The 57,671-nt window shown below is 71.1% G+C and carries 47 protein-coding genes (1 of these 47 running past the window's edge); 30 read left to right on the forward strand and 17 right to left on the reverse strand.

Features of this window, described 5'->3' with window-relative positions; translation table 11 throughout:
* Positions 1-94: 94 nt before the first annotated feature.
* The 6 genes from ABT130_RS10705 to ABT130_RS10730 all read right to left on the reverse strand — a co-directional run bounded on the left by ABT130_RS10705 (position 95) and on the right by ABT130_RS10730 (position 6,338).
* The gene (locus ABT130_RS10705) at positions 95-457 is read right to left on the reverse strand and encodes a hypothetical protein (protein WP_350924586.1); all 363 of its coding nucleotides are present in this window, start codon (positions 455-457) and stop codon (positions 95-97) included.
* A 100-nt stretch (positions 458-557) separates the two neighbouring features.
* Complete coding sequence (locus ABT130_RS10710; RefSeq protein ID WP_350924588.1) at positions 558-1,235, reverse strand: uracil-DNA glycosylase; 678 nt, start codon at positions 1,233-1,235, stop codon at positions 558-560.
* Between the two features lie 82 nt (positions 1,236-1,317).
* Positions 1,318-2,193 (reverse strand): carbohydrate ABC transporter permease, encoded by an 876-nt coding sequence (locus ABT130_RS10715; protein ID WP_350924590.1) that lies wholly within the window; start codon positions 2,191-2,193, stop codon positions 1,318-1,320.
* A complete protein-coding gene (locus ABT130_RS10720) occupies positions 2,190-3,641 on the reverse strand; it encodes an ABC transporter permease subunit (RefSeq protein WP_350954625.1) in 1,452 nt (483 codons plus the stop codon). The genes ABT130_RS10715 and ABT130_RS10720 overlap by 4 nt, the downstream gene beginning before the upstream one ends.
* A 12-nt stretch (positions 3,642-3,653) precedes the next feature.
* Positions 3,654-4,973, reverse strand: a complete 1,320-nt coding sequence (locus ABT130_RS10725) for an ABC transporter substrate-binding protein (protein ID WP_350954628.1) — start codon at positions 4,971-4,973, stop codon at positions 3,654-3,656.
* Between the two features lie 108 nt (positions 4,974-5,081).
* Positions 5,082-6,338 (reverse strand): ABC transporter substrate-binding protein, encoded by a 1,257-nt coding sequence (locus ABT130_RS10730; protein WP_350954631.1) that lies wholly within the window; start codon positions 6,336-6,338, stop codon positions 5,082-5,084.
* Between the two features lie 136 nt (positions 6,339-6,474).
* On the opposite strand from ABT130_RS10730, the gene ABT130_RS10735 reads away from it, so the two are divergent.
* From ABT130_RS10735 to ABT130_RS10745, 3 genes are all read left to right on the forward strand, one after another.
* Positions 6,475-6,972 carry a PadR family transcriptional regulator gene (locus ABT130_RS10735; RefSeq protein WP_350924894.1) on the forward strand — a complete coding sequence of 166 codons (498 nt, stop codon included), beginning with the start codon at positions 6,475-6,477 and terminating at the stop codon, positions 6,970-6,972.
* The gene (locus ABT130_RS10740; RefSeq protein WP_350954634.1) at positions 6,969-7,712 is read left to right on the forward strand and encodes an ABC transporter ATP-binding protein; all 744 of its coding nucleotides are present in this window, start codon (positions 6,969-6,971) and stop codon (positions 7,710-7,712) included. Before ABT130_RS10735 ends, ABT130_RS10740 begins: the two co-directional genes overlap by 4 nt.
* Before the next feature lie 89 nt (positions 7,713-7,801).
* Positions 7,802-10,081: an ABC transporter permease gene (locus tag ABT130_RS10745; protein WP_350954637.1), complete on the forward strand. Its 2,280-nt coding sequence runs from the start codon at positions 7,802-7,804 to the stop codon at positions 10,079-10,081.
* Positions 10,082-10,122: 41 nt separating this feature from the next.
* Here the strand turns inward: ABT130_RS10745 and treS are convergent, their stop codons facing one another.
* Positions 10,123-11,820: a maltose alpha-D-glucosyltransferase gene (treS, locus tag ABT130_RS10750; RefSeq protein WP_350924602.1), complete on the reverse strand. Its 1,698-nt coding sequence runs from the start codon at positions 11,818-11,820 to the stop codon at positions 10,123-10,125.
* A gap of 476 nt (positions 11,821-12,296) precedes the next feature.
* Complete coding sequence (locus ABT130_RS10755; protein ID WP_350954640.1) at positions 12,297-13,967, reverse strand: asparagine synthetase B family protein; 1,671 nt, start codon at positions 13,965-13,967, stop codon at positions 12,297-12,299.
* A gap of 71 nt (positions 13,968-14,038) precedes the next feature.
* Here ABT130_RS10755 and ABT130_RS10760 point away from each other — a divergent pair, with 71 nt between their 5' ends.
* The 6 genes from ABT130_RS10760 to ABT130_RS10785 all read left to right on the forward strand — a co-directional run bounded on the left by ABT130_RS10760 (position 14,039) and on the right by ABT130_RS10785 (position 21,378).
* On the forward strand, positions 14,039-15,946 hold the full coding sequence (locus tag ABT130_RS10760; protein ID WP_350924606.1) for a glycosyltransferase: 1,908 nt from the start codon (positions 14,039-14,041) through the stop codon (positions 15,944-15,946).
* A 30-nt stretch (positions 15,947-15,976) separates the two neighbouring features.
* Complete coding sequence (locus tag ABT130_RS10765) at positions 15,977-16,633, forward strand: DALR anticodon-binding domain-containing protein (RefSeq protein ID WP_350924608.1); 657 nt, start codon at positions 15,977-15,979, stop codon at positions 16,631-16,633.
* Between the two features lie 43 nt (positions 16,634-16,676).
* Positions 16,677-17,489: a neutral zinc metallopeptidase gene (locus ABT130_RS10770; RefSeq protein WP_350954643.1), complete on the forward strand. Its 813-nt coding sequence runs from the start codon at positions 16,677-16,679 to the stop codon at positions 17,487-17,489.
* A 140-nt stretch (positions 17,490-17,629) separates the two neighbouring features.
* A complete protein-coding gene (gene lysA, locus ABT130_RS10775; protein WP_350954646.1) occupies positions 17,630-19,012 on the forward strand; it encodes a diaminopimelate decarboxylase in 1,383 nt (460 codons plus the stop codon).
* A gap of 60 nt (positions 19,013-19,072) precedes the next feature.
* Positions 19,073-20,365, forward strand: a complete 1,293-nt coding sequence (locus ABT130_RS10780) for a homoserine dehydrogenase (protein WP_350954649.1) — start codon at positions 19,073-19,075, stop codon at positions 20,363-20,365.
* Positions 20,366-20,571: 206 nt separating this feature from the next.
* Positions 20,572-21,378, forward strand: coding sequence for a polysaccharide deacetylase family protein (locus ABT130_RS10785; protein WP_350924615.1), 807 nt, complete (start codon positions 20,572-20,574; stop codon positions 21,376-21,378).
* A gap of 67 nt (positions 21,379-21,445) precedes the next feature.
* Here ABT130_RS10785 and ABT130_RS10790 read toward each other — a convergent pair whose 3' ends face one another.
* From ABT130_RS10790 to ABT130_RS10805, 4 genes are read right to left on the reverse strand one after another with little or no spacing between them, the layout of a single operon-like run.
* Positions 21,446-23,260, reverse strand: coding sequence for a glycosyltransferase (locus ABT130_RS10790; protein WP_350954652.1), 1,815 nt, complete (start codon positions 23,258-23,260; stop codon positions 21,446-21,448).
* The gene (locus ABT130_RS10795) at positions 23,257-25,179 is read right to left on the reverse strand and encodes a glycosyltransferase (protein ID WP_350954655.1); all 1,923 of its coding nucleotides are present in this window, start codon (positions 25,177-25,179) and stop codon (positions 23,257-23,259) included. Before ABT130_RS10795 ends, ABT130_RS10790 begins: the two co-directional genes overlap by 4 nt.
* The gene (locus ABT130_RS10800; protein ID WP_350954658.1) at positions 25,179-26,876 is read right to left on the reverse strand and encodes a glycosyltransferase; all 1,698 of its coding nucleotides are present in this window, start codon (positions 26,874-26,876) and stop codon (positions 25,179-25,181) included. The genes ABT130_RS10795 and ABT130_RS10800 overlap by 1 nt, the downstream gene beginning before the upstream one ends.
* Complete coding sequence (locus ABT130_RS10805; RefSeq protein WP_350954661.1) at positions 26,873-27,346, reverse strand: hypothetical protein; 474 nt, start codon at positions 27,344-27,346, stop codon at positions 26,873-26,875. Before ABT130_RS10805 ends, ABT130_RS10800 begins: the two co-directional genes overlap by 4 nt.
* 213 nt (positions 27,347-27,559) lie before the next feature.
* On the opposite strand from ABT130_RS10805, the gene ABT130_RS10810 reads away from it, so the two are divergent.
* Together ABT130_RS10810 and ABT130_RS10815 are read left to right on the forward strand one after the other, a co-directional pair.
* Entirely contained in the window at positions 27,560-28,696 is a 1,137-nt protein-coding gene (locus ABT130_RS10810; protein WP_350954664.1) for a glycosyltransferase family 2 protein, read from the forward strand.
* Positions 28,693-30,450, forward strand: coding sequence for a glycosyltransferase (locus ABT130_RS10815; protein WP_350954666.1), 1,758 nt, complete (start codon positions 28,693-28,695; stop codon positions 30,448-30,450). Before ABT130_RS10810 ends, ABT130_RS10815 begins: the two co-directional genes overlap by 4 nt.
* A 54-nt stretch (positions 30,451-30,504) precedes the next feature.
* Here ABT130_RS10815 and ABT130_RS10820 read toward each other — a convergent pair whose 3' ends face one another.
* Positions 30,505-31,302, reverse strand: coding sequence for an SAM-dependent methyltransferase (locus ABT130_RS10820; RefSeq protein ID WP_350924629.1), 798 nt, complete (start codon positions 31,300-31,302; stop codon positions 30,505-30,507).
* Between the two features lie 94 nt (positions 31,303-31,396).
* On the opposite strand from ABT130_RS10820, the gene ABT130_RS10825 reads away from it, so the two are divergent.
* The gene (locus tag ABT130_RS10825; RefSeq protein WP_350954669.1) at positions 31,397-32,722 is read left to right on the forward strand and encodes an MFS transporter; all 1,326 of its coding nucleotides are present in this window, start codon (positions 31,397-31,399) and stop codon (positions 32,720-32,722) included.
* Positions 32,723-32,748: 26 nt separating this feature from the next.
* Here ABT130_RS10825 and ABT130_RS10830 read toward each other — a convergent pair whose 3' ends face one another.
* The gene (locus tag ABT130_RS10830) at positions 32,749-34,305 is read right to left on the reverse strand and encodes a glycosyltransferase family 2 protein (protein ID WP_350954671.1); all 1,557 of its coding nucleotides are present in this window, start codon (positions 34,303-34,305) and stop codon (positions 32,749-32,751) included.
* Between the two features lie 237 nt (positions 34,306-34,542).
* Between ABT130_RS10830 and thrC the strand changes: the two genes are divergently transcribed.
* The 12 genes from thrC to ABT130_RS10890 all read left to right on the forward strand — a co-directional run bounded on the left by thrC (position 34,543) and on the right by ABT130_RS10890 (position 48,977).
* Positions 34,543-35,601: a threonine synthase gene (gene thrC, locus ABT130_RS10835; RefSeq protein ID WP_350924635.1), complete on the forward strand. Its 1,059-nt coding sequence runs from the start codon at positions 34,543-34,545 to the stop codon at positions 35,599-35,601.
* A gap of 272 nt (positions 35,602-35,873) precedes the next feature.
* Entirely contained in the window at positions 35,874-36,851 is a 978-nt protein-coding gene (gene thrB, locus ABT130_RS10840) for a homoserine kinase (protein ID WP_350954673.1), read from the forward strand.
* Positions 36,852-37,317: 466 nt separating this feature from the next.
* Positions 37,318-39,345: a transcription termination factor Rho gene (gene rho / locus ABT130_RS10845; protein ID WP_350954675.1), complete on the forward strand. Its 2,028-nt coding sequence runs from the start codon at positions 37,318-37,320 to the stop codon at positions 39,343-39,345.
* 129 nt (positions 39,346-39,474) lie between these two features.
* The gene (locus ABT130_RS10850) at positions 39,475-40,794 is read left to right on the forward strand and encodes a sensor histidine kinase (RefSeq protein ID WP_350924641.1); all 1,320 of its coding nucleotides are present in this window, start codon (positions 39,475-39,477) and stop codon (positions 40,792-40,794) included.
* 12 nt (positions 40,795-40,806) lie between these two features.
* On the forward strand, positions 40,807-41,451 hold the full coding sequence (locus tag ABT130_RS10855) for a response regulator transcription factor (protein ID WP_350924643.1): 645 nt from the start codon (positions 40,807-40,809) through the stop codon (positions 41,449-41,451).
* A 195-nt stretch (positions 41,452-41,646) separates the two neighbouring features.
* Positions 41,647-41,865 (forward strand): 50S ribosomal protein L31, encoded by a 219-nt coding sequence (gene rpmE, locus ABT130_RS10860; RefSeq protein ID WP_343975689.1) that lies wholly within the window; start codon positions 41,647-41,649, stop codon positions 41,863-41,865.
* 110 nt (positions 41,866-41,975) lie between these two features.
* Positions 41,976-43,028: a peptide chain release factor 1 gene (gene prfA / locus ABT130_RS10865; protein ID WP_343975686.1), complete on the forward strand. Its 1,053-nt coding sequence runs from the start codon at positions 41,976-41,978 to the stop codon at positions 43,026-43,028.
* A gap of 9 nt (positions 43,029-43,037) precedes the next feature.
* Positions 43,038-43,892, forward strand: coding sequence for a peptide chain release factor N(5)-glutamine methyltransferase (prmC, locus tag ABT130_RS10870; RefSeq protein WP_030906627.1), 855 nt, complete (start codon positions 43,038-43,040; stop codon positions 43,890-43,892).
* Between the two features lie 98 nt (positions 43,893-43,990).
* A complete protein-coding gene (locus tag ABT130_RS10875) occupies positions 43,991-44,674 on the forward strand; it encodes an L-threonylcarbamoyladenylate synthase (protein WP_350954677.1) in 684 nt (227 codons plus the stop codon).
* Entirely contained in the window at positions 44,671-45,891 is a 1,221-nt protein-coding gene (locus tag ABT130_RS10880) for a carboxylate--amine ligase (RefSeq protein WP_350954679.1), read from the forward strand. The genes ABT130_RS10875 and ABT130_RS10880 overlap by 4 nt, the downstream gene beginning before the upstream one ends.
* Before the next feature lie 109 nt (positions 45,892-46,000).
* Positions 46,001-47,419 carry a hypothetical protein gene (locus ABT130_RS10885; RefSeq protein WP_350954681.1) on the forward strand — a complete coding sequence of 473 codons (1,419 nt, stop codon included), beginning with the start codon at positions 46,001-46,003 and terminating at the stop codon, positions 47,417-47,419.
* 112 nt (positions 47,420-47,531) lie between these two features.
* Positions 47,532-48,977, forward strand: a complete 1,446-nt coding sequence (locus ABT130_RS10890) for a sugar transferase (RefSeq protein ID WP_350954683.1) — start codon at positions 47,532-47,534, stop codon at positions 48,975-48,977.
* A gap of 13 nt (positions 48,978-48,990) precedes the next feature.
* Here ABT130_RS10890 and ABT130_RS10895 read toward each other — a convergent pair whose 3' ends face one another.
* Positions 48,991-50,001 carry an LCP family protein gene (locus tag ABT130_RS10895; protein ID WP_350954685.1) on the reverse strand — a complete coding sequence of 337 codons (1,011 nt, stop codon included), beginning with the start codon at positions 49,999-50,001 and terminating at the stop codon, positions 48,991-48,993.
* Between the two features lie 72 nt (positions 50,002-50,073).
* Between ABT130_RS10895 and ABT130_RS10900 the strand changes: the two genes are divergently transcribed.
* Genes ABT130_RS10900 through ABT130_RS10920 form a run of 5 tightly spaced genes read left to right on the forward strand, consistent with a single transcriptional unit; the run spans position 50,074 to position 56,276 of the window.
* Positions 50,074-51,219: a glycosyltransferase family 4 protein gene (locus ABT130_RS10900; RefSeq protein ID WP_350954687.1), complete on the forward strand. Its 1,146-nt coding sequence runs from the start codon at positions 50,074-50,076 to the stop codon at positions 51,217-51,219.
* Positions 51,220-51,254: 35 nt separating this feature from the next.
* On the forward strand, positions 51,255-52,277 hold the full coding sequence (locus ABT130_RS10905) for a glycosyltransferase family 4 protein (protein WP_350954688.1): 1,023 nt from the start codon (positions 51,255-51,257) through the stop codon (positions 52,275-52,277).
* Positions 52,274-53,560, forward strand: a complete 1,287-nt coding sequence (locus ABT130_RS10910; RefSeq protein ID WP_350954690.1) for an O-antigen polymerase — start codon at positions 52,274-52,276, stop codon at positions 53,558-53,560. Before ABT130_RS10905 ends, ABT130_RS10910 begins: the two co-directional genes overlap by 4 nt.
* On the forward strand, positions 53,557-54,813 hold the full coding sequence (locus ABT130_RS10915; RefSeq protein WP_350954692.1) for an MATE family efflux transporter: 1,257 nt from the start codon (positions 53,557-53,559) through the stop codon (positions 54,811-54,813). Before ABT130_RS10910 ends, ABT130_RS10915 begins: the two co-directional genes overlap by 4 nt.
* On the forward strand, positions 54,810-56,276 hold the full coding sequence (locus tag ABT130_RS10920) for a tyrosine-protein kinase domain-containing protein (protein ID WP_350954694.1): 1,467 nt from the start codon (positions 54,810-54,812) through the stop codon (positions 56,274-56,276). Before ABT130_RS10915 ends, ABT130_RS10920 begins: the two co-directional genes overlap by 4 nt.
* Here the strand turns inward: ABT130_RS10920 and ABT130_RS10925 are convergent.
* A complete protein-coding gene (locus ABT130_RS10925) occupies positions 56,239-56,802 on the reverse strand; it encodes an arsenate reductase/protein-tyrosine-phosphatase family protein (RefSeq protein WP_350954695.1) in 564 nt (187 codons plus the stop codon). The genes ABT130_RS10920 and ABT130_RS10925 overlap by 38 nt on opposite strands.
* Positions 56,803-56,812: 10 nt before the next feature.
* Positions 56,813-57,535, reverse strand: coding sequence for a polysaccharide deacetylase family protein (locus tag ABT130_RS10930; protein WP_350954697.1), 723 nt, complete (start codon positions 57,533-57,535; stop codon positions 56,813-56,815).
* A gap of 93 nt (positions 57,536-57,628) precedes the next feature.
* On the opposite strand from ABT130_RS10930, the gene ABT130_RS10935 reads away from it, so the two are divergent.
* Positions 57,629-57,671, forward strand: partial view of a glycosyltransferase family 2 protein gene (locus ABT130_RS10935; protein WP_350954699.1) — the 5' portion only. Its footprint extends 842 nt past the window's final position; the window shows 43 of its 885 coding nt (coding positions 1-43); the start codon lies at positions 57,629-57,631; its stop codon lies beyond the right edge, outside the window.

The raw sequence follows: 57,671 nt of genomic DNA on the forward strand, positions 1-57,671 counted from the left end.
GGCGTCTGCATACTGGCTGAGCGACGTCGTGGTGAAGTGCCTCCGACGGGGCCGGCCGGAAAGACCGCCCACCGGCGGGGTCACGGGGATGCTCTCAGTGCCGGTGGTTGTGACCGGCGTGGTCGTGGCCCGCGTGGTCGTCCTCGTCCTCGTCCTCATCCGAGGGGCCGTCGGAGGGCTCGACGCCCAGCACGGCCTCGCGGGGCTCGATCTGCTCGACGTGCTCGATCAATCCCAGGACGTGGTCCGGCTCGATCAGCCACTGCAGCGCCGTGGCGCCGGTCTCGTCGGCCGAGACCAGTTCGGCCTGCTCCTTGCGCTCGTCGTCGTCCAGGTCGGCGTCAGGGTGGTTGATCTCCTTCAACGCGGCGGCCTGCAGGGAGGCGATGTCCTGCACCTCCACGGTCAGCTCAACAGTCAGACGCAGATAGCGTTCAGTGCCCGATTCATCACTCATGGTGGAAATCCTAGTGCCTGGTGAGGGTCGGACAGGGCCTGGGACCTGCCCGTTGGATCTTTTGCCCGCTGCTCCGCGCCGTAAGATCCGCGGGACGGGGCTAGGGGAGCTTCCACTCCACGGGGGTCGCGCCCTGCTGCTGGAGAAGCTCGTTCGTCTTGCTGAACGGGCGGGAGCCGAAGAAGCCGCTGCGGGCCGACAGGGGGCTGGGGTGGGCCGACTCGATGGCCGGGATCTTGCCGAGCATCGGGCGCAGGTTGCGGGCGTCGCGCCCCCACAGGATCGCCACCATCGGCTGCTCGCGTGCGACGAGGGCCTTGATGGCCTGCTCGGTGACCTCCTCCCAGCCCTTGCCCCGGTGCGAGGCGGGCTTGCCCGGCATGACGGTGAGCACCCGGTTGAGCAGCAGCACGCCCTGCTCGGTCCAGGGGGTCAGGTCGCCGTTGCTCGGCATCGGCAGCCCGAGATCCTCGGTGAGCTCCTTGTAGATGTTGCGCAGGCTGGCCGGGATCGGGCGTACGTCCGCGGCGACGGAGAAGCTCAGGCCGATGGGATGACCCGGCGTGGGATACGGATCCTGCCCCACGATCAGCACCTTGACCTGGTCAAAGGGCTGCTGGAAGGCGCGGAGCACGTTGGCCCCGGACGGAAGGTACTGCCTGCCCTCCGCCACTTCCCTCCGGAGGAACTCGCCCATCTCGGCGATCTTCTCGGCAGCCGGTTCCAGGGCCTTGGCCCACCCGGCTTCCACGACTTCATTCAAGGGACGTGCGGCCATGTGCAGGACCCTATCGATGTTTTAGGCCCGGTACGGCGTGTGCCGGAAATCAGCGCGCGCCGCACCGGGCCTGCCCCTGTCTTTACTTCACCGAGCCGGCCATCATCCCCTGGACGAAATACCTCTGGAAGGCGAAAAAGAGGATCAATGGGATGATCAGCGACAGGAAGGCGCCTGGCGCAAGAATGTCTACATTGGTCCCGAATTGCCGCATCTGGGATTGCAGAGCCTTGGTCATCGGCTGGTTCTCGGTGTTGGCGAAGACCAGGGCGACGAGCAGGTCGTTCCAGACCCAGAGGAACTGGAAGATGCCGAGCGAGGCGACCGCGGGCTTGGCCAGCGGGAACACCACGGTCGAGAAGATCTTCCACTCGCCGGCGCCGTCCATCCGCGCTGCCTCGAGCAGCGAGCGGGGGATGCCCGCGAAGAAGTTGCGGAGCAGGAAGATGGCGAACGGAAGCCCGAAGGCGACGTGGAAGAGGACCACGCCCGCGATGGAGCCGAAGATGCCGACCGTGCCGTAGAGCTTCGCGATCGGGATCAGCGCGATCTGGATCGGCACCACCAGCAGGCCGACCACCACGAGGAAGAGCGCGTCCCTGCCGGGGAACTCCATCCAGGCGAACGCGTACGCCGCCATGGCCGCGATGCCGATCACCAGGAGCGTCGCGGGCACCGTGATGAACACGGTGTTCCAGAACGACGCGGTGAACCCGCTCGCCAGCAGGTCGGAGTAGCTCTTGAGGGTGAACTCGGCGGGTTTGACAAGGGCGGTCCACCAGCCGGTGGAGTTGTTGGCCGTCTCCTCGCGGAGCGAGACCACGAACAGCCCGAGGGTCGGGACCAGCCAGAAGATGCCGATCAGCACCAGCGCCGCCTGGACCAGGCCGCCGCCGATCCGGTCGACGACGCGGCCCGCCGCGCTGCGCGGTGGAGCGCCGAGGGTGGAGGTGGTCACTGGTTGTCCCTCCTGAACCGGCGGATGTTGAGAATCATGAAGGGCAGCACGAGGATCAGCAGGAAGATGGAGAGCGCGCTGCCCAGCCCCTGGTGGCCTCCGCCGCCGAAGGAGACGCGCCACATCTCCAGTGCGATCACGTTGGCCTGCGGCTGCACCGATCCCGGCGCGATGACGAAGACCAGGTCGAAGACCTTCAAGGTGTTGATGATCATCGTGACGAACACGACGAGCAGCACCGGGGCGAGCAGCGGGACGGTGATCTTACGGAACACCTGCCACTCGGTGGCGCCGTCGATGCGGGCCGCCTCGAGCGCGTCGCGCGGGATGGCCGACAGGCCCGCCGCGATCAGCACCATGGAGAACCCGGCCCACACCCAGACGAACGCCCCGATGATCGCCGGGGTGATCAGGGTCGGTCCCAGCCAGGAGATCCCGTTGAAGGCCGCCTGGAAGTTCGACTGCGGCAGCCGCACCTGGTAGTCGCCGGGAGCGAGGCCGGTGAAGCGGAAGGTGCCGTCGGCCTCGGTGCGGGCGGTGGCCTTGACGGCGCCGTCCCGCACCGCCTCCACGGTCACCCCGACCAGCCCCTTCTCCGTCGGATCCACCTGGTTGACCGCTCCGCCGCCGCCCTGGGTGAAGTCCACCCACACCGTCCCGGCCAGCTCGCCGGGACCGGGCCGGGCCGCCTTCGCCGGTGCGGCCGAGGCGAGGGCGTCCGGCTTCACGCCGACCAGCGGGACGAGCACCGCCTGCCCGGGGGCGGCGGGCCCCCTGCTCACCACCGCGCCCTGCTGGGCGATGACCGGTGCCTGGTCGTTCTCCCTGGGACGGGCGTCGGGATAGCCCTGGTCGGAGCCGAAGAGGCCGGTCACCGAGGTGATCACGGCGTTGGCCACGCCCCGGTCGGGGTCCTGCTCGTACACCAGGCGGAAGATGACGCCGGAGGCCATCAGGGAGACGGCCATCGGCATGAACACGATCAGTTTGAAAGCCGTGGCCCAGCGGATCCGCTCGGTGAGCACCGCGAAGATCAAGCCCATCACGGTGACCAGGAGCGGGGCCACCACCACCCAGATCAGGTTGTTCCTGATCGTGACCAGGGTGGCGGAGTCGCTGAAGATCGTGGCGTAGTTCCCCGCGCCGACGAAACCGTCGCCGTTGGCGTCGTAGAGGCTGCGGAAGATCGAGTAGATGATCGGGTAGATCACCATCACGCCGAGCAGGAGCGCCCCCGGCAGCAGGAACCAGATCGCCATGCTCGGCGGCGGTCCCAGCCGGGTGGCCCTCTTCGCCTTCACCGGCGCGGTGCCCCTGGCGGTGGCCGGGGAGGTGCGGACCTCGGTGCCGGCGTCGGGCGCCGGTCGCCGGGTGTCGTCAGGTCCGGGGGAGGACCCGCCGGCGGTGCCGCCGTGCGGGCCCTGCGGGCCGTCTAACCGGTCGGTCACGGCCTGTCTCCCTTACTTCCAGGCTTTCTTGGCCTCGGCCTCGAGCTTGGCCTGGATGCCCTTGACGTCCGAGGGGTCGCGGACGAAGTCCTGCAGGAGCTTCCACTGGCCCTTGCCGTCCGTGCCGCCGAAGGCGCTCGGCGCCAGGTCGGACATGTCGTAGCGGACCGCGTCGCCGGCGGAGATGATCGTCTGGGCGAGCTGCTTGGTCAGCTCGGCGGGGTAGTTGTCGGGCGAGACGTTGCGGTTGGGGGAGAGGTAGCCGGGGAGCTTCGCCCAGATCTCGCCGCCCTCGACGGAGGCGAGGAACTCCAGCAGGGCCATCGCGCCCTCGGAGTCCTTCATCACCACCGCGATGTCGCCGCCCAGCACGACCGGCTCGGTGTCACCGGCCTTCGGGAACGGGAAGTACTTGGCCTCCTCGCCCAGCTTGGCGCCCGACTCCTCGGCGGTGGTGCCCACGAAGTCGGCCTCGATGACCATGGCGGACTTGTCCTGGCCGTAGACCTGGGTCACGCAGGTCGGGAAGTCGGTCTGCAGGGCGCCGGAGGAGCCGCCGAGCAGGAACTCCTTCTTGCCGACGAGCTGCCCGATCTTCTCCAGCGCGCCGGTCACGCTGGGGTCGGTCCACGGGATCTCGTGGTTGGAGAGCTTGGTGTAGTTCTCCGGGCCCGCGCTGGACAGGTAGACGTTCTCGAACAGGTCGGTCAGCGTCCAGCCGGAGGCGCCGCAGAGGGAGAACGGCGGGGTGCCGGAGTCGGCGATCGTCTGGGCGGTCTTGATCAGGTCGTCCCAGGTGGCCGGAGGCTGCGCCCCCGCGTCCTGGAACGCCTGGTCGCGGTACCAGATGAGCGACTTGTGGGCCGCCTTCACCAGCACGCCGTAGGACTGGCCGTCCGCGGAGCCGAGCTCCTTCCAGTACGGGGTGTAGTTGTCGTCGATCTGCTTCAGGACCCCGGCGGTGAGCGGCTTGAGCGCCTTCTGGTCCGCGTACTGCTTGACCAGGCCCGGCTGGGGCAGGATCGCGACGTCCGGCGGGTTGCCGCCCTGGATGCGGGGACCGAGGTAGGCGCCGGTGTCCTCGCCGGTGGAGGCATAGATGACCTTGGCGCCGGTCTTCGCCTCGAACGCCTTGAGCACTTTCTCGAAGTTGGCCTGCTCGGGGCCGGTCCACTTGGCGGCGACCTCGATGGACACCCCGTCGAGGGCCTTGGCGGCGGGCGCGGACGAGCCACCGCTCCCGGCCGGTGCCGGAGTGGCCGACCCGCCGCTGCACGCGGCGAGTGCCAGGGCGAGTCCCGCCGTGGTCACCGCTGCAATGGTTCTGCGCATGCTGAACAGACCTCCTGAGATGTCAAGGTTTCGGAACAGGGGGGTGGGTGAGGACGTGCAAACGGCCGAGATGGGGATGACGGCTCCTGACAGGGGGGTACCCCGGTGTCAGCGAGCCCGAATGATCTCGTCGAGCTGGTCTCTCATGGAGGCGACAACGTCGTCGCCGGCCTCCTCGAAGGGTGGGGTGAGCGCATTGGAGACCGCGCTGGCGATCACCAGGCTCACCTGGTTGTAGTTGGCACCCGCAGGTCTGGGCCGGGCGGAGAGGATGCTCTGCTTGAGGACCGGCAGGTAGGGGAAACGCTTGATCAGGGCGGGGTCGTCGTACAGTTCGGCCCACACGGGCGGGAACGAGCCGTCGGTGAGCACCCTTCGCTGGTTCTCCAGGCCGGTGAAGTAGCGGATGAAGTCGGTGGCCGACTTCTGCCGCTTGGAGAAGGCGCTCACCGCGAGGTTGTAGCCGCCGAGCGAGCCGGTGCCGGGGCCGTCGAGGCCGGGCAGCCGGGTCACCCCGAACTTGCCGGCGACCGCCGAGGTGGTGGCCGGTCCGTAGGCGTGCGGCCAGTTGCGGGCGAAGGCCAGCCGTCCCTCCTCGAAGGCGAGCTGTGCCTCGTCCTCCTTGAAGGAGAGCGACTCCTGCGGGATCCAGCCCTCCCGGAACCCGTCCACCAGGAAGTTCAGGCCGGCCTTCGCCCTGGCCACGTCCATGGTTACCTTGGTGCCGTCCTGGCTGAGGATCTGCCCGCCCGCCGACTGCACGGCCTCGGTGAAGTTGACGGTCAGGCCCTCGTAGGCCAGGAACTGGCCGGCGTAGCCGCCGATGCCGTACCTCTCGTGCAGGGTGCGTGCCTGCGTGCGGAGTTCCTCCCAGGTCTTTGGCGGTTTGAAACCCTGCTTGGCCAGCAGGTCCTTGCGGTAGTAGAGCAGCCCGGCGTTGCTGGTGTACGGCACGGCCCAGAGCTTGTCCCGGTAGACCGCCGTGTCGACGACCGGCGGCAGGAACCGGTCGAGCGGGAACATCGAGCGCTCCAGCGGCAGGATCCAGCCGGCGTCGGCGAACTCCGCGGTCCAGATCACGTCCAGCCCGATCACGTCGTATCGGTCGCTTTTGGCCTGGAGGTTGGCGACCATCTGCGCCCGCTGCTCGTCGGCCGCCTCGGGGAGTTCGAGCAGGGTCGCCCGCTCCTCGGGGTGGGCCTGGTTCCAGCGGTCGAGCAGCGGCTGCAGGTAGGCGGTCGCGGGGCGCCCGATCACCAGGGTGAACGGGCCGGTCCCGCCGAACCGTTCGCCCTCCCGCTCTCCGGCCGCCGCGCAGCCGGCGACGAGAAGCACGGTGAGCACGACGGGGATGAGTCGACGCACCGTGGCCTCCCGGTTTCCGACTGATTACATACATGTTAGGTAGATGCATGTTATGCATGGCGATAACATCGTCGTCAACGGATAAACCCGTAACGCTCACGTAACGAGCTCTCCGAGGAGGTGGGGCGTGCGGCTGATGCTGCTGGCGCTCCTCGCGAAGGAACCTGCCCACGGCTACGAGCTCAAACAGGCGCTTGAGCAGATCTTCGGGAGCGCCTACCCCTCACCGAACATCGGGCAGATCTACGTCACGCTCGGCCGCCTGGAGAAGGACGGTCTGGTGCGCGCGGTGGACGTCGCGCAGTCCAACCGGCCGAACAAGAAGGTCTACCACCTGACGGCCGCGGGCCGCGACATCCTCGACACCTGGGTGGACGAGCCCACCGAGGGCCCCAGGGTCAGGGACGAGTTCTTCATGAAGCTCGTGCTGGCCCCGATGACCGGCATCGCCGACAGGATGGCGATGATCAACCGCCAGCGCCGGCACTACCTCGGGCTCATGCGCGACCTCAACGAACTCGCGGAGCGGACCGATCCGGGCAATCGTGTCGCGCTCCTGCTGGTCGAGGGGGCCATGCTGCACCTCCAGGCCGACCTTGAGTGGCTCGAACGCTGCCAGGAGGAGTTGAGTTGACGCCCCCCGTGGTCGACACAGTCAATCTTGTCAAGATCTACCAGGACGGCGGGGTGCCGGTGCCCGCCGTGCGGGGGGTCGACCTGCGAGTGAACGCGGGGGAGTTCGTGGCGGTCATGGGGCCGTCGGGGTCGGGCAAGTCCACGCTGGTCCACATGATCGGCGGTCTGGAGGTCAGGACCAGCGGCGAGATCTGGCTCGACGGGCAGCGGGCCGACACGCTGAACGAGAGCGCCTGGGCGCTGCTCCGCCGCCGGAAGATCGGCTTCGTCTTCCAGTTCTTCAACCTCGTCGCCAACATGACCGTGGCCGACAACGTCGAGCTGCCCGCGCTGCTGGCCGGGGTCGGCGCGCGCGAGGCCCGCCGGCGCCGCGAGTACCTGCTCGGCGAGCTCGGCCTGACCGCGCGCGCCGACGCCGCGCCCGCCCAGCTGGCCGGGGGCGAGCAGCAGCGGGTCGCGCTGGCCCGCGCGCTGGCCAACAAGCCGAGCCTGCTGCTCGCGGACGAGCCCACCGGCAATCTCGACAGCCGCAACACCCGCGACGTCCTGCGCCTGCTCGGCGAGGTCCACCGCGAGGGCCAGACCGTCATCATGGTCACCCACGACGCCCGGGTGGCGAGCCTGGCCGACCGGGTGGTCTCCCTGCTGGACGGTCAGATCGTCGACGACGGCGGCGCCGGCCTGGTCCGCCGCCGTCCCAGGGGCAGCGCGGGCGACGTCGTCGAGCTGAGAGGCTGACCGATGCCCCTGCCGCCGGGGACCTTTCGCCCCGTGCTCCCGAACGCCGCCGGGTGGGCCGTGCGGACCCGGATCCGGAGGGCGTCGCGGTGAGCACCGTCCGAGCCTCCTTCAGATGGATCCGGGCCGACCTCAGGGCACGCAGGGCGCAGGCGCTGCTGACGGTGCTGGCCGTGGCGGGGATCGTCACGGCGCTGATCACCTCCGCGACCCTGCTGGAGGACGGCACCAACCCGTGGCGCGGCCTGTTCGCCGAGTCCAGGGGCGCGCACGTGTGGATACACACCAGGGACGCCCCCGAGGTGACCGCGCTGTCGAGGCTCCCCGGCGTGGTCCAGGTGGCCGGTCCCTACCGGTCGGCCCCGGTCACGCTCACCCTGGGCGGGAAGAAGTCGCCGGTGGCGCTGCGCGAGATGTCCGCGACGCCGCCGAAGGTCGCCGTCCCGCTGATCCGCGAGGGGCGCCCGCTCCGCCCCGGCGACACCGACGGCGTGGTCGTCGAGCGCTCCTTCGCCAGGGCGCTCGGCCTGCGGGTGGGCGGCCCCTTCCCGGTGACCGGGCTCAACGGCGCCACCCACCCGCTCATCGTGGTCGGCCTGGCGGACAGTGCCGACCAGGGCTTCTATCCCGAGTGGACGCCCGGCCTGGCCTGGACGCTCGCGCCGGTCCTGGCCAGGGTCGAGCCCGCGCTGGGCCGCAGCGAGTCGGTCACCGGGCTGCGCCTGGCCGACGGCGAGGCCACGTTGCCCGCCGTCCACGGTGCCGTCACCCTCCTGGAGGGGCAGATCCAGCGGATGTCCACCTGGCGCGAGGTCCGCGCCTCGATGGAGCTGGACAACCGGCTGCTCGGCCTGCTGCTCGCGCTGTTCGGCATCACCGGGCTGGTCGCCGCCGCGCTCGCCATCGCCAACGCGGTGGGCGGCCGGGTGCTGACCCAGACCCGTGACATCGCCACCCTCAAGTCCCTCGGCTACACCCGGGGCCAGGTCTTCGGCGTGCTCATGGCCGAGCACGGCGCGCTCGGGTCGCTCGGCATCGTCATCGGGCTCCTCTGCGGTCAGGTCGCCGCCTCGTTCGTCCTGGACGGGGCGCCGATCCTGCCGCTCTCGCCGGGCCCGCTGCTCGCCATCGCCGGCGGCACCGCCGCGGTGGTCTGCGTGGCGGTGGCCCTGCCGGCCTGGCGTGGCGGGCGCACCCCTCCCGTCCCCGCGGCCCCCGCGGCGCCGCTCCGGGGGCACCTGTCGCACCTGGCACGGCTGGCGCTGCTGCTGCGGCTGCCGCCCGCCCTGGTCCTGGGCACCCGTGACGCCTTCACCCGGCGGGTCCCGGCCTTCCTGAGCATCTTCGGTGTCGCGATCCCGATGATGATGATCACCATCGGGCTCGGCTGCTGGGCCACCCTGGACGACTTCCTCCGCCATCCCGAGCAGGTGGGCCAGGCGGCGGCGCTCACGGTGCGCCCGGACGAGCTCCCCGCGGACGAGGCCCTCAGGATCGCCAGGGCCGACCCCGGGGTGCTGGCCGCCTATCCCGGCGCCGAGGTGCTCGCCCTGGAGCCCGAGCAGACCAGGAGCGTGCTGACCCGGGCCGCGGGCACCTCGACCGAGCCGTACCCGTTCTCGGTGGTCGAGGGCCGGATGTACGCCGCCAGGGGAGAGGCGGTCGCCGGGCAGGGGCTGCTCGACCTGCTGGGGGTGCGGATCGGCGACCGGGTCCGGCTGACCGTGGGCGGCACCCCGCTGATCGTGCATCTGGTGGGCCGGGTGGTGGAGCCGGACCAGGACGGGGAGGTGCTCTCCTTCGGCATCGACAGCCTCGCGGCCAAGGACGCGGTGCCGCCGCAGTTCTACAGCCTGGTGCTCAAGCCGGGCGCGGACCCGGTCGAGGTCCGGGCGCGGCTGCTGGCCGCCTCGGGAGAGGCCCTTGAGGTGCACCGGGTGGTCAACCCGGCGGAGCGGCTCGCGATCATCCGGGTGGTGATCGTGGCGCTGATCGGCGTGCTCGCCCTGCTGGGCCTGGCCAACCTCCTGACGGCCGGTGCCCTGGGCCTGCGCGACCACGCCTTCGACCTCGCGGTGCTCAAGGCCATGGGCCTCACGCCCAGACAGGTGGCCGCCACCCTGGTCACCGGGACCGGCCTGCTGATCGTGCTGGGCGTGGTCGCGGGCACCGCGGCCGGGGCCTCGCTGGTCAGCGGGCTGATCGACCTGCAGGGCCACACCAGCGGCGTCGGCGCCGGCATCGGCCGTACGCCCTCGGCCCTGACGCTCGCCGTCGCGGTGCTCGTCGCGGTCGGCTCCGCCCTGCTGGTGACGCTGATCCCGGCGGCCCGCGCGGCCCGCGCCCAGGTCCCGGTAACGGCCAGATAGCCCCGGGACACGCGTCCCGGGGCTACCCTCGAAAGCCGTCCTCAGGGCTTGAGCGAGAACCAGTAGAAACCGTGACCCGGCAGGGTCAGCAGGTACGGCAGGGCGCCCACCGCGGGGAAGCGCACCCCGCCCCTGGCCTCGACGGGGGTCATCCCCGCGAAGCGGCGCAGGTCGAGCTCGACCGGCTGCGGATACTTCGACAGGTTGTTGACGCAGAGCATCAGGTCGTCCCCGTCCTCACGGACGAAGCTGAGCACCGCCGGGTTGCTGGACCACAGCTCGTTGTAGACGCCGGTGCCGAAGACCGGGTGTTCACGGCGGATCGCCAGCATGTTCCTGGTGAAGTGGAGCAGCGAGGCGGGGTTCCGCTGCTGCGCCTCCACGTTGACCGCCTGGTAGCCGTAGATCGGGTCCATCACGGCGGGCAGGTAGAGGCGTCCGGGATCGGCCGTGGAGAAGCCCGCGTTGCGGTCCGGGCTCCACTGCATCGGGGTGCGGACCGCGTCGCGGTCCTCCAGCCAGATGTTGTCACCCATGCCGATCTCGTCGCCGTAGTACATGACCGGGGAGCCGGGCAGCGAGAGCAGCAGCGCGGTGAACAGCTCGATCTGGTCGCGGTCGTTCTCCAGCAGCGGGGCGAGGCGGCGCCGGATACCGAGGTAGGCCCGCATGCGCGGGTCCTTGGCGTACTCGGAGTGCATGTAGTCGCGCTCCTCCTCGGTGACCGTCTCAAGCGTCAGCTCGTCGTGGTTACGGAGGAAGATGCCCCACTGGGCGCTCTCGGGGAGCTTCGGGGTCCGCGACATGATCTCGGAGATCGGCTCGCGGCTGCCCCGCCGCACGCCCATGAAGATGCGCGGCATGAGCGGGAAGTGGAAGGCCATGTGGCACTCGTCGCCGCCGACCGCGGGGTCACCGAAGTACTCGACCACGTCCTCGGGCCAGCCGTTGGCCTCGGCCAGCAGCACCCGGTCGGGGTAGAGGCGGTCGACCTCGGCGCGGACCTTCTTCAGGTAGGCGTGGGTCTCCGGCAGGCCGGAGCAGTCGGTGCCCTCGCGCTCGAAGAGGTAGGGCACCGCGTCGAGGCGGAAGCCGTCGATGCCCAGGTCCAGCCAGAAGCGCAGGACCTCCAGCATGGCCTCCTGGACCGCCGGGTTCTCGTAGTTCAGGTCCGGCTGGTGGTGGAAGAAGCGGTGCCAGTAGTACTGCTTGCGGACCGGGTCGTAGGTCCAGTTGGACTCCTCGGCGCCGATGAAGATGATCGGCGCGTCGGGGTAGCCGGTCGGGCTGTCCGACCAGACGTAGAAGTCGCCGTACGGGCCCTCGGGGTCGTGCCGGGACGCCTGGAACCAGGGGTGCTTGTCGCTGGTGTGGTTCATCACCAGGTCGGTGATGATGCGCAGGCCCCGCCGGTGCGCCGACTCGATCAGCTCCACGAAGTCTCCGAGATCGCCGAAGTCCGGAAGGATCTTCATGTAGTCGGAGATGTCGTAACCGCCGTCACGCAGGGGGGACTCGTACAGCGGGAGCAGCCACAGGCAGTCGACGCCGAGCCACTGGACGTAGTCCAGCTTCTCGATGAGGCCGCGCAGATCACCCGTGCCGTCGCTGTTGGAGTCCTTGAACCCGCGGACCAGCACCTCGTAGAAGACCGCGCGCTTGTACCACTGGGGGTCGGCCGAGACGAAGTCCTCGGCGACGGACTCCGCGGAGGGGGAGGGGAGGGGGGATGGATTCATCGTGTTCTCGCTCACGGTGATAAAGGGCAGGACGAAGTCACCGGATGCTCCGGCTGATGATGTTTGGTGACCGCGCCGGCGGGAGCCGTCATCCCCACGAGCTCCATGGCCGCGGACGGGCCGAATTTGTGATTCGGGGCCATCCGTTGTGGCGCTTTCTGGGCCGAACACTACCAGCCGAGTGAACCCCTCGAAGCCCCCTTGGCGTGGTACGTCGCCCCCGCCCCACGGAATCGCGGCGCGCATCGCGCCATGCCCGCGTAATCGCCGCGTCGCTTACCGTTTTCCTGCCCGAAACACGACACGCCCCAACGTGGTGACCTCGGCTTATGCCCGCGGACCCGGTCGGGGCGCGCGCGGTGCGGCGGGGACGCGCTCCGGCGTTCTCGAAGGGGTGGCCGGACCCGATTCCGGGGGCGCGCGAAAACTCCGCGGGGCCGTGTGGTAGGGCCCCGCGGGGGGAGGGCGTCAGGAGGTCAGTTCCAGGGCGGGCTGAGGTCGGGGAGGCGGTCCTGGTAGTCGCCGAGCCAGGCGCCGAACAGCACCAGGCCGCGCACCCAGAAACGGTCGTTCCAGCCGTTGAACCGGGTCAGGCCGTCGGGGCCCTCGGCGATCACGGTGTGCAGCTGCTCGGAGAGCAGCGAGGGCACGGCGTCGGCGACGAGGGTGAGCATCCGGTGGCCGTACTCCCTGGCGGGCGCGGCGGCCGAGCGGAGCGGGACCCGCGCCAGTGGCTGCTTGACCACGTTGGTGGAGGGCAGCGCGGCCACGCGCGGGTTGGCCGCGTACAGCAGCTCGCGGTAGAAGCGCCCCTGGGCCTTGCGGTTCACCCCGACGGAGAGCGCCGCGTCGAAGAAGGCGGGGTGCATGAACGGCGCCGTGAACGAGACCTCGGGGCCGACCAGGTTGACCGGGGAGCGGGCGATGCCCCGCGCCGTCCTGGTGTGCAGGACCGACAGCGGCAGCTCCGCCCGGTGGCCGTTGAGCATGGAGGTCGACTGGGTGAAGGCGTGCCCGACGCTGTCGGTGATCCACTCTTGCGCCCGCTCCGACAGGAAGGGCGTGGAGGGGGAGCCCAGCGCCAGCGAGCCGAGCAGCGCGGCCTTGCGCTCGGCCTGGCCGGCGGCCTCCAGCGCGGCCCCGCTGACCATGAAGTTCTTCAGCAGCGGCCCCCCGGCCAGCCCGTCGACCAGGGTCCGCCCGGCCCGGTGCACCTCGCGGGCGAAAGGGGTGTACCAGGCGTGGTGCGGGGTGAGGAACTCCAGCCGCCGCGCCGCGGCCAGCGCGTCGTCGGGATAGGCGGCGGCGTCCTGCGGGATCACCCGGTGGCGCACGCCCAGCTCGTGGGTTATCGCCTTGGCGAAGACGATGTCGGTGTCGGTGCCGTCGTCGGGGCTGGTCGTCCACGACTCCACGTCGGCGCCGCGGGCCACCGCCACCGAGCAGAGCAGCCGCGAGTCGTAGCCGCCGCTGACCGGTACGAGCAGCGGGCGCCCGTCGAGTTCCTTGTAGACCTCGTGCAGGATCTCCAGGATCTCCCCGGCGGTCCTTCCCGCCTCGTACGGCTCCTCGCGCAGCCACCGGGGCAGCATCCGCTCGACGGAGATCCGGCCCGACGCCCGGTCGAAGACCAGCGCGCTCGCCCCGGCCAGCCGCTTCACCTGCGTGTACGGGGTGTCGTCGCGCAACGGGAAGGTGAGCTGGATGATCGAGGCCCAGGCGTCCCAGTTGATCTCGTACGGGGTACGCGCCAGGGAGAGCAGCGGTTCGAGCAGCGAGGAGAAGTAGAGCGCCCCGCCGCGGAACAGGTAGTAGACGTCCACGAGGCCGAGGCCGCCGGCGTGCAGGGTGATCCGCTCGCCGTCGTCGATCAGGCCGGGCGTCTCGTAGGTCTCGGCCACGGTGATCCATTGTGCGTTCGACGGTGCCGCCCCGCCTGGCTTGCGCTCCCCCCAGGCGAAGGCCCAGCCGCGCTCGTCCCGCCGGTAGGGCGGCAGCGGGGAGGAGCTGAACAGGGCCGCGTTCTGGCTCTGGACGGCGGGTCTGACCCGCGGCCCCGCCCCGCGCAGCGTCTCCAGGACCGCCTCGTCGAGGTGCCCGATGCCGCCGCAGACGTACGGCCTCACATTGAACGTCGGCCACTGCACCGTGCTGACTCCTCTATGTCGCGATTGAGCAAAGGGTATCCTTTCGCCCGGCTGAGGAAACGGAGGACGGCGTGACGGGCGACCAACTCGAAAGCACACGGCAGGCGTTACGGGAGGCGGTGGCGCACGCGGAAAGGGCTTCCGAGCTGGCCCGTCTGCTTGACGCGGCACAGGCCAAGATCGCTGACGCGGAGCGGGTGGCCGAAGAACTGCGTGGGGTGCGAGAACTTCTCAGCGAGACCGAGGAGCGGCTGGAGGCGGCGAACGCGGCCGAGGAGAAGCTCCGCAAGGACCTGGCGGAGCAGCGTTACCAGGCCGAGGTGGCCAGGTGGAAGCTCTCCTCGGTGCAGGTGGCCCGCTGGTCCAGGCTCGGTGACGCGATCAAGACGGGCAAGAGCAACCCGGTGCGGCTGGCGCGTGGCCTGCGCGGGGCGGCCAAGCCCGCCAAACGCCCGACCGCTCCCAAACGCCAGCCGGTGCCGCGCAAGAGCGGCGACAAGACGGCGGTGCCCGGCGCGTCCTTCCAGGCCACCAGCTCCGTCAGAACCGTCGGCGGCAGGTCGGTCAAGCTCAAGCCGTTCCGCGTCCCGACCGGGCCGAACACCCGCCCGCACCTGACCGCCGCTGTGATCGCCTCACCGCACGGCGAGGCACTGCTGCGCTACGAGTGGCGCCAGAGCACCGGCTTCACGCCCAAGGACTTCGCCCGGGTGCTGGCGGCGGAGGTCCCGCACCTGCTGCTGGTCGAGTCGGTGACCGAGGGGCCGTGGGCACAGGAGCTGTCCCGGCCGGGCCAGGGGCTGCGCGCCCTGCTGTCCTGGTGCGCGGAGCGGGGCATCCGCACGGTCTTCTGGCACACCGGGGGCGAGGCCGCCGGATTCGTCGCCGCGGCCAGGCTGTTCGAGCACGTGGTGACCGCGCTGCCCAAGTCCGTGGGGGCCTGGGGCGCCGCGCTGGCGGCCCAGGAGCCCGAGCCGGGCCGCCGGGCGCCCTCGCTGGGAATCCTGCCCTTCGCCATCCAGCCGCGCGTGCACAACCCGCTGCCGCTGGCCGGGGACCGGTTCGAGCGGGTGCTCTCGCTGGAGGAGCTGCTCCCCGGGCACCTGTCGTATCCGGACGTGCTCACCTCCTACCGCTGGCCCGTCGCGGTCGACTGCCCGCCGGGCACCGAGCCCTGGCGGATGGCCGAGCTGGCCGCCTGTGGAACCTCCATCGGCACCGAGCCCGACCCGCGCCGGGCCCACCTGGCGCTCCGCCAGGCGTACGCCTCGGGCACGATGACCAACAAGGTCGACGATCTGCTGGACGCGATCGGCCTGCCCAGCGGCCGGGCCACCCTGAACATCTCGGTGATCATGATCGACCGGGGTGACCTGGACCACACGCTGGCCCAGGTCGCGCCACAGAAGGGCGTCGTCCAGCTGGTGCTGCTCTCGGACGTCCCGGACGCCGCCGCGCGGGCCCGCGCCGCGCTGCCCGACCAGGTGCACGTCACGGTACGCCGCCCCGACCCCGGCCTCACCACGGGCGGCATGCTCAACCGCGCCCTCGACCTGTGCCAGGGGGACCTGGTGGCGGTCATGGACGCCCGTGACCGGTACGGAGAGCACTACCTGACCGATCTCAGCCGGGCGTTCCTGTTCGCGAGCGCCGACATCGTCGGCAAGGCGGCCTACTACGCCCACCTGCGCGACGTCGCGGCGACGGTGCTGCGCCAGCCCTCGGCGGAGTACTCCTACCTCCCCGACGTCGCGGGGGCCACCCTGCTGGCCCGCCGTACGGTGCTGCGCGGCATCGGCTTCGCCGACGTCTCGGAGAACTGGGCCGACGTGCTGATGCGCCAGTGCCGCGCGGACGGGATCAAGGTCTTCTCCGCGGACCGCTTCGGCTACGTCTGCCTCCGTGACCGCGACCGCTGGCTGCTCGGCTCGGCCCAGCTCGTCGACTACGGCCCGGCCGACCCGCACGCGCTGATCTGAGCGCGTACGTCCGGAGTCTAGGCTGACCAGATGAGGCCAGGCGCGCTCGGTGAGGTCCTCGGCCTGCCGCCGATCCCCAAGGGGACGTGGGCCGAGGAGGCGATCTACGTCTCCCCGGCCGCGCTGCGCCGGGGAGAGGACCCGGAGCGGATGGCCGACCGGCTTCGCGCGCTGCCGGGCATCGCGGCCGTCCGGGTGCCGGCCGGCGGTTTCCTGGAGATCGTGGTGTCCGTGCCCGGCGAGCTCGTCACGGAGATCGGCGGGCCCGTTCCACCCGTCACGGGCACGTCCCCGTGGGACGACCTCCCCAGGACGTGGGCCAACCCCGGGTTCGTCGTCAGGTACGCGCACGTACGGGCGGTCGCCGTGCAGCGCTGGGCGGTGGAGCTGGGCGTCGGCGGGGCCTTCAGGCCCGAACTGCTCGACGACCGCAGGGACCGGGCGGTGCTCAGGTCGCTGGCCGAGGTGCACGGCAGGCGGGTGAGCCGGGATCCCGGGTGGGCCGCCTACGCCGAGCACCTGGCCCTGGCCTACCACGACGCCTTCGAGGGGGCCGCCCCGCTTCCCGCCGGTGACGAGGAGCCGTCGGAGCTGCACACCGCCCGCGTACGCCTGGCGCGGGCGGTACGGGACGTGCTGGCCGAGGCGCTGGCGGCGCTTGGCGAGACGGCCCCCGACAGGTTGTGATAGACCCTCTCAAAGAAGATCAAAAAGATCAGGAGAGCGGTGAATGGGCGGTCCCCGTGACTGGGAGGCGTACGAGCCACGCCGCCCCGGGATGATCCGACGGGTGCTGCCGATGCTGCTCGCCTTCGCGGTGATCCTCGGCGGGCTCGCCTATCTGGGAGGCGACCTGCGCGAACTCCTCGGAACCGCGCCGGGCTCGCCCCGCTCGGCCGCGGCGACGCACCGCCTGTACGAGGAGACGGGGCCGATCGACGCCCGCTGCGGCACGCTCCCGGGAAACCTCGACGCCGACGCCCGCACGTCGCTGAAGGTCCTCGCCGGATGCCTGGACCGGATGTGGGCGGACACCCTGGCGAGGGCGGGCATCGACTACGCGCCGCCGGAGGAGGTGCGGCTGATCGCCGTCCCCGAGGCGGCCGCGTGCGGGATCGACGACTACGACTGGGCCGGGATCTACTGTCCCGACTCCCGCGTCGTCAACGTGCTGGTCGAGGACGAACCGGCCTTCCCGATGATGTTCACGCTCGCCCACGAGTACGCCCATCACGTTCAGGAGGTCAGCGGGATCGCCGACCAGAGGGGTTCCGAGGCCTTCGACGAGGCGTGGTCGCGGCGGCTCGAACTCCAGGCGGACTGCCTGGCGGCGGCGACGTTGCGCATCGCCACGCCGCGCCGGCTGGAGAGCCTGCGCGGCTTCGCCGGGCACGATTCCGGCGCCGAGGACGGCGCGGAGGCGGGCTACCGGCAGTCGCACGGCTCGGGCGCCAGCAGCGCCGAGTGGATGCGGCGCGGCCAGGAGGGCGGCACGGTGGCGTCCTGCAACACCTGGGGCGCTCCCGCCGAACGGGTCTCCTGAGGATCCTGTCGCGACGCGACATTAAAATATGTCGTCAAAGTGGTCAATAACGTAAAAAGTTCGCGTGTTCGAGGGCGATCGCGTCTCGATAGGTGGGCAATCGTCTCAGGGGGATCACCGGGTCCGATAGCCTCGATCGGGTGAGTCGATTCGCCCATCCCGCCGGTGACCGGCATGCCGAAGTGCTGCCCGAGGAGCGCCCTCCGCACGCACCCGCCGACCTGAACATGCTTGACCCGACCATCTGGCCGCGAACGTCGGACCGAGCCGACGGCTCGATCACGATCGGCGGCGTGGACGTCAGGGACCTGGTCGCCGAGCACGGCACCCCGCTCTACGTGGTGGACGAGGAGGATTTCCGTTCCCGCTGCCGCGACTACGCCGGCGCGTTCTCCGGGGGCGAGGTCCACTACGCGGGCAAGGCGTTCCTGTGCCGCGAGGTCGCCCGCTGGATCATGCAGGAGGGCCTCGGCCTCGACGTGTGCAGCGCCGGTGAGCTCGCCGTCGCGCTCAGCGTCGGCTTCCCGCCCGAGCGGATCACCATGCACGGCAACAACAAGTCGTACGCCGAGCTGGAGAGGGCCGTCGAGGCCGGTGTCGGGCACATCGTGGCCGACTCCTTCGAGGAGATCGCCCGTCTGGGCTTCCTCGCCGACAAGCACGGCAGGCGCCCCCGGGTGATGATCCGGGTCACCGTGGGCGTCGAGGCCCACACCCACGAGTTCATCGCGACCGCCCACGACGACCAGAAGTTCGGCTTCTCGCTGAGCTCCGGCGCGGCGGCGGAGGCGGCCAGGCGGATCCTCGCCCTGCCCCAGCTGGAACTCGTCGGCCTGCACTCCCACATCGGTTCCCAGATCACCGACACCGCGGGGTTCGAGGTGGCCGCGGGCCGCCTGGCCAAGCTCCTGGTGCAGATCAAGGACGAGCACGACGTCGTGCTGCCCGAGCTCGACCTGGGCGGCGGCTACGGCATCCCCTACGTCGACGGTGACATCGCGCTCGACGTCAAGGAGATCGCCGACAGTCTGCGGGAGATCGTCAGCAAGGTGGCCAGGACCGCCGGGCTGCCGGTGCCCAAGCTCACCGTCGAACCCGGCAGGGGCATCGCCGGGCTCGCCGGGGTGACGCTCTACGAGGTCGGCACGATCAAGGACGTCGAGGGGCTGCGCACCTACGTCAGCGTCGACGGCGGCATGAGCGACAACCTCCGCACCGCCCTCTACGGGGCCGAGTACACCGCGCGCCTGGCCTCCCGGGAGAGCGCCGCGGAGCCGATGCTCTCCCGGATGGTCGGCAAGCACTGCGAGAGCGGCGACATCGTCGTGCGCGACCTGTGGCTCCCCGGAGACCTGGCCCCCGGCGATCTGATCGCCGTCGCGGGCACCGGCGCCTACTGCCGCTCGCTCGCCAACAACTACAACTACCTCCCCAAGCCCGCCGTGGTCGCGGTCAAGGACGGGGTGTCCCGCGTGATCGTCCGCAGGGAGACCGAGGACGACCTGCTGAGAGGACAGCTGTGAAACGACCGGGAGCGGACGAGAAACCCGCGCGTGGCGTGGGCGAGAGGGGGGCGTGATCGTATGGCGCTGAAAGTCGCACTTCTGGGATGCGGGGTCGTCGGCTCCCAGGTGGTCAGGCTCCTGCACGAGCAGGCCGACGACCTCACCGCACGCATCGGGGCACCGCTGGAGCTCGCCGGGGTCGCCGTGCGGCGCCTGGGCCGCAGACGGGACGCCGACGTGGACCCCGCCCTGCTCACCACCGACGCCGAGGCCCTGGTCACCCGGGACGACATCGACATCGTCATCGAGGTGATCGGCGGAATCGAGCCGGCCAGGGCACTCATCCTGGCCGCGCTGAACGGCGGCAAGTCCGTCGTCACGGCCAACAAGGCGCTGCTCGCCGAGGACGGCGCGACGGTCCACGCCGCGGCCAGGGCCGGCAACGCCGACCTCTACTTCGAGGCCGCCGTCGCGGGCGCGATCCCGCTGGTCCGCCCGTTGCGCGAGTCGCTCGCCGGGGATCACGTCCACCGCGTGCTCGGCATCGTCAACGGCACCACCAACTACATCCTCGACAAGATGGACTCCACCGGAGCCTCGTTCTCCGACGCGCTGGGGGAGGCCCAGGAACTGGGCTACGCCGAGGCGGACCCCACCGCCGACGTGGAGGGCTTCGACGCCGCGGCCAAGGCCGCGATCCTCGCCGGGATCGCCTTCCACAGCCGGGTGACGGCCGCCGACGTGCACCGCGAGGGCATCACCGAGATCACGGCGGCGGACGTGGCCAGCGCCAAGGCGATGGGCTACGTCATCAAGCTGCTGGCGATCTGTGCCCGCTCGGAGGACGGCAGGTCGTTCGGCGTACGGGTGCATCCGGCGATGATCCCCAGGACGCATCCGCTGGCGGGGGTCCGCGAGGCGTACAACGCCGTGTTCGTCGAGGCGCAGTCCGCCGGCCGGCTCATGTTCTACGGTGCGGGCGCCGGCGGCGCACCGACCGCGAGCGCGGTGCTGGGCGACATCGTGGCCGTGGCCCGCAACGTGCTGGCGAGCACCCGGGGCTCGGAGGAGTCCACCTACGCGGACCTGACCGTGCATCCGATGGGCGAGACCGTCACGCGCTACCACGTCTCGCTGGACGTCGCCGACAAGCCCGGCGTGCTCGCCAGGGTCGCCGACATGTTCGCCAAGCAGGACGTCTCCATCCAGACCGTCCGTCAGGAGGGCCACGGCGCGGACGCCCAGCTCGTGCTGGTCACCCACCGGGCCAGCGACGCCGCGCTCTCGGCCACCATCGAGGGCCTGCGCGAGCTGGACATCGTCCGCGACGTGGTGAGCGTCATGCGGGTGGAGGGCGAGGACACCCCGTAGCGCGGTGACCGCCGCTCCCGGGACACCGGTGATTCGCACCGCCCGGTGCGTCCTCCGCGAAGAGCTTCGCGGAGGACGCACCGGGCGGTGTCATGCCGGGCCGGTATCAGGTTCCTGGGTATTTGATAACGGCTAAATCGGCGGTCTCTATAGGCTTATATGGTGTTTTTTTACGCTTTATTTGCTGTTCCAGGGGAGGGACCACCATGAAGATCTTTCGTCGGGTGGCCGTGTTCTCCGCGGCGCTGGCCATCGCGATGGCGCCGGGACAGATCGGTCAGGCGAAGACCGCGAAACCCGCCAAGAAGGTGGAGACCGTCGTCTCGCTCACCTTCGACGACGGTGACTCCACGCACCTGGCCGTGGCCCGCATGCTGGAGAAACGCGGCATGCGTGGAACGTTCTACATCAACACCGACACCATCGGCGGCGAGCTCAAGCTGACCCGTCGCCACCTCGCCGCGATAGCCGGGAAGGGCCACGAGATCGGCGGTCACACGCTGACCCACGTCCGCCTCACCGAGCTCACCCAGAGCGAGCAGGAGGGGCAGATCTGCGACGACCGCAGGAGGCTGGTGGCGTGGGGGTACCGGCCGGCCACCCTCGCCTACCCGTTCGGCGCGGTCGACTCCGACGCCAAGGCGGTGGCGAGGCGGTGCGGCTACGACGCGGCCCGCTCGGTCGGCGGGCTCAGGGAGTGGAAGTGCCCCGGCTGCCCGGCGAGCGAGACCACACGCCCGAAAGACCGCTACGAGATCCGCACGCCAAGCTCCGTCCGCGAGGACACCCTGCTGCGACACATGAAACAGCAGGTGCTCAACGCGGAGAAGAGCGGTGGCGGCCTGGTTCCGCTGGTGTTCCACCGGGTCTGCGACCGCTGCGGACTCTACTCGGTGGCTCCCGAGCGGCTGAACCCCTTCCTTGACTGGCTGGCGGCGCGCAAGTCCCGCGGCACCGTCGTGAAGACGCTGCAGAGTGCCGTCGGTGCCCGCTACCGCCCCGTGCCCGGCTGAGGAACGGCCCCTTCGGGGCCTCTCCGCGATCCCGGCGGGTCCGTAGGGCCGGGGCACCGGAAGGCCGTCAGGAGCCCTCGGTGAGCCTGCGGAGGCCGCGGGCGGCGCGGCCGAGCAGGGAGCGTTGCCGGGCCTGGCGCAGGGCGACGGCCTCCAGGCGGCGCTGTTCGGCCTTCTCCTTCCACCTGACGGTGTCGCGGCGGCCCTTGGCGGCCGCCGCGCGCAACTCTTTGAGCTCGGCCTTGAGGGCGGCGATCTGCCGCTGGGCCCGTTCGGCCTCCCGCGCCCGCGACTCGGCCGCCGCGCGCCAGCGCACGGCCTCCCGGTTGCGGTTCGTGGCCCAGTAGGGGTAGGCGCGCGCCGCCGGCCGCAGCCGCCAGGACTCCGCGTCCAGCCAGGTCGCGCCGTGCAGTTCGGCGATCACGTCGTCGAGCGACTCGCCCTCGCGGGCCACCCGCCTGGCCCTCGCCACGGCGGAGGTCCGCTCCAGGCGGGCGGCCAGAACGCCTGACTCGTCCTCGTCCAGCGCCACGAGCAGCAGGCCCTCGTCGTCCTGCTCCGCCCGCTCGACCAGCATGGCCAGCGATTCCGTCCCGGGTACCCACCCGGCCGGGCAGACGAGCCGGAACGGTGCGGGAGCCGAGGTCGGCGGGACCCGCTCGACGAAGGAGACGCGGCCGTCGTGGGCGTACTGGCCGCGCAGCAGCCGTAGGTCGAGCAGCGGGTCGTCCAGCGGCCCGCCCACCGGTTCATGGCGCTCGCCCGCAGGCGACGCCCACGGCCCGGCCAGGGTGACGTGCACGTCGGGCAGGCTGCTGGCCAGTGCCCCGTCGGCGCTCGCCCTGACGTCCTCGAAGGAGGCGCCTCGGGCGTCCACCACGACGTCGACATAGGGGACCAGCCACTGCCGGCCCGCGTCGGTGCGCAGGTGGCGCCGGTAGGGGACCCGGTCGGCGATGAACGGGTCGTTGTGCCGCCTGACGTCCGCGGGCCTGCGCATGGCGGTCGTCGTACCCAGGTGCCAGCTCAGCGCCTCGGCGTCGGGGACGAACACCGCGCCCGTCTGGGTGAGCCGGTAGCCCAGCTCGGTGTCCTCGCCGAGCCGCAGGGAGGTGTCCAGCCCTCCGGCCTCCTTCAGCAGGGCGGCCGGCAGTGAGACCGTCGCGCCCACGTGGACACGGTGCAGCAGCGAGCTGGGCGCGCCGCGGAAGCCGCGGTGCGCGGCGACGAGCTCGACGATCCAGTCGTGCCCGTGCTCGGGGTCCTCGGTGAAGAGGGAGTCCGCCTTGTCCTTGGCGACGGCGATCTGGACCTCGGCAGGGGTGGGCGGGGTGCCCGTCATGGCGGTGAAGCGCAGCGTCCCCAGCACCACCAGGTAGCCGGCCAGGTGGTGCCAGCGCATGTGCGCCTCGACGTGCTCCCGGTAGGAGACGATGTCGGCGTCCATCCGGTGGATCACCTCGCCGTCCGCGACGGCGGTGCCGGTCTCCAGGGCCCAGGCGATGCCCCGGCGGCCGGGGGCGCCGGGGACGATCCGGGTGCGTTCGGGGGCGATCTCGGGGAGCCGGAGCGGGGGCGCGCTGCCGTCGTCGACGACGATCACCTCAAGGAGGTGCGCGGGGTAGGTCTGCGCGGCGAGCGCGGCCAGGGTGAGATCCAGCCTGTCCTGCCCTCCCCGGGCGGGGATCACCACGCTCACCGGCAGGCGCGGCTCCCACGCGCCGAGGACGGGCGCCGGCAGCACCCCGTAGTCGTTGCCGGGAATCCGCGGCGCGGCGGCATGGACGGCGGCATGGGCGACCGGAACCGGCGGTGCGTACGGCGCGTCCGGTGCGTCAACGGGCTCCCCGACCGGGACCCACGGTGTGCGCGGCGCGTTCACGGTGCCTCCGGGGGGAGTTCCATGAGCGCGCTGGGCCGGAAGCCGCGCCACTGGCGCTTGTTCCGGCGCAGGAACGTGCCGATCGGCTCACGCCAGGTGTGGTTGGCGACGTTGCCGCGCCGCAGGATGTAGCCCAGGCCCTGGGTGCGGTAGATCTGCCCGCCCGCGGCCTGTACGGCGTGCTGGAACTGGGCGTCGATCGTGCCGGGCAGGGGACGGAAGCCGCCCACGGCCTCGAAGGCGGAGCGTTCGGCGAAGATGGTCCCCCCGGCGATGAAGTTGGTGATCTGCTCGGTGACCTGCTCGCGGTGGACGGTCACCCCGATCGAGGCGAGGTAGACGAACTCCGGGACCATGCCCACCACCTGGGCCCCCGAGTAGGAGTGGGCCAGCAGCAGGTCGGAGATGAAGTCGGGCCCGTACCAGTCGTCGTCGTCCATCTTCAGCAGGAACGATCCCGACGCCCTGGTCGCGGCCTCGTTCAGCACGGCCCCGAACACGCTCTCCTCGTTCGCCTCGAACACGGTGACCGGCCGCTCGAAGGAGGCCAGCGCCCCGCTCACGCCGGGATGCGTCGCCGGGATGCCGTGCAGGGCGAGGATCACCTCGAACTCGGCGCCGCGCTGCCTGGCCAGCTGCTCCAGCGCGAAGCCCGCCATCTCCGGGCGGCGGGTGGCGAGCAGCACCGAGACCGGCGGCGAGGGCCTCGCGGGGGCGCCGAGCTGTTCCCAGCGGGCGCGGACGCCATGGCCGCGCAGCGCCTCGCGGCGCAGCCGGATGCTGTGCTCCTCGCGCTCCAGGTCGTCCTTGAGCGCGGGCTCGTCGACCGAGGTGATCAGTCTGGCCAGCTCGGGGCCGAGGGCGCCGGCCCAGCGCGGCACGGCCTCGGAGACCAGCGGCACCCCGGCCGCCGCCAGCCCGGTGACGACGCGGAGCGCGGCCACCGGGCCGCTGTGACCGCGCCGCCAGTCCACCCGTACCCCTCTGACCTGCCTGATCCGGTTGACGTCCACGTCCGTGACGGCGCCGGAGGCCGCGAAGGCGGTGAGGGTCCGGCCACCGCAGGTGATCGCCCAGCGGCCGGACTCCACGGACAGGTCGGCGGTGCCGAGGGACGGCACGGTGACGAAGCCCATGGGGTTGACCGAGCGGTCGTCGACCGGTGGGACGGTCCGGGGTTCTGACAGGTCGCCGAGGCCGGCCTGGAGGATCCTGCCGCCGCCGGGGCGGCCGAGCCGCTCCCAGCTCATCAGCTCGGCGACCGGGCGGTCCACCGGGCTCTCGTCGCCGGACCAGGGCGGCGGCTCCTCGCCGGCCGCGCGCACGACCAGGTCGGCGCCGCGGGCACCGAACCTGTCGGGGACCGGCCCGCTCGGTGAGGACGGGGCCGCGTTCGGGTCACCGGGCCGCCAGTGGGCCGCTCCGGGGCCGGCCAGACCGGCGACGGGCGCGGCGACGGCGTCCATCCGGTGTCCCGCGAACGCCCTGGCGGTCGCGGCGAGCGTCCGCCCGGCGGGTGCCGGTTTGGAGAACCGCGCCTCGATCACCCAGGCGGGCGCCTCCGGCTGGTGGACCCGGAGTTCGACGAGCGACCGCCAGCGGTGGGCGGGAGTGGGCGAGGGCACCGGCGCGGTGTACCAGTGCGGCGTCTCTTCCACGGCGACGACCACCCGGGTGGCCATGGCCAGCAGTGACTGCAGGCTCGCGGCCCTGCGGAGGTCCGTCGGGGTGCGGGCGAGTACCAGGATCTCCGCGGCGCCCTCCTCCGCGCGCGGAATGCCGTCGAGGTCGCCGTCGAGGTCCATCGCCCCGTACGACTCCAGCTCGCCGAGTGTCTCGAAGCCCGCGCAGTAGACGAGGACGCGCCGCTTGCCGTTCCGCTCCCCGGCGGTGCGGACGAGATCGATCAGAAGGGACATCAGCCGTTCTTCCCCCGCCGCGGAGCCGTCCGCCGCCCGGCCGCCGGGATGATCCCCCTCAGGGGGCCACGCCGCCGCTCGTCCCGCGGGTGCCCGGCCTCCGCCCGCAGGCGCTCGGTCTCGGCGCGCAGGCTCTCCACCTCGCCCCGCAGCCGTTCCGCCTCGCGTTTCCACCGGGTGCTCTCGGCCCGCCACTTCGCGGGGTCCCCGGCGACGGGCTCCGCCTCCCCGGCGGTCGTCACGCCGAACTCGGCGGCGCTCACCCACAGGGAGCCGAAAAGCTCGTGGACGGCACCGTCGATGTCACCGTCGATGTCAGCGTCGATGTCACCGTCCGGGGTGCCTCCGGTCACCAGCGCCGCCCTGGCGAAGGCGGCGGTGCGCTCCAACCTGGCCGCCCTGACCCCGGTGGCCCCCTCGTCGAGCACCGCGCTCAGCAGCCCGTACCCCTCGCTCTCGGCGAGTCTCACCAGCTCGGCCAGGCTGTCGGCGCCGAGTGCCCACCCGGCGGGGAAGGAGAGGCGGAACGGCGCGGGTGCCGAGCCGGAGGGCGCCTCCTCGGCGAAGAGGACCCGTGGCTCATGGGCGTACAGGTTGCGCACCAGGCGCAGATCGAGCAGCGGCTCGTCGAGGGAGGGATGGCGCCCGGCGGGGAGCCGAGCCCAGGGCCCGACCACGGTGACGGCGACGTCGATGAGGGTGCCCGCGAGCGCGCTGTCCACGCTCGCCCGCACGTCCTCGTAGCGGGCGCCGCCGACGTCGACGACGACGTGCACGTACGGCACCAGCCAGGTCCTGCGCGGGTGGGTGCGCAGCCAGCGCAGATCGGGGATGAGGTCGGGCAGCACCGACCAGTTGTGCCGGTGCACCTCCTTCTCCCTGAGCATGACCGTGGACGGGCCGAGGTGCCAGCCGCGGGCCTGCGGGTCGGGGATGAAGACCGCGCCCGCCTGCGCGAGGCGGAAGCCGAGATCGGTGTCCTCGCCCATGTTCAACGCGGTGTTCACGCCGCCGGCCGAGCGGAGCAGTGCCACCGGGACCGATGTGCTGGCCCCCGAGTGGAGCCGGTAGGCCCCGGCGCCCGCGTCCCGCAGCCACCGGGTCTCCTTGAGCACGCCCGCCCGCCACTCGTGTGGCGTGGACCCGTCGAACAGTCTCTCCGCGTCCCCGGCCTGCACGGCCGAGAGGACCTCCCCGGCGCGGGGCCAGGTCCCGTCGGGGGTGAAGCGGACGTCGCCCATCACGACGGCGTAGGGGAGGAGGTGGTGCCAGCGCAGGTGCGCCTCGACGTGCTCCCGGTCGAGGATCATGTCGGAGTCGACCCAGTGCAGGATGTCGCCGGTCGCCGCCTCGGCGCCGGTCTGGCGGGCCCAGCCCCGCCCCCAGCGGCCTTCCGGTACCCGGACGAGGCGGGTGCCCGCCGGGGTGATCTCGGGGACGCGCAGCGGCGGGTCGCTGCCGTCGTCGACCACGACCACCTCCATCAGATGCGCGGGGTAGGTCTGCGCGGCAAGGGAGGCGAGCGTGCGGTCCAGGGCGTCCTGGCAGTCGTAGGCCGGGATCACCACGCTCACCCTGAGCCGGGGCTCCCACCGGCCCAGGTCGGGCGGGAGCAGAGGTCCGTAGTCGTTCTGCCTGACCCTGGCGCGCGGGACGCCGGTCCGGCCGGCCAGGTCGTCGCCCCCGGCCCCGCTCACGCCTCTCCCCCCGGGGTGGCCTGTTCGGTCCGCGCCTCCACGGCGGCCAGTCGCGGCAGCAGGTCGTTGACCATCTCCGCCATCTCCTGGCGCTGCGGTATGGAGACCAGCCGATCCTCGCCCAGCGAGACCAGGATCGTCTGCAGGTCCTCGTCCCGCTTCCGCTCGTGTTCCCTGAGCAGTTCGACGATCTCGTCCAGCCGCCGGTCCAGCCGCTCGGTGGCGGCCTTGACCGTGGCCAGCTCCGCTTCGTAGCGCTTGATGCGGGTGTCGATCCGCAGGGCCTTGCCGTCGACCCTGCGCACCGTCGCGATCGCCAGCATCTGGACGGCGAACACCGTCGCGATCGCGCCGAGCACGACGGCCGCCGTGGCCGAGATGACATCGGTGCCCGCGAGCAGCGTCAGCGTGATCAGTACCACCGGACCGATGGTCGCCGCCAGAAGCGTCAGTTTTCGGGGCGTGGGCATCCGCGCTTACCTTCCATGCCGCTCTGTCATTACCTGTTCATTGATGGGGAGATAAATGAGGCTATCCGCTCTTCAAGTGCAAATATGGCTGGAAATGGGAAATTCCAAGGTTCCTGTGACCTGTGTGACAGCTGTGAGTGATTAATGGTGATCACGCAGGTCAAGTGGGAAGTGTGGTGAGAAGGGATCTTCCTGCCTCGCTATCCTTCGGTCGTGCCCGCGCAGCCGATCTCCCTTCCCCCGTCCCTTCTCGCCACACCGGCGGGCTTCCTGCGGTCGGCGGCCGGGGAGACGGCCGAGCTGTCCTGGACCGGCGAGGGCTGGCTGGCGGCCGGTTCGCCGCTCGGCGACCGGCCGGACGCCGAGGAGGCGGCCCGCCTGCGCCCGCTGCGGGGACTGGTCGTCCGGTGGCCCGCCTCCAAGGTCCCGGTCGGCGCGGTCACCGGTCTGGCCGCGGCCGGGGTGCCGCTGCACGCCGCCGTCTCGCCGGACTGGGTGGATCCCGAACTGGCCCGCCTGCTCGCGGCCTGGGCGCCCGAGGAGGACGACGGCTCAGGTCTCCGATCGGTGACCGCCCTGCGCAGGGAGGAGCACAGCGTGCGACTACGCCGCCACGGGCTCCGCGACCGGATGGGGACAGGCCGGGCGGAGACGCCGCCCACGGTCAGCGTCGTGATGTCCAGCATGCGACCGCACCTGCTGGGCGCCGCGCTCGGCCAGATCGCCGGGCAGCGCCGGGTACGGGTCGAGGTCCTGCTCGGCCTGCACGGCGTCCCCGCCGCGCACGAGGAGGTCAGGCGGGCGCTGCGCGGGTGCGCCCTGCCCGTCACGGTGGTCGAGGCCGAAGGGGAGACCCCCTTCGGGGAGGTGCTCAACCTGGCCGCCTCCAAGGCGGCGGGCGACTATCTGGCCAAGTGGGACGACGATGACTGGTACGGCCCCGAGCATCTGGCCGACCTGCTGCTCGCCCGTGCCTACTCCGGGGCGGACATCGTCGGCACCGCGGCCGAGTTCTTCTACCTGGAGCCGCTGAACGCCACGATCCGCCGTACCGACTACACCAGCGAGGTCTGGTCCGAGCACGTCGCCGGGGGCACGATCCTGCTCCCCGCCGACACCTTCAGGGACGCGGGCGGCTTCCCCCCGCTGCCCCGGGGCGTCGACGCCGGGTTGCTGAAGGCCGCGCACGCCGCGGGGGCGCGCATCTACCGCACCCACGGCCTGGGCTACGTGCTGCGGCGTTCGGTCGGTGCCGAGCACACCTGGCGGCTCTCCCTGGCCCACTTCCTGCGCGTCGCGTCGAACCAGTGGCGCGGTTTCCGCCCGAGTCTGATCCTGGAAGCGCGATGACAGCACGGATAGCCGGTAACGACTACCGGAGCCTCACGCCGCCCGCCCTGGGGGCCTGGACGCCCTCGCTCCGGGTGAGCGTCGTCATTCCCGCCTACGGTGACCAGGAGAAACTCGACCTGGCACTCGCCGGGCTGGCCGTGCAGACCTACCCGGCCGCGCTGACCGAGGTCATCGTGGTCGACAACGGCAGCAGTCCGCCGCTGCGCCTGCCCGAACTCCGCCCGGAGGGCACCAGCCTGATCGTCTGCCCGATCCCCGGCCGGGCCCACGCCCGCAACGCCGGTCTGTCGGCCGCCACCGGTGACGTGATCCACTGGCTCGACTCCGACGTGGTTCTCGACCGCAGGTCGGTCGAGGCGCACATGCGCTGGCACCATGCCGCCCCGTACCTGGCGGTCACCGGTTACCTGCGCTTCACTCCGGCCCGGTTGCCCGCTCCCGAGGTGGTGGCCGCCGCCGACGACCTGGCCAAGCTCTTCGAGCCCGCCGAGCCGCATGCCTGGCTGGTCGACCTCGTCGAGCGCACCGACGGCCTCACCGCCAACCCGCACCGCGCGTTCAGCCTGCACGTCGGCGGCGCGACCTCGGTCAACGCCGCGCTGCTCGCCGCCGCCGGGCCGATGGACACCGACCTGATCCTCGGCCAGGACACCGAGATGGGCTACCGGCTCGCCCAGGCGGGTGCCGTCTTCGTCCCCGAGCCGCTGTCGCGCGCCTTCCATCTGGGCCCGACCATGCGCATGCGCGGCAAGGCCCCGATCGACCGGGTCAGCCACGCGTTCGTGGCCGACCGGATCCCCTCCTACCGCTGGCTCCGCTCCCATCCGAGCAGGCAGTGGAAGGTGCCGTACCTGGAGGTGGTCGTCGAGCCCGGGGGCAGGACGGGGCGGGAAGGTCCCGGATACTCCTACGACGAGGTCCGCGCCACGGTCGACGCCGTCCTCGCGGGTACCCTGCCCGACGTCGCGGTCACCCTCACCGGCCCGTGGGACCGCATCGGCACGGAGGGGCGCGCCCCGCTGAAGGATCCGGACCTGGACCTGGTGCTGATCCGCGGCCACTACGCCCACGAGGCCAGGGTCCGCTTCGTCGACGAGGCCTCCGTCACTTCCGCTGTCACCTCCGCCCCGTCCGAGGACTCCCGGCAGCCCCGCGCCGGTGGCACCGCCGCCCCCTACCGGCTCAGGCTGCCCGCCGGGTGGGTGCCCGGTGACGACACCCTGGCCCGCCTGCTCGACCTGGCCGGGGACGACGGCTACGGCCTGGTCTCGGTGCTGCTGGCCGAGGGGGGACAGGACGGTGACGGCGGTGCGGCCGGCGGGCCCGGAGCGGGCTCGGAGCGGATGATCGTCGCGGCGCGGCTGGAGCGCGCCGCCGCGTTCGGGCGTGCCGCGATCGTGCTGGAGGAGGGAGAGGACCTCGACGACGCCGTGGAGGACACCTTCGGCGTGGTCTGGGTGGACGGCGAGACCTACGGGTTCGCGTCCGAGGCCCGCCCCATCGTCGGCCGCCGGGGTGCCCACCGGGCCAGGATCGAGGCCGAGGCCCAGGTGGCCCGTCTCACCAGGGAGAACGAGCGGCTCCGCGGTCAGGTGACCAAATGGCGTGACGAGGCGGGCCGCTGGCGAAAAAGCGCGGTCGAGCTGCGGCGCGAGGTCGGCACCCTGCGCAAGGAGCTGGCCGCCGCCAGGAAGGTCGTCCAGTACGGGCTGCTCTCCTCGGTCAAACGGGCCATCACCCGCCGCCGCTGACCTTCCCGCGCCGGTCTCTCCCCCCCCCGCGGACGCCCGCCCGCGCGGCGCCGGTCAGCGTTCGTTCCCGACGGTGCCGACGCCGCCCAGGAAGTAGGAGCCGATGTCCCGGTACGGCACGGTGGTGCCGGGTTCCGGGCGCCATTCGGGCAGGTTGACGATGCCGGGCTCGACCACGTCGAAACCCTCGAACAGACGGATGATCTCTTTGCCGGTACGGGCGACGAAGGGTGAGGAGGCCCCGTCGTAGACCTGGGTGACCCCCTCCGCCGCCTCCGGGCGCGCGTCGATCGCGACGTGGGACAGGACGAGGTGGCTGCCGGGGGCCATGGCTCGGCGCAGGGTGGCGATGATGCCGAGGGGGTCCTCCTGGTCGGGAACGAAATGCATGATCGCCAGCAGGAGTATCCCCACCGGCTGGTCGAAGTCGATGGCCGCGCGCACGTCCGGGTGCTCCAGAATCTCCTCCGGCCGGCGTACGTCGCCCTCGACTATGGTCACATTCTCGTTCTTGCCGAGAATCGCCCGGCCGTGAACCAGAACCGTCGGATCGTTGTCGACATAGACGACCCGCGCGTCGGGCGCGACCTGGTGCACATTGTTCTGGGTGGGCAGGCCGGCACCGATGTCGAGAAACTGGCGGATGCCCGATCCGGCGAGGAAACCGACGGTCCTGCCGAGGAAGGCGCGGTTGGAACGGGCGCTGTGCCGGACCTCGGGGATGACCTCCAGAACCTTCTCCGCAGCCTCCCGGTCTGCGGGAAAGTGGTCTTTACCCCCTAAATAGTAGTCGTACATACGTGCGACGTTAGGAATGTGGGTTTGAACACCCTTGGGTATCTGGTCGGTCACACCCTGCTCCCTTGTAGGGATATTTCTTGAATTGTATGGATCATAGTCATTCGGACCATTGGAGAAGCTCTACCGGAACTGGCAGGATCGCGCCATGGCCGTCACCCCCCCGCGCCGTGTCCTTGGCCTCCAGCTCGCCGACGGCATCGGCCGCGGCAACATGTGGGCCTGCCTGTCCATGGCGTTCGCCTCGACTATGATCATCTCTTTCCTGCCCGCCGCGCAGCCCTACATCCTGGGCGCCGTCCTCGGAGTGGGCAAGGCGGACCAGGGCAAGGTCGTCGGCCTCCTGGGCGTGGCCGCCGAGATCGCGATGATCGCCAGCCTGGCCTGGTACGGGGCACTGGCCGACCGGTACGGTCGCCGGCCCATCGTGGTGGCCGGGTTCGTGCTGTGCGCGCTGGGCACCGCGCTCTTCCCCTTCGCCGCGAACGCGACGGTCCTGGTGGTGCTGCGGGTGATCTTCGCCCTCGGCGTGGCCGCCCTCAGCGCGATGCTGTCCACGGTGGCGATCGACTACGTCCGCAACGGCTCCAGAGGAAAGTCGTACGGCCTGATCGGCCTGTTCAGCGGGCTGGGCGCGATGCTCGCGGTGCTCGGCCTGATCCGCCTGCCCAAGATCCTCGAGGACGGGGGGATGGCCCCGGCCGGCGCCGCCCGAGCCTCCTTCCTGATCATCGCCGCGGCCGTTCTCGCGGTCGCCGCGCTGATGTGGTTCACCCTGTCAAAGGAGGGGGTCCCCGGTGCCCCCGAGCGCCCCCCGCTGCCCCGCCTGGTCAGGGAGGGTGTCACGCTCGCCCGCGACCCCGGCGTGGCGCTGTCGTACGCGGCGGCGTTCGTCGCCCGCGCCGACCTCGCGGTGGTCGCCGGCTTCCTGTCCCTGTGGGTCGTCGACCACGCCACGAGCGAGCGCGGCATGTCCGGGGCGGAGGCCTTGGCCAGGGCCGGAGCCGTGGTCGGTGTCGCGCAGACCGTGGCCGTGCTCGCCGCCCCGCTGTTCGGCTGGCTGGGCGATCGCATGCGGCGCCAGGACGTGGTCATCCTCGCCCAGACCGTCGCGGCGCTGTCCTATCTGTCGACGTTGCTGATCAGCGACCCGCTCGGCTCCGGGATGATGCTGGTGGCCGTGCTCATCGGCCTGGGGGAGATCGCCGGGATAACCACCGCGGGACCGCTGCTGGCCCAGCAGGCACCCGCCGGGGTGCGCGGCTCCGCCTACGGGGTGCAGACCCTCTGCGGCGCCCTGGGCATCCTCACCGTCTCCGCCCTGGGCGGCCTGCTCTACGACGCCTGGCGCCCGGCCGCGCCGTTCGTGGTGTCGGGCACGCTCGGCCTGCTCGTCGTCGCCTTCGGGCTGGTCGTACGGCGCCGGGTCACGCCCCTGCCGGAAAGCCGCGAGAGTGTGGGCGTTTCGGTCTGATCCGCCCCGACCGGCGACGGTACGGCTCAGTTCCTGAGGGAGGTGCGGAGCCTGCCGAGGAGCGTGCTCCACCCGCCCCGGGCCTGGTGCCGCCCCTGCCCGGCGCCCTGTCTCACCGCCTGCGGCGCGCTCTTCCGCTCGGGGGCCGGAGCCTGGGGCCGGGGCGCGGCCGGGGCGGGGGGCGCCGTCTCGGCGGGCCAGAACTCCGGCCGCGCCCCGCGCCGTACACCGTGGGTGGCCCTGACCGAGGCGGCGACGGCGGCGACGTCGTCCGCGCCGAGCAGCCTCGCCCGGCCCAGCGCCTCGGTCCGCTCCAGCGTCGCCTCGCCGTCGGCGCCGAGATCGACGACGAGCATGCCGGAACGGTCGCCCTGCATCGCGGCGATCATCCGTTCCAGCGAGTCACGCCCCAGCGGGACCGAGGTCGGAGCGGTATAGCGGAACGGGATCGGGGCGGGGGTTTCGGAGACCTCGTCGGCGAATCGCACCCGCTCGTCGTGGGCGAAGTGCTCACGCAGCAGCCGCAGGTCGAACAGAGGGTCGTCCAGCACCGGCCGGCGGTCCGCGGACAGCTTCGACCAGGGGGCGACCAGGGTGACGACCACGTCGCCGAGAGACCCGTCGAGTGCCGCGCTCACCGCCTCGCGCACCTGTTCCCCCGGCCCCTCGGCACCGAGCACCACCTCCACGTACGGGACCAGCCAGTGGCGGCCACGGTCCTTGCGCAGGTCGCGGCGGAGCGGCACCCGGTGGGCCAGGTAGGGGGCGACGACCTGTACCGCCCGCTGCCGGTTGCGGCGCTGGGCGGGGAGTCCCAGGTGCACGGCCTGGGCCTTCATGTCGGGGATGAAGACCACGCCGTGCGCGGCCAGCCGGTAGGCGAACTCGGTGTCCTCGCCCCGCAACACCTCCGTGTCCACCCCGCCCACGGCGCGGAAGATCTCGCGCCGCATGGAGACCGTCGGCCCCGTGCACACGTGGTAGGGGTTGCGGCTGGCCCGCAGGCCGTTGGTGCGGGAGATCGTCTGCTCGGTGGAACTGGGCAGGGCGTCCGCCAGGTCGAAGACGGACTCCAGCCGGCCCGCACGCACACCGTCGTGCACCTGGGCCGCCGTCAGCGACGGCTCCTCGACGAACTTCTTCGCGCCGATCGTGACCAGGTAACCGGCCAGATGGTGCCATCGGGCCAGCGCCTCGATGTGTTCGCGGCAGATGACCATGTCGGCGTCGAGGCGCTGGATGATCCGCCCGTCGGCGAGGGCGGCGCCGGTGTTCACCGCGTGGGCGATGCCCCAGCCCGAGGGGTCGGTGGTCACGAGCCTGGTGCCCCGCGGGACGATCTCCGGCAGCCGCAGTGCGGGCTCGCTGCCGTCGTCGACCACGATCACCTCCATGAGGTGCTCCGGGTAGGTCTGCGCCGCCAGGGAGGCGAGGGTCAGATCGAGCCTGTGCTGTCCGCCGCGGGCTGGGATGATCACACTTACCGAGAGTTCCGGATCCCACGCGCCGAGCGCAGGCGGGTCCAGGGGGGAGTAGTCGTTGTGCCGGATCGGTGGCAGGTCCGCCGCCGCGCCGCCCGTCATGATGTGGCACCCCTTGTCTGGTTCGTAGCCCGTCAAGTGTTCGGCCCATCGCTTGTCAAGGCCTGTCAAGCTCCGCAGACCCTACCGGCCCATTCTTAGGGTTTCCTGTAGGCAGGACGCCCCGGGTGTCCATTCGGTGGACAGCGCATCCCAAGGCTGAACAGGTTGCCCGTAGACTCTTTTTCCAACACCGCAGGTAGCACGCGCACGGATTGGCCGCGCGCGGGAGGAGCAATCATGACCAGGGCGTGGCGTGGCCTCATCGAGGAGTACCGTGACCGACTTCCGGTGACCACGGCGACGCCCGTCGTCACGCTCCTGGAGGGCGGCACCCCGCTCGTCCCGGCGAACCGGGTGTCGGCGCTGACCGGCTGCGAGGTCTACCTGAAGGTCGAGGGCCTCAACCCGACGGGAAGTTTCAAGGACCGTGGCATGACCATGGCCATCAGCAAGGCCGTCGAGGACGGGGCGAAGGCGGTCATCTGCGCCTCCACCGGCAACACCAGCGCCTCCGCCGCCGCCTACGCGGTCCGCGCGGGCCTGACCTGCGCCGTGCTGGTGCCCCGGGGCAAGATCGCGATGGGCAAGCTGGCCCAGGCGCTGGTCCACGGGGCCCGGCTGCTCCAGGTCGAGGGATCCTTCGACGACTGCCTGGAGATGACCAGGAAGCTCTCCGAGAACTACCCGATCGCGCTGGTCAACTCGGTGAACCCGTTCCGGCTCCAGGGCCAGAAGACCGCCGCCTTCGAGATCGTCGACACGCTCGGGGACGCTCCCGACATCCACTGCATCCCGGTCGGCAACGCGGGCAACATCTCGGCGTACTGGATGGGTTACACCGAGTACGCGGGCGACGGCATCGCGACGAGGACGCCCCGCATGTTCGGCTTCCAGGCCAGCGGTTCCGCGCCGATCGTCAACGGTGCGCCGGTGACCCACCCGCACACGATCGCCACCGCGATCCGCATCGGCAACCCCGCCTCGTGGCGGCTCGCCGAGGCCGCCCGCGACGAGTCCGGCGGCGTCATCCAGGCCGTCACCGACCGCCAGATCGCCGCCGCGTACAAGCTACTCGCCCAGGAGGAGGGCGTCTTCGTCGAGCTCGCCTCCGCCGCCAGCGTGGCGGGCCTCCTCCAGGCCCACAGCCAGGGCCTGGTCGAGCCGGGGCAGCGCGTCGTGTGCACGGTGACCGGAAACGGCCTCAAGGACCCCGACTGGGCCATCTCGGGCGCCCCCGCCCCGGTGACGATCCCGATCGACGCGCACGCCGCGGCCATCGCCCTCGAACTCGCCTAGGTCCTGTGCCGCGGATCCTGTCGTGGCGAGGGCCGGTCGGGTGGTACCCCGCGGGACGGCGGAGGGAGCCGTGGCGTTCCGCGGTGGCCGGCGGCAACATGGCGGGGCACCGCCCGGCCACGATGAGCGGAAGATCCGAGGGGCGGGGCCCAGTGAACCCGGCACGCCGCGACCGCCCCGGTATCGCACCTGGAAATCCCACAGAACCGGGCAGATAGGAGAAGCCACTTGTCCGCCATGGCCACGCCATCGAGCCGTGCCCCGGGAGATCTATGATCAGCGGCAAGGTGACCGTCCAGGTCCCCGCGACCTCGGCGAACCTCGGCCCGGGATTCGACACGCTGGGTCTGGCACTCGGCCTCCACGACGAGGTCGAGGTCGAGCTGTTCGAGCCCTCGGGGGGCTCCGGCTCCCGGAGCGTCGTCATCGAGGTCGAGGGAGAGGGCGCCGGCGAGCTTGACGAGGGTGAGGGGCACCTCATCGTCACCACGATGCGCACGACCTTCGACCGGATGGGGCTCGGGCAGCCGCCCGGGATCAGGTTGCGCTGTCTCAATCGCATCCCGCACGCCCGCGGCCTCGGGTCGTCCTCGGCCGCGATCTGCGCCGGGATCATCGCCGCCCGCGCGCTGGCCATCACCCCGTGTCAGGACGGCTCCGCCCCTGCTCACCGGCCGGGGGCGCGGCCCGAGTTCACCGACGACGAGGTCTTCGCGCTGGCCACCGAGATCGAGGGCCATCCCGACAACGTGGCGCCGTGCCTGGCGGGCGGGCTCACCGTCGCGTGGACGGACGGAACGGGCGCGCCGCACCTGGTGCGGCTGCTCCCGCACTCCGACGTCAGGCCCGTGGTCCTCATCCCCGGGTACCGGCTGTCCACCGAGGTCGCCCGGGGGCTGCTGCCCAAGGCGGTGCCGCACGCCGACGCCGCCGCGAACGCGGGGCGGGCCGCGCTGCTGGTCGCGGCGTTGACGGCCAGGCCGGAACCGGAACTCCTGCTGGCCGCCACCGAGGACCGCCTCCATCAGGACTACCGCGCGCCCGCGATGCCGCTCACCGCCGACCTGGTACGGCGGCTGCGCGGGGCGGGCGTCGCCGCGGTCGTTTCGGGAGCGGGGCCCACGGTTCTTGCGTTTTCGACCGTGAATACGCAGGATTTGATCGCAGCAGAAGTGGGTAATGACTGGCACATCCGGCCACTGGATGTCGAAACCCGGGGTGCCCGTGTTGTTTCTCCTGAGACACGCTGACATCTCTCGACCTTCAGGGAATAGCTGTGTGCGCTGGTGATGTTAGGCTGATAGCCGCACCAGGTGCCCCGCGTTGGGTGCGTGCTTGTCAGCCACACATCGCTGCATCGTGTCTCACTCCGTGAGGCGTGATCGCCGCAGTGGCCTCCCCGAATCCGTCGCCTCCGAATGCTCCACATTCGGCTGGGGCAACGAAGAGGCGGCGTTTTAGGGGACATGCGCGTTCGATCTACCTCGACATCTGGTTGCCGGTAGCAATCCGGGGGGGTGTCCTCCAAGTCCCACCGTCGGCGATTCTCGATGGTGACGGCCTGGATCAGCCCTTCTCCGACAGTGGCGGCGGCTCTCCATGGGCCGTCGAGGATCGCAACGTGCAACCCGACCCGGTCTGTCCCACCGGGTCGATCGCACCACCGGGACGATTGGCTGATCATGGCCACGCCCGACCCCTGGGAAGGACCCATTAGTGAGCGACACCACCGAACTCCTCTCCGACGTCACCGGCACGGCGCCGACGTCCGGCGACACCCCCACCCGCCCCGCGGCCAAGCCGCGCCGTCGCTCCGGCACCGGCCTGTCCGCCATGGTGCTGCCCGAACTGCAGGCCATGGCCTCCGGTCTCGGCATCAGCGGGACAGGGCGGATGCGCAAGAGCCAGCTCATCGCGGCCATCCAGGAGAAGCAGGGCGTCTCCGCCGAGAGTGCCCAGGCTCCCGTCACCGCCAAGGAGACTCCGGCCGTAGCCGTCCCCGCAGCCGCGGCCGAGCCGGTCGTCGAGCGTCCGGCACGCACCCGCAGGGAACGTTCCCGCCCCGCCGTGGCCGCCGAGCCCGTTGTGGAGCAGGCGCCGCCCGCTCCCGAGCCCGTGGCCGCCGTCGTCGCTCCCGAGCCTGTCGTGGAGCAGCAGACCATCGACGCCGTCCCGGCCGAGGGCCGCGGCGAGCGTGGCGAGAGCCGCCGCGAGCGCGGTGAGCGTCGTGGCCGTGGCGGCGAGCGCGGCGAGCGCGGCGAGCGCGTCAGCGACCGCCGCGAGCGTGGCGACAACCGCGGCGACCAGCGCGGCGACCAGCGCGGCGACCAGCGCGGCGACCAGCGCACCGACTCCCGCGCCGGCGACGCCGGCCAGAACCGTGGCGAGCGGGTCAACGACCGCGGCGACCGCGGTGAGCGCGGCGACCGTGGAGACCGTGGAGACCGCGGCGACCGCGGCCCGCAGAACCGGGGGCCGCAGGACCGCAGCGACCAGCACGGCGTGGGCGACGACGACGACCGTCGCGGCCGCCGCGGCCGGTTCCGCGAGCGCAACCGCCGCGGCCGCGACCGCTTCGACAGCAACGAGCCCGTGGTGGGCGACGACGACGTGCTGATCCCGATCGCCGGAATCCTCGACATCCTCGACAACTACGCGTTCGTCAGGACCAGCGGTTACCTGCCGGGTTCCAACGACGTCTACGTCTCGCTGGCCCAGATCCGCCGTAACGGCCTGCGCAAGGGCGACGTCGTCACCGGCGCCGTCCGCCAGCCCCGCGACGGCGAGCGCCGTGAGAAGTTCAACGCGCTCGTCCGCCTGGACACGGTCAACGGCATGGACCCGGAGCAGGCGCGGCAGCGCCCTGACTTCAACAAGCTCGTCCCGCTCTACCCGCAGGAGCGCCTGCGCCTGGAGACCGAGCCGAACATCCTGACCACCCGGATCATCGACATGGTGGCGCCGATCGGCAAGGGCCAGCGTGGTCTCATCGTCTCCCCGCCCAAGGCGGGCAAGACGATGGTGCTTCAGGCGATCGCCAACGCGATCACCCACAACAACCCCGAGTGCCACCTGATGGTCGTCCTGGTGGACGAGCGTCCGGAAGAGGTCACCGACATGCAGCGGTCGGTGAAGGGCGAGGTCATCCACTCGACCTTCGACCGCCCGGCCGAGGACCACACCACGGTCGCGGAGCTCGCCATCGAGCGCGCCAAGCGCCTGGTGGAGCTGGGCCACGACGTGGTCGTGCTGCTCGACTCGATCACCCGTCTGGGCCGCGCCTACAACCTGGCGGCCCCGGCCTCCGGCCGCATCCTGTCCGGTGGTGTCGACTCCACCGCGCTCTACCCGCCGAAGCGCTTCTTCGGTGCCGCCCGCAACATCGAGAACGGCGGCTCGCTGACGATCCTCGCCACCGCGCTGGTCGAGACCGGCTCCAAGATGGACGAGGTCATCTTCGAGGAGTTCAAGGGCACGGGCAACCTGGAGCTCAAGCTCAACCGGCAGCTTGCCGACAAGCGGATCTTCCCCGCGGTGGACGTCGACGCGTCCGGCACCCGCAAGGAGGAGATCCTCATGGGCAAGGACGAGCTCCAGATCATCTGGAAGCTCCGCCGCGTGCTGCACGCCCTTGACATGCAGCAGGCTCTCGAGCTTCTCCTGGAGAAGATGAGGGAGACCAAGTCCAACGCGGAGTTCCTGCTCCAGGTGCAGAAGACGACCGTCAGCTCCGAGCGCGACTGACCGCTCACCGCACGTTGAACGCCCCGGCCCTCAGGCCGGGGCGTTCGGCGTTTCCAAAGCGCTTGTCTGACCCGGGTCTTCGGGATATCCCTACTTCAGGACGCATCTTCGCGGACGACAGGGGGGCGCGTGACTGCCGAGACAGTGGTGAGCACGCCCGTGGTCAGGACGCCGCTCCGGCGGCGCGTGCCCTTCGGGCCGAACGGTCCCCTCGGCATGTTCGTCGACCCGATGACCTGGCGGGCCGTTCCCTACCTGCTGGTGAGCCTGTTCCACGGCCTCGCCTGGTTCGCGTTCCTCGCCTCGGTGATCCCGCTCTCCCTGGCGCTGGTGATCGTGTGGATCGGGCTGCCGCTCCTCGCCCTGACCATGCTGGCCTGGCGGGGGGTGGCGATGCTGGAGCGCCGGTTCCTCCGGCTGGCCTTCGGCGTCGACATCCCCAGCCCCTACCGGCCATCGGAGGGCGACAACCTGTTCCTGCGCTGGAAGGACATGTTCGTCGACCCCGCCACCTGGAAGGATCTGCTCTACCTGCTGTTGCTGCTGCCGATCGGGATCGGGGAGTTCACGGTCTCGGCGGTCCTGTGGACGCTCGGGCTCGGCCTGACCGTGGCGCCACTGCCTCTGCTGCTGGTGGGGGAGCCGATGACCCCCATCGGCGAGTTGCCGATCGACAGCGGGCCGAAGGCGCTGCTGTGCATGCTGATCGGGATCGGGTTCCTGCTCGCGGCCCTGTACGCGACCCGGGGGATGGCCTGGCTGCACGGCCTGCTCGGCGCCGCCCTGCTGGGCACGGGGGAGAAGAACCGGCTGGCGGCCCGCGCCGCGCACCTGCGGGCCAGCCGGGCCCGCGGGGTGGACGCGGCCGAGGCCGAGCGGCGCCGGATCGAGCGTGACCTGCACGACGGCGCACAGCAGCGGCTGCTGTCGGTGGCCATGGACCTGGGCCGGGCCCAGGCCAAGCTGGACTCCGACCCGACCGCGGCCCGGGAGCTCCTCGACCAGGCGCACAGGGGCACCAAGGCCGCCATCGCCGAGCTGCGTGACCTCGCCAGGGGCATCCATCCGGCGATCCTCACCGACAGGGGGCTGAACGCCGCCCTGTCGTCGCTCGCCGCGCGCGCGCCCGTACGGGTGGATCTGGCGGTGGAGGTCTCGCACCGGCCCCCGCCGGCGGTGGAGAGCATCGCGTACTTCGTCGTGGCCGAGTGCCTGACCAACCTGGCCAAGCACTCCGAGGCCACCGAGGCGTCCATCCGGGTCAGCCGGCAGGAGCAGCGGGTGATCGTCGAGGTCTACGACAACGGGGTCGGCGCCGCGGTGCCGCGGCCCGGAGGCGGTCTCGCCGGGCTGGCCGACCGGGCGGCGACCATCGACGGCACCCTGAGCGTCGACAGCCCGCTCGGCGGCCCCACGATGATCAGGGCCGAGCTGCCCTGCGAATGGTGAGGGCCTGAACACATGCGGGTGGTGATCGCCGAAGACTCGGTGCTGTTGCGCGAGGGGCTGGCCAGGCTGCTGGCCGACGGGGGCATCGAGACCGTCGGGGTCGTGGGCGACGGCCCGGGGCTGGTGGCCGCGATCGTCGAGCACGATCCGGACCTGGCGATCGTCGACGTCAGGATGCCGCCGACGCACACCGACGAGGGACTGCGCGCGGCCCTGGAGGCCAGGAGCCGGCGGCCGAGGCTGCCGATCCTCGTGCTGTCGCAGTACGTCGAGGAGCAGTACGCCACGGAGTTGATCGGCGGTGGCGCCGCGGCGGTCGGCTACCTGCTCAAGGAGCGGATAGCGGACGTGGCCGAGTTCCTCGACGCGGTGCGCCGGGTGGCCGCCGGGGGAACGGTCATCGATCCGGAGGTGATCGGGCAGCTGCTGGGCCGCCAGCGCAGGGGAGACCCCCTGGAGTCGCTGACCGCGAAGGAGCGAGAGGTGCTGGCCCTGATGGCGGAGGGCCGTTCCAACGCCGCGGTCGCCGGGCGCATGCTCGTCACCGAGGGCGCCGTGGAGAAACACATCTCCGGCATCTTCGGCAAGCTCGGCCTGGAGCCCGCCACCGACGACCACCGCAGGGTTCTCGCCGTGCTCGCGTATCTGGGCAGGTGAACGCCCGCAGCCCCGGTCTCTCCAGGGCGGGGAATGTCTTGTGGCCTGGGATGGTTGCAGGATCTGGCACACTGGTAGCCGAACCGCAGCGGTTCCGGTTCCCGCCCGCGCGCACCTCGGTGTGCCAGCGCGCAAGCCTCATCGGCGAGAGACAGTGGCGACCCGGCGGCCGCGTTTTGGAGAGGAAAAGACGACATGAAGCCCGACATCCACCCGGAGTACGTCGCCACTCAGGTGACGTGCACCTGTGGTAACTCCTTCACCACCCGCAGCACCGCCAAGAACGGCGTGATCCACGCCGACGTGTGCTCCGCCTGCCACCCCTTCTACACGGGCAAGCAGAAGATCCTGGACACCGGCGGCCGGGTGGCGCGCTTCGAGAAGCGCTTCGGCAAGAAGTCCACGGGCCAGTAGCCCCCATCCCGACGCCGGCTCGGAACGACCCTCCCGCGAAAGGGGGGTGCCCGAGTCGGCGTTCGTGGTGATGAGGCAGGCTTAGAAGGGCTTTCAAGGAAGGACGCACGGTGAACCTCGACGAGCTGCTCAGTGAGTACGCCGAGCTGGAACTCAAGCTCGCCGACCCCTCCGTGCACGCCGACCAGAAGCAGGCACGCACCTTCGGCAGGCGCTACGCCGAGCTGACCCCGATCATCAACACCTACCGCGAGCTCGAGGGCGTCCAGGCAGACCTCGGGACGGCGAGGGAGCTGGCATCGGAGGACGAGGCGTTCGCGGAGGAGGCCAAGGAGCTCGAAGCGCGGGTTCCCGAGCTGGAGGAGAAGCTCAGGCACCTGCTCGTCCCGCGTGATCCCAACGATGACAAGGACATCATCATGGAGATCAAGGCGGGCGAGGGCGGCGAGGAGTCCGCGCTGTTCGCCGGGGACCTCCTGCGGATGTATCTGCGGTATGCCGAGCGGATCGGCTGGAAGACCGAGCTCATCGACGCCACTCACTCCGACCTCGGCGGTTACAAGGACGTCACGATCGCCCTGAAGGCCAGGGGCGACGAGGGCGTCTGGTCGAGGCTCAAGTTCGAGGGCGGTGTGCACCGCGTCCAGCGGGTGCCGGTCACCGAGTCCCAGGGGCGCATCCACACCAGCGCCGCCGGGGTGCTCGTCTACCCGGAGGCCGAGGACGTCGACGTCCAGATCGACCCGAACGACCTCCGCATCGACGTCTACCGCTCCAGCGGTCCCGGTGGTCAGAGTGTCAACACCACCGACTCGGCCGTGCGGATCACGCACCTCCCGACCGGGGTGGTCGCCTCCTGCCAGAACGAGAAGAGCCAGCTCCAGAACAAGGAGTCGGCCATGCGCATCCTGCGGGCCCGCCTGCAGGCGATCGCCGAGGAGGAGGCCAACGCCGCCGCCATGGCCGAGCGCAAGTCCCAGATCCGCACCGTCGACCGCTCCGAGCGCATCCGCACCTACAACTTTCCCGAGAACCGCATCTCCGATCACCGCGTCGGTTTCAAGGCGTACAACCTCGACCAGGTGCTCGACGGGGATCTCACGGCCGTCATCCAGTCCCTGCTCAACGCTGAGATGGCGGAGAAGCTCGCCAACCATTCATAGAACGCGCCCATGACCTTTCTGCTGGACGAGATCGCCCTCGCCACCGCCCGGCTCGCCGAGGCAGGTGTGCCGTCGCCGCGCACCGACGCCGAGGAGATCGCCGCATGTGTGCACGGTGTACGGCGCAGTGAGCTGCACACCGTGAAGGACTCCGACTTCGACGCCCTGTTCTGGGAGGGCGTCGCCCGCAGGGAGTCCCGCGAGCCGCTCCAGCACATCACCGGGCGGGCCTACTTCCGCTACCTGTCCCTGGAGGTCGGGCCGGGGGTGTTCGTGCCGCGCCCGGAGACCGAGATCGTGGTGGGCTGGGCGATCGACAGGCTGCGGGAGATGGACGTCGCCTCGCCCGTGGTCGTGGATCTCGGCACCGGGTCCGGCGCCATCGCGCTGTCCATCGCCCAGGAGGTCGCGCTGGCCACCGTGCACGCGGTCGAGGTCGACCCGGACGCCTATGGCTGGGCCAAGCGCAACATCATCGAGCACGGTCAGGGCCGCGTCCACCTGCACCCGGAGGATCTGGCCGACGCCCTCTCCGAGCTGGACGGCCAGGTCGACCTGGTGGTCTCCAACCCGCCGTACATCCCGCCCGGCGCGATCCCCCGTGACCCCGAGGTCCGCGACTACGACCCGCACCGTGCGCTGTACGGGTCGGGCAGCGACGGCCTCGACGAGGTCAGGGCCGTCGAAAGGACCGCCAGGCGCCTGCTGCGCCCCGGTGGCTTCGTCGCCGTGGAACACGCCGATCAGCAGGGCACCCCGGTCTATCTGATCTTCTCTGAGGAGAACGGCTGGCGCGACGTCCGCAGCCGCCAGGACCTGACGCGCAGGGACCGCTTCGTCACCGCCCGCTTCGGCCAGGAATAGGATGCACGCCGTGAGCGAGGGGATCCTGGCCGTCGGTGACGTGCCGGTGGACGAGGAGGTACGCGAATGCGCGTAGCGAGCGATCCTGAGGAGGCACAGTGAGCCGACGTTTTGACTGCATCGATGCCGAGCAGCGCGCCGCGGGCCTGGTAGAGGCCGCGTCCGCCGTACGGCGGGGGGAGCTCGTGGTGCTGCCGACCGACACCGTCTACGGTATCGGCGCAGACGCCTTCGCACCCGCCGCGGTCACCGCCCTGCTGGAGGCCAAGGGGCGTGGCCGTGACATGCCGGTGCCCGTGCTGGTCGGGACCGTCCGGGCGGCCAACGCCCTGGTGGAGAACCTCGGTCCGTACGGCCAGGATCTCGTCGACGCCTTCTGGCCGGGGCCGCTCACGCTGATCTGCCGCGCGAACCGGTCGCTCTCCTGGGACCTGGGGGACGCCAAGGGCACCGTCGCCATCCGGATGCCGCTGCACGCGGTCGCCCTCGACCTGCTCAAGGAGACCGGTCCGATGGCCGTCTCCAGCGCCAACCGCTCCGGTGCCCCCGCCGCGACCAGCGCCGCCGACGCGGAGAAGCAGCTCGGCGACTCGGTGTCGGTCTATCTCGACGCCGGGCCGTGTGAGAGCGACACCCCTTCGACGATCCTGGACCTGACCACCGCGGTGCCCAGGTTGCTGCGGCGCGGGGCGGTCGCGGTGGAGAAACTGCGCGGCGTGATCGGCTACGTCGCCACCGACGCCGGTCCCGAGCCTGACGGTGGCACAGAGTCCGGCGGGTGAACGTGGACCCGAGCGTTCCCGTTCTTCTCGTCAAGATCGGGCACTACCCGCTTCACCACGGTGCGGTCGGCGTCGTGCGGACGCTGGGACGGCTCGGGGTCGCTGTTCACGTCATCGCCGAGGGTCGCCTGACCGCGGCGGCGCTCTCCCGTTACCGGGCCGGCCAGATCGTCTGGCCGACCACCGGGGCCGAGCCCGCTGAGCATCTTGTGCGGGGGCTGCGGGAGATCGCCGCGTCGCTGCCGGGAAGGGCGGTGGCCGTGGCGACGGACGACGAGGCGGCGATCCTGCTCGCCGAGCACGCGGAGATCCTGTCCGAGCACCTTCTGCTGCCGCCGGTCCCGCGTGACCTGCCGCGCCTGCTGGCCAGCAAGCACGACATGTTCCGGCTGTGCCGGCGCCACGGCATACCGGTTCCGGAGTCACGGCTGATCACCTCGCTCGACCAGATCGACGAGATCGCCGGGGAGCTCACCTTTCCCGTCGTGCTCAAGAACTCCGAACCGTGGCTCCGGCTGGCCGCGCCGGCGGTCAGCCGTTCCACGGTGGTGGAGACGCCGGCGGAACTGCGCGAGCTGGCCGCGACATGGCCGGCCGCGCCGTACACGCTCGTCCAGGAGTACCTGCCGCGCTCGGAGTCGACGGACTGGATCGCCCACGTCTGCTGTGACGCGCAGGGGAACGCGGTGGTCACCTTCACCGGGGTGAAGGTACGGTCGTGGCCGCCGCACGTGGGGGTGACGACGTACGCCTACTCGGTGGCGAACCCGGAGCTGGTGAGCCTGACCACCAGACTCTGCAAGGAGACCGGCTACGCGGGCGTCGCCGATCTCGACTGGCGGCTCGACCACCGTGACGGAAAGTACAAGCTTCTTGATTTCAACCCTCGGGTGGGAGCGCAGTTCCGGCTTTTCGAAACCGACGCGGGGATCGACGTGATCCGGGCCCATTACCTGACGCTGACCGGCCAGACGGTCCCGCCGGGAACACAGGTGGAAGGGCGCAGGATCATCGTCGAGAACCTGGACGTTCCTGCCCGGGTCGCCTATCGACGCGCGACACGCGCCTACCAGATCCCCGAGGGGGGCGGGAGGGAGTTCGCCTGGCTCGCCGCCGACGATCCCCTCCCGGGACTGGCCACGGCCGTCCGCAGCGCCCGTCCGATCGCGCGGCGGGTGATCGCGCGGTTCTCCGGCCGGAAACCGTCATTCATGTGAAGAAAATAATCACCTGTTGCTGATAGGAATCCTGGTCCGTATGTGACCCTGATGGCCCTGTCATCCGTCATCTACCGGGTGTTCGGCGCGGTGAGAGGACGACAGCGGAATGGTTACCCGGCCGAGTGGGCCGCCGCAGGCGGCCGTCGTCCATCTGATCAGGCGGAACGCGTTCTTCGCCGGTGCCCTGGTGGCCGGGACGGTGGTCCGCGCGGGCATCACGGTGACCCAGCTTCCCGTGCTGGCCAAGAACGACAGTTACGCCTATATCGCGCTGGCCTTGCGGCCCCAGCCGCATGTGGTGCGGCCCAGCGGTTACCCGCTGTTCCTCTGGCTGCTCAAGCCGTTTCACAGCTTCACGCTGGTGGTCACGGTCCAGCACCTGCTGGCCCTCGTCTCGGTCACCGGTGTCTACGCGCTGCTGCGGCGGAGAACCTCGCTCCCCGGCTGGGTGGCGACACTCGTCGTCCTTCCCGTGATGTTCGGCGCGTGGCAGCTCAAAATGGAGAGCGCCATCATGAGCGAGGCGCTTTTCGTTCCGCTGACCATCGGGGCCGTGGTGGTGGTGCTCTGGTGGCGCTCGCCCCCCGCCTGGGCCGTCGCGCTCTCGGGGGTGCTCCTCGCCCTCGCCACGCTGGCCCGCGCGGCAGGGTTGCCGCTGATCCTGCTGGTGGTGGGATACCTGGTCGTCCGGCGCGTCGGCCCGCGCCCGGTCATCGCCTTCACGGTCGCGGCCGTCCTGCCGCTGGCCGGCTACGGGATGTGGTTCCGGGCGTGGCACGGCAGCGTCGCGTTCACCCGGAGCAACGGGATCTTCCTCTACGGGAGGGTCATGGACTTCGCGGACTGCGAGAGGATGGCCCCTCCGATTCCCGAGCGGGGACTCTGCACGCAGGCACCGCCGGGAACCCGCCCGAAGTCGGACACCTACATCTGGTATCCGGGCACCCCCCTGCAGAGCATGGGCGTCGACGTCTTCAGCGAGGACGTCAACAATCTGGCGTCGAGCTTCTCCTGGCGGGCGATCCGTGAGCAGCCCCTCGACTTCGCCGCGACGGTCGCCAGGGACACCGGCGCCTTCTTCGCCGAACCCTGGATACCGATGCCGCCGACGGCCGAGGAACTGGGGTACGACTCCGGGGTCAACGCGACCTACGTGCCGGGAGCCGATCCGGTGCGGGACGTTCGCGCGTACGAGGGAGGGGATCTCCTGGTCGCCACGGCCCTGGGCCACGACGCGGTGGAGCCGCCCGCGCCCAGGGCGGCGGGTCTTTTGAAGGTGGAGGGATACGCGACGGGCCTGCTCCTCGGCGTGCTGCTGATGGCGGGCGCGGCCGGAGCGGTCAGGTGGAGGCGGCCCGAGATCGCCCTCCCCTGGGCCTTCGCGGTGGCGCTGTTGCTGATACCCGCGGCGACCTCGGTGTTCGATCGGCGCTACGCCCTTCCGGCCATCCCGCAGGCGCTGCTGGCCGTGGCCCTCCTCTGGCGGCGGGAGGAGGGTTCGGAGCGGTCGTTTTTTCCCAGGTGACAGGCCAGAAAACCAAGCTTGATGTGATTTTTGTTGTTTTTGGTGGACAGGTAAACGCATGATGCGCATCGCACGTCCTTCTTGTGCTTGTCCAGCAAGAAGGTGAGAGCGTATGAGTGCGACATCGACCGAGCGCAGAGCGGAGCGCCCTCCGGCTGCTCCGCTCGTTCCGGGGAACAGGCGGAAGCGGTCGATCACACGCGTGCTCGTCGCGGGTGACCTCTGCTGCGCCCTGGTGGCCTACGTAGTGGTGCTGGGAGCCAGATGGTGGTGGGGCGGCTACGTCCCCTGGTTCGAGATGGTGTTCTCGGCGGGGCTGGTGATCGCCTGGCCGGTGGCGATGTCGTTCGTGGGGGCGTACCGAGGGCGGGTCCAGGCGGGTGGCCTGGAGGAGGTCCGCCTGGTGTTCAACGGTGGCCTGGGGCTGGCCGCGGTCGTCGCGATCGGTGCCTACGTCACCAAGCTCATGATCGCCAGGAGCATCGTCATCGCCATGCTGCCCATGGCGATCCTGCTCACCCTCGCCTTCCGCCGCGCCCTGCGCCGGCACCTGCACAGGATGGACCCCCACGAGGCGGTCGCGCGGGTCGTCGCGGTCGGGCACCGGGTGGCGGTGATGGACCTGGTGATGCAACTGCGTCACCAGTCCGGGTACGGCATGAGCGTGGTCGCCGCCTGCCTGCCCGAGGGGGCGGAGCTCGGATGCGTCCCCGACGTCGACGGGGTTCCGATCCTCGGCGACTTCACCAACGTGGCCGAGGTGGTGGCCAGGACGTCGGCGGACGCGGTGGCGGTCCTGGCCTGTCCTGAGCTGGACGGCGTGGCTCTGCGCAGGCTGGCCTGGAGCCTGGAGGTCACCGACACCGATCTGTTCGTCGCCCCGTCCCTGATGGACGTCGCCGGACCGCGGGTCAGCGTCCGCCCGGTCGCCGGCATGACACTGCTCCACGTGGACCACCCCTCTTTCGGAGGGATCAACCAGATCGTGAAGAACGTGTTCGACAGGGTGGTGGCCGCCGGGGTGCTGGCCGTTCTCGCGATCCCGATGTTGGCGATCTTCGTCGCGGTCCGGGCCACGAGCGACGGGCCGGCGCTGTTCAGGCAGACCCGGGTGGGGAAGGGCGGGCGCGAGTTCCAGATCCTCAAGTTCCGGACGATGGTGAACGGCGCCGACCGGCTGGGCGGCCTCGACATCGAGGCGGTGCTGCTCAAGATGCGGGACGACCCGCGCGTCACCCGGGTGGGAACGTTCCTGCGCCGGTACTCCCTCGACGAGCTCCCGCAGCTCGTCAACGTGGTCCGCGGGGAGATGTCGCTGGTCGGGCCGCGCCCGCTGGTGCCCGCGGAGTTCGCCCTGTACGGCGCGGACATCCACCGCAGGCTGGTGGTCCGGCCGGGGATGACCGGCCTGTGGCAGGTCAGCGGACGCTCGGACCTCTCCTGGGAGGAGCGGATGCGGATGGATCTCCGCTACGTCGAGAACTGGTCACTGATCCTGGACCTGCAGCTGCTCTGGAAGACCTGGGGGGCCGTCGCGCGTGCCCGGGGAGCCTACTGACACCAACGGGCACTCAACGGATCTCGTCGACGGCGTTGGCACTGTCGCTCTCCCGGATGTAGTCGTCGACGCGGTCGTCCTGGATCGCCTGGCTGAGGGCCCGCACCTTCCGTGTGTCCAGGTACACGACGCTCTGCGAGCCCTCCATGCCGCTGCCCCGCACCGGCATGGTGGTGTACTGGAACCCGTCGGCGCCGGCCAGATCGAACAGCCGCGACCTGATGATCCCCGGGGTGACCCCCGAGTCGACGCTGATCGCCTTGGTCAGGGCGCGCAGCAGGTTGTTGACCTTCACGGGGTTGGCGAGGGTCTCGGCGCTGAGCACCTTGCCGGCGATGGAGTGCAGCAGCGCCTGCTGACGCTTGATCCGGTCGAGGTCCCCGCCGGGGAGGTTGACGCGCTGGCGGACGAACTGCAGGGCCTTCTCGCCGTCGAGGTGCTGGCGGCCGGCCTTCCAGGTGACGCCGCTGAGCGGGTCCCGGACGGTCTCCGTCACCTCGACGTCGACCCCGCCGATCGCGTCGGTGGCCGCGGAGAACCCCTGGAAGTCGATCGCGGCGTAGTGGTCGACGCGGACACCGGTGAGCTTCTCGACCGTCTTGATCAGCAGGGCGGGGCCGCCCCAGGAGAAGGCGGCGTTGATCTTGGCTCTGCCCTTCCCGGGAATGGAGACCCACGAGTCCCGCGGGATCGAGATCACGCTGATCCGGTTCCCGGCGTCGGCGAGGTGGATCAGCATGATCGTGTCGGTGCGCTGCTCGCCGGGGCGCCACAGCCGGGTCCTCGCGTCCTTACCGGTGGTCGTCCTCTCCGAACGCGTGTCGGTCCCGACGAGCAGCCAGTTCTCACCCACCCCCAGCTCGGCGGGGGGCCGATCGGCCTCAGCGGTGGGGATGGCGTCGGGAATGCGCACGATGTCGCTGTCGAGGCTGCTCTGGAAGACGTAGAGCGTTCCAGCGGTACAGGCACCCATCAGGATTCCGGCGGTTCCGGTGATCAGCAGGAGGCGGAGGGCGCGATGCATCGGGGGTGCCCCTATCGAGTCAGACATACCAAAAGAAGTGCCATGCAACCTGCGATACCTTATGTCGCGCTGGTGGCAGTTAGCACGGTCAACTCGTTCATCACTCGCGTCACGGAGGTCTTGGTGGGGCTTGACGCCGTGAAGCGGCCCGCGCCCGGCGGCACCCGCCCCGGGCAGGCGGTGCGGGTGCTCCATGTGACCGAGTGCTGGGGCAGCGGGGTGGCCAGCGCCGTCCACGCCTACGTCGAGGCCACACCGGACCACGAGCACTGGCTGCTGATGGCGCACGACGCGGCCGACCCCCTGCTGGGCGAGGATCGCCTGCTCAAGGGGGTCAGGGTCTTCTCCGACGGGCACCTGGCGAGGATTCGCGACGTGGCCGCCGCCTACCGGGAGATCCGTCCCGACGTCGTGCACGCCCACTCCTCCTACGCGGGCTTCTACGTCCGCTCCTGCCCGCCGGTTCCCACGGGGCGGATCGTCTACAGCCCGCACTGCTACGCCTTCGAGCGGACCGATGTCGCGCTTCCCGTCCGGTACGGCTTCCGCCTGGCCGAGACGCTGCTCGCCTCGCGTACCGGCGTCGTGGCGGCGGTGAGTCCGAGGGAGGCCGAGCTCGCGGCCCGGCTCCGCGGCGGCCAGCGCGTGGTCTACGTCCCCAACGTCGTCCCCGAGACCCCGGCGGCGGTGGAACCGCGGGAGCCCGGGGACCGGCCGGGCCTTGTCGCGGTCTCGGTCGGCCGTGTCTGCGCGCAGAAGGACCCCGCCTTCTTCGCCGCCGCCGCCCGCGCGAGCGACGAGTCCGTCAGGTGGGTCTGGATCGGCGACGGAGACCCCGCCCTGCGCCGTGTCCTTCAGGACGCCGGGGTCGTCGTGACGGGCTGGCTCGCCCGTGAGGAGGCGCTGGCCCTGCTCGGCACCGCGGACGTCTACGTCCATACGGCGAGCTGGGAGGGCGCCCCGATCTCCGTGCTGGAGGCGGTCGGAGCCGGCCTGCCCGTGGTGGCGAGGGACATCCCGGCGCTGCGCAGCCTGGGCGTACCCGACCTGGTGACGACACCGGCCGGGTGCGCGCGGGCGGTGGCCGACCTCGGGGACCGCCCGCGGCGCGAGGAGGCGGTACGGAGGCTCGCCGGCGCGCTGGCGGGGCAGCACACCTCCGGGCTCCAGGCGGACCGGCTCGCCCACGCCTACACGCTCGTCACGGGGGCGGCGTGAGGGTCGGGGTGAGCGGTAAGGTGCTACGCCGGAACGTGGGAGGAAACACCTCCTACACGCGGACCCTCTACACCGCGCTGGCACCTTTCGGGATCGAGTGCGAGGCCCTCGTCCCGCCGGGCGACGGGCTCGGAGGAGCGGTCAGGCAGCTCGCCTACGCCGCCGCCGACGGCCTGCTGTGGCCGGCCCGCCCGGGAGGGGCCGACCTGCTGCACTTCCCGGCCGACACCGGGGCGCTGATCGGCTCCCGGGTACCGATCGCGGCCACGGTGCACGGCGTCGAGGACGCTCCCGTCCCCGGGCTGGCCCGCGCGCTCTGGAAGCGCACCTGGATGGCCAGGGTCGGCAGGCTCACCCAGGTCGCCGGCGCGGTCATCACCGTCTCGCGCCATTCGGCCGGCGAGATCGGCAGGGTCTTCCGCGTCCCCGCGGCCCGCGTCCACGTGATCCCGCACGGGCTGGACGCCGATCGTTTCCACCCCCGGGAGGCCGGCGACGACGCCCTCCTCGAACCCCTGCGGCTGCCCGGCGGGTTCGTGCTGTACCTGGGGAACCTGGACCCTCGCAAGAACGTCACGGCCCTGGTCGAGGCGACCGCGCGCCTGGGCGTCCCCCTGGTGGTCGCCGGAGGCGGGTTCCTCGGGTCGGGCCAGGTCGAGCGGGCACTGGCCGGGGCACCGCACGCCCGCTACCTCGGCCAGGTACCGCACGAGTTGGTGGCGCCCCTGATGAGGGCGGCCACGGTGTTCGCCTTCCCCTCAGGTCACGAGGGTTTCGGGATGCCGGTGCTGGAGGCCATGGCCTGCGGCACCCCGGTGGTGACCTCCGACCGGGCGGCGCTGCCCGAGGTCGCGGGTGACGCCGCCGTACTCGTATCCGATCTTGACGCGCGCGGCATCGCGGCGGGTCTGGAGACCGTCCTGTCCGACGACCGCGCCGCGGCGGATTTGCGGGCCCGGGGGATCGCCCGGGCCGCTCTGTTCTCCTGGGAGGAGTCCGCGCGGCGCCACGCCGAGGTGTTCACGGCCCTGGTCGAGAGCGGAGGTACCCGGGCGTGAGCACCTCGCGGTTGCCGCTGCGCGAGGGCGCCTGGTGGCTCCACCCGGCCTGGACGGCGATGCTCGCCACCATCCCCGGGCTGCTGGCCGTCTGGCTGATCGGGGACGACAGCTTCCGGGAGTGGTGGCGGACGCCGAAGATCTTCGACGACGGCAAGGTGCTCACCGTCGTGGTGTTCATCGGCGTCTTCGTCGTGGGCTGCATGCTGCCGTCGCTGTCCAGGCCGGTCCGGGCCACCGACATACCGGTCAACGCGCGCCAGCGCCGGGTCCTGCTCCTGGCCGGCCGGGTGGCCGCCGCGCTCACCGTGGTGGGATACGCGGCCTGGCTGGCCTCGGCGGTCTCGAGCGGGCTCAGCCTCGCCGACCTCGTGAAGGTCTTCTCGCTGAGCCCGGGCTCCGCGGACGCGGTCAAGGACGAACTCACCACCATCGGCGGGGTGACCACGCTGACCCAGCTGGGACCGCTGGCCATGGTCTGCCTGCTGCTTGAGCGGAGGCTCGGCGGTGGCTCGCACACCGCGATGTTCGTGATGCTCACCGGGTTGACGCTGGCGCGGGTGGTGCTCAACTCCGAGCGGCTCGCCCTGATGGAGATCGCGCTCCCGGTCCTCGCGCTGATCTCGACGCTGCGGCCCGGCGACGGGCGGCGCCACCACCGCTGGCTGTGGGCAGGGCTGCCGCTGCTCGCCCCGTTCGCCCTGGTGACGCTCTTCGGCACCTTCGAGTACGTGCGCAGCTGGTCCCACTACTCCGCGATCGTCCAGATCGACTACTCCGAGTTCGTGCTGCGCAGGCTGACCGGCTACTACGCCACGGCGTACAACAACTCCGCCATCGTGGTCGACCGCATCGGCCCCGGCCTCGTCTGGCCGTACTACACGGTGGGGTTCCTGTGGAACTTCCCCGGCCTGTCGGCGCTGCTGACCCCGGAGTCCGTGCTGGGTTTCCACCCCGCCCGGGTCTGGCCCGGCCTGCTGTGGCAGTTCGGCAACCCCGAGTACAACAACACGGGCGGCATGCTCGCCCCCCTCGCCGACTACGGGCTGGCGGGCGGCATGCTCTTCTGGGCCGGGACGGGGCTGGCGATCGGCCTCTGCTACCGCTGGATGCGCTCGGGGGAGATCCGGGGCCTGATCCTCTACCCGCTGCTGTACGTGGGCCTGGTCGACCTGGCCAGATACTTCTACTGGGGTGAGGGCCGGGCCTTTCCCACGCTGCTCGGCGCCGTCGTGCTGGCCATGTTGCTGCACCGCCGCCGGAACCCCGAGGAGGAGAGGTGACCGCGGCGCGCCGGGGGCTGTGGACCCTCGCCGACCATGTGATCTGCAGCGGAAGCAACTTCGCTCTCATGATCCTGGTGGCCGGCAACGTCTCGGTCGTCACCCTGGGAGAGTTCGCACTCCTCTACGGCTTCTACGTGGTGGCCGTGGAGCTGTCGCGGGCGGCGGTCAGCGAGCCGCTCCTGGTCAGGCGGCCCGAGGGAGACGCCGCGGTGCGCCGGGCGCTGGCGGACAGCTCCGGTTCCGCGGCCGTGTTCGGTGCCCTCGCCGGGGTGCTGCTGCTGGCCCTGTCCCCCTTCCTGGTCGGCTCGCACTGGCGCTCCGCCGTGGCGCTCGCCCTGCTATTGCCGGTACTGCTGGTCTGGGACGCGCTCAGGCTGGCGTTCATCGCGGTCGGCTGGCAGCGCCGCGCGGTGCTGGTCGACGTGGTGGGTGGGGTGGCGCAGGTCTCGGCGGCGTTCGCCGCGCTCCAGGTGGAGGCGAGCCTGGGCTGGCTGGTCGCCGGTTGGGGGTTCGGTGGCCTGGTCGCCGCCGTTCTGGCGACGGCCCAGGCCAGGACGCTGCCTCGGCTCGGAGCGCCGCGCCGCTGGCTGAGGGAGTACGGCACGCTGGTTCGGCCGTATTGCGTGGAGACCGGAGCGCTCTCCCTGGCGGGCTACGCCGTGTTGCTCGTCCTCGGGCACATCGCGGGGCCGGCGGCAGTGGGGGCGTGGCGGGCGGTGCTGACGCTGTTCGGCCCGGCCAACGTGGTGATGGCGGCCGGTCGGGTCGCGGTGGTCAGCGAGCTCTCCCGGCTCAGGACCGCGGGACCGGGCCGGATGCTCCGGTCCGCGGCCACGGTCGGGCTGCTGTGCGGGGCGGTGGGCGCCGCGGCCGGTACTGTCGCCGCCTTCCTGCCCGACTCCGTCGGCCAGGCCCTGCTCGGCGAGTCCTGGGCGGACGTGGGGCCGATCGTCCCGGCCTTCACAGCCCTGCTCGTGATCGAGGGAATCGGTCTCGGACCCTACGGTGTGCTGCGCGCCATGGAACGGGTCCGCATGCTGTTCTTCCTGCGGATTTCCCTGGCGGCGGGACGGGTGCTCGCGGTCAGCGCGGGGGCGGCGCTGGCCGGCGCCGTGGGCGCGGCCACGGCGAGTTCGCTGATCGAGGCCACCGGGTTCCTGGTCGCCATGGCCCTTCTCGCGGCGGTCCTCACCACCGCGCCTTTCCGAACGTCGCACGTGACCCCCCAACAGTCGAGAGAGCACCCGTGAACGCCAGAGAGCTGATCGCCGGAGCCCGCAGGAACCTGCTGCTCGTCATCCTGCTCGCCGTCCTCGGCACGGGGACCGGACTCGGGATCGGCCTGCTGCAGCCGAAGGAGTACAGGACCACGACGACGCTGTTCGTCTCCATCGCGCAGGGCGGCCAGTCCAGCATCGACCAGAGGTACCAGGGCACCCTGTTCACCCAGGAGAGGGTGCGCTCCTACGCCGCGCTGGTCACCACCCCGGTGGTGACCAGGTCGGTGGTCAGGACCCTCGGGCTGTCACTGAAGCCCGAGGAACTGGCGCAGAGGCTGGAGGTGGACGTCCCGGTCGACACCGTCCTGCTCAACATCACCGCCAGGTACGGCGACGCCGAGGCCGTGGCGAGGATCGCCAACGCGGTGACCGCCCGGCTCGTCGCGGTGGTCGCGGACCTGGAGGCACCCGATCCGGACCAGGGCTCGGCGATCCGCGTCAAGGTGGTCAGGGACGCGGCGGTGCCGGAGCGGCCGAGCAGCCCCAGGATCGTCCTGGACATAGTGCTGGGATTCGCGCTGGGACTCGTCGGAGGCGTCGGCGCGGGCGCCCTGCGCGAGGCGCTCGACACCCGGATCCACAGCGAGGCCGATCTCGCGAGGCTGAGCGACCAGCCCCTGCTGGCCATGGTCCCCAAGGATCCCGACACCCAGGCCGTCCCGCTCGTCGGCGATCGCTTCAGCTCACGCGCCGAGGCGTACCGCAAGCTGCGCACCACCCTGCGCTTCGTCGGTGTCGACCAGCCCGCCAAGGTCTTCCTGATCACCAGCCCGCTCCCCGGCGACGGGAAGTCGACGACCGCGGTCAACCTGGCGGCGGCCCTGGCGGCCGAGGGTGCCCAGGTGGCCCTGGTCGAGGTCGACCTGCGCAGGCCGAGGCTCGCCGACATGCTCGGGCTCGTCGGCGAGGCGGGTCTGACCAGCGTCCTGACCGGGAGGGCCGAGCTGGCCGATGTCGCCCAGTCGACGGCGGGAGCGCACCGGATCACCGTGCTCACCAGCGGCCCGCTGCCGCCCAACCCCAGCGAGCTGCTGGGCACCCAGCGCATGCGGGACCTGCTGCGGCGGCTCGCCCAGGGCTTCGACTACGTCATCCTGGACGCCCCGCCGCTGCTGCCCGTCACCGACGCGGCGGTGCTCGCGCCGGAGGCGGACGGGACCATCCTGGTGACGCGGGCCAAGAAGACCAGGCGCGACGATCTGCGTGAGGCACTGACGGTGCTGGAGGGGGCCAGGGGCCGCGTCGTGGGACTGGTCTTCAACTGCGGGACGGTCACCAGGTCCGACCGGTACGGCCCGTACGTGCGCGACACCGCCAAGCCCCAGCTGGGTGACACCTTCCAGGACCGGGAGCCGCCTGCCGTGGTGCGGCGGCCGAGGAGGGGAGACTCGCCGCTCAGCGGGGACCGAGCAGTTCCCCCAGGGCGCGGCTGAGCGAGTCGCCGATCACCCGGGAGCACTCCTCGTACTCCCTCGGCGGCCCACCGTACGGATCGGCGATCTCGATCGATGGATGCCGGCCAGGGGCACCCCGGCGCCTGGCGGCGGTCCTGACCACGGCGTGCGCACGCCCGACGGTGTCGGAGCGGTGGCGGATTTTCCGGCCCGCCGACAGATGGGCGAACTCGCGGAGGGTGAAGGTCCGGTGGATCGCGGTCGGATCCATTGTCACCGCCGTGCCGCGTTGCCCCGTCTCCATGGTGAGGATGAGATCCGCGTCGCCGACCAGGGCGTCGTCCAGCGGTCGCGAGAGGTGCTCGGAGCCGTCCAGGCCGAGGTTTCTCAGCGTGTCGAGCGCGTGCGGAGCCATGGGGTGCCCCGCTCTGGCGTGGGTGCCCGCGCTCGACACGAGGATCGGGCAGGAGGAGAACCGGAGCATCGCCTTGGCTATCGCCTCGGCCATCGGAGAGCGGACGATGTTCGCCGTACAGACGATCAGAATCCGGAAGTCCTCTCTCACCTCGTCTATTTTAGCGGTGAGCCTGGAGATCGATACCGAAGCGGTCCTTGAGAATGCCTCGAATGTTGGGGTAGGTCTTGTTCATCCGATGCGCCAGCACCCGGCCGTGCAACCCCGCGGATCTCGTCTCGTCGAAGGGCTCGATGCGCGGCATCGCGAACAGACCCGCGTGCTCGGTGTGCCAGAGGGCGCAGGCGTAGCCGAACCCCGCCTCCGCGACCGCCTCCACCTCGCGGGCGCCGTGCTGCCCGTACGGGTAGCAGAAGCCGCCGACCTCCTCACCGGTCAGGTCCTCCAGCATCGTCCTGCTCGTCACGAGTTCCTCGGCCAGCCGCCGGTCGCCGTCCACGGTCGGCAGCCGGGGATGGGTCAGCGAGTGCGAGCCGATCTCCATACCCGCGGCGGCCACCTCGCGAAGCTGCTCGCGGGTCATCACGTCCCGGGGGACTCCGGGGTCCCAGGAACTGTCGCCGCCCACGTGGCCCGCGACGACGAACACCGTGGCGGTGAAGCCGTACTCCGCCAGGGTGGGCACGACGGTCGTGGCGAAGTCGGCGTAACCGTCGTCGAAGGTAAGCCCGACCAGTCCGGCGGCCTGGCCCCTGGCCTCGGCGGCGCGCAGCTCACGCATCGTGACCCCGCGCAGCCCGCGGTCGCGCAGCCAGCGCATGTGGCGCTGGAAGCTGGCCGGAGAGACCGTGATCCGGAGCGGGTCCCGACTGAATTCGGCCACGGAATGATAAACCCACACCATCGGCGATTTGTTCACGTGAATCATCCCGGGAGGCTCCAATCGCATCTCTTTGCGCTGGCCTACCATATCGGCGTGAATTCCACTCCACGGGTCGCTCTGGTCGTCACGACGATCG

This window comes from Streptosporangium sp. NPDC001681 (genome assembly GCF_040298085.1).
In the GTDB taxonomy this organism is placed as follows: Bacteria; Actinomycetota; Actinomycetes; order Streptosporangiales; family Streptosporangiaceae; genus Streptosporangium.

Excerpts from the sequence above, each read along its gene's own strand:
- ABT130_RS10895 (WP_350954685.1), bottom strand. The coding sequence starts at position 50,001 with ATGCATCGCGCCCTCCGCCTCCTGCTGATCACCGGAACCGCCGGAATC.
- ABT130_RS10825 (WP_350954669.1), top strand. The coding sequence starts at position 31,397 with ATGGCCGTCACCCCCCCGCGCCGTGTCCTTGGCCTCCAGCTCGCCGAC.
- ABT130_RS10830 (WP_350954671.1), bottom strand. The coding sequence starts at position 34,305 with ATGACGGGCGGCGCGGCGGCGGACCTGCCACCGATCCGGCACAACGAC.
- ABT130_RS10780 (WP_350954649.1), top strand. The coding sequence starts at position 19,073 with ATGGCGCTGAAAGTCGCACTTCTGGGATGCGGGGTCGTCGGCTCCCAG.
- ABT130_RS10770 (WP_350954643.1), top strand. The coding sequence starts at position 16,677 with ATGGGCGGTCCCCGTGACTGGGAGGCGTACGAGCCACGCCGCCCCGGG.
- prmC (WP_030906627.1), top strand. The coding sequence starts at position 43,038 with ATGACCTTTCTGCTGGACGAGATCGCCCTCGCCACCGCCCGGCTCGCC.
- ABT130_RS10725 (WP_350954628.1), bottom strand. The coding sequence starts at position 4,973 with ATGCGCAGAACCATTGCAGCGGTGACCACGGCGGGACTCGCCCTGGCA.
- ABT130_RS10890 (WP_350954683.1), top strand. The coding sequence starts at position 47,532 with ATGAGTGCGACATCGACCGAGCGCAGAGCGGAGCGCCCTCCGGCTGCT.
- treS (WP_350924602.1), bottom strand. The coding sequence starts at position 11,820 with ATGAATCCATCCCCCCTCCCCTCCCCCTCCGCGGAGTCCGTCGCCGAG.
- ABT130_RS10815 (WP_350954666.1), top strand. The coding sequence starts at position 28,693 with ATGACAGCACGGATAGCCGGTAACGACTACCGGAGCCTCACGCCGCCC.
- ABT130_RS10710 (WP_350924588.1), bottom strand. The coding sequence starts at position 1,235 with ATGGCCGCACGTCCCTTGAATGAAGTCGTGGAAGCCGGGTGGGCCAAG.
- thrB (WP_350954673.1), top strand. The coding sequence starts at position 35,874 with ATGATCAGCGGCAAGGTGACCGTCCAGGTCCCCGCGACCTCGGCGAAC.
- rpmE (WP_343975689.1), top strand. The coding sequence starts at position 41,647 with ATGAAGCCCGACATCCACCCGGAGTACGTCGCCACTCAGGTGACGTGC.
- ABT130_RS10735 (WP_350924894.1), top strand. The coding sequence starts at position 6,475 with ATGCTGCTGGCGCTCCTCGCGAAGGAACCTGCCCACGGCTACGAGCTC.
- ABT130_RS10795 (WP_350954655.1), bottom strand. The coding sequence starts at position 25,179 with ATGTCCCTTCTGATCGATCTCGTCCGCACCGCCGGGGAGCGGAACGGC.
- thrC (WP_350924635.1), top strand. The coding sequence starts at position 34,543 with ATGACCAGGGCGTGGCGTGGCCTCATCGAGGAGTACCGTGACCGACTT.
- ABT130_RS10765 (WP_350924608.1), top strand. The coding sequence starts at position 15,977 with ATGAGGCCAGGCGCGCTCGGTGAGGTCCTCGGCCTGCCGCCGATCCCC.
- ABT130_RS10885 (WP_350954681.1), top strand. The coding sequence starts at position 46,001 with ATGGTTACCCGGCCGAGTGGGCCGCCGCAGGCGGCCGTCGTCCATCTG.
- ABT130_RS10805 (WP_350954661.1), bottom strand. The coding sequence starts at position 27,346 with ATGCCCACGCCCCGAAAACTGACGCTTCTGGCGGCGACCATCGGTCCG.
- ABT130_RS10855 (WP_350924643.1), top strand. The coding sequence starts at position 40,807 with ATGCGGGTGGTGATCGCCGAAGACTCGGTGCTGTTGCGCGAGGGGCTG.
- ABT130_RS10705 (WP_350924586.1), bottom strand. The coding sequence starts at position 457 with ATGAGTGATGAATCGGGCACTGAACGCTATCTGCGTCTGACTGTTGAG.
- ABT130_RS10785 (WP_350924615.1), top strand. The coding sequence starts at position 20,572 with ATGAAGATCTTTCGTCGGGTGGCCGTGTTCTCCGCGGCGCTGGCCATC.